General features: G+C 69.6%; 55 protein-coding genes (2 of these 55 cut by a window edge). 19 read left to right on the plus strand and 36 right to left on the minus strand.

The genetic code is table 11. The features are described from left to right. The 3 genes in view from J2853_RS20215 to J2853_RS20225 are tightly spaced (each overlapping or abutting the next) and all read right to left on the minus strand, a layout consistent with a single transcriptional unit that may run on beyond the window. Positions 1–689, minus strand: the 5' portion of a protein-coding gene (locus tag J2853_RS20215) for a dipeptidase (protein ID WP_307560183.1). 688 nt of this gene lie to the left of the window's left edge; only the first 689 of its 1,377 coding nucleotides appear in the window; its start codon is at positions 687–689; its stop codon lies off the left edge, out of view. Continuing rightward, positions 676–1,374: an SDR family NAD(P)-dependent oxidoreductase gene (locus tag J2853_RS20220; RefSeq protein WP_307560185.1), complete on the minus strand. Its 699-nt coding sequence runs from the start codon at positions 1,372–1,374 to the stop codon at positions 676–678. Before J2853_RS20220 ends, J2853_RS20215 begins: the two co-directional genes overlap by 14 nt. Further along, positions 1,371–2,084, minus strand: a complete 714-nt coding sequence (locus tag J2853_RS20225; RefSeq protein WP_307560187.1) for a creatininase family protein — start codon at positions 2,082–2,084, stop codon at positions 1,371–1,373. Before J2853_RS20225 ends, J2853_RS20220 begins: the two co-directional genes overlap by 4 nt. Before the next feature lie 300 nt (positions 2,085–2,384). On the opposite strand from J2853_RS20225, the gene J2853_RS20230 reads away from it, so the two are divergent. Beyond that, positions 2,385–2,951 carry an Lrp/AsnC family transcriptional regulator gene (locus J2853_RS20230; protein WP_307560188.1) on the plus strand — a complete coding sequence of 189 codons (567 nt, stop codon included), beginning with the start codon at positions 2,385–2,387 and terminating at the stop codon, positions 2,949–2,951. Between the two features lie 105 nt (positions 2,952–3,056). On the opposite strand, the gene J2853_RS20235 is transcribed toward J2853_RS20230, so the two are convergent. From J2853_RS20235 to J2853_RS20280, 10 genes are all read right to left on the minus strand, one after another. Continuing rightward, on the minus strand, positions 3,057–3,554 hold the full coding sequence (locus tag J2853_RS20235) for a MaoC family dehydratase (RefSeq protein WP_307560190.1): 498 nt from the start codon (positions 3,552–3,554) through the stop codon (positions 3,057–3,059). A gap of 1 nt (position 3,555) precedes the next feature. Continuing rightward, positions 3,556–4,743 carry a CaiB/BaiF CoA transferase family protein gene (locus tag J2853_RS20240; RefSeq protein WP_307560192.1) on the minus strand — a complete coding sequence of 396 codons (1,188 nt, stop codon included), beginning with the start codon at positions 4,741–4,743 and terminating at the stop codon, positions 3,556–3,558. Continuing rightward, the gene (locus J2853_RS20245; protein ID WP_307560194.1) at positions 4,740–5,999 is read right to left on the minus strand and encodes a methylaspartate ammonia-lyase; all 1,260 of its coding nucleotides are present in this window, start codon (positions 5,997–5,999) and stop codon (positions 4,740–4,742) included. The genes J2853_RS20240 and J2853_RS20245 overlap by 4 nt, the downstream gene beginning before the upstream one ends. Beyond that, complete coding sequence (locus J2853_RS20250) at positions 5,996–6,820, minus strand: M55 family metallopeptidase (protein WP_307560196.1); 825 nt, start codon at positions 6,818–6,820, stop codon at positions 5,996–5,998. Before J2853_RS20250 ends, J2853_RS20245 begins: the two co-directional genes overlap by 4 nt. Further along, positions 6,817–7,764: a glycosylasparaginase gene (locus J2853_RS20255; protein WP_307560198.1), complete on the minus strand. Its 948-nt coding sequence runs from the start codon at positions 7,762–7,764 to the stop codon at positions 6,817–6,819. The genes J2853_RS20250 and J2853_RS20255 overlap by 4 nt, the downstream gene beginning before the upstream one ends. Beyond that, the gene (locus J2853_RS20260; RefSeq protein WP_307560200.1) at positions 7,761–8,813 is read right to left on the minus strand and encodes an ATP-binding cassette domain-containing protein; all 1,053 of its coding nucleotides are present in this window, start codon (positions 8,811–8,813) and stop codon (positions 7,761–7,763) included. Before J2853_RS20260 ends, J2853_RS20255 begins: the two co-directional genes overlap by 4 nt. Next, positions 8,813–9,844 carry an ABC transporter ATP-binding protein gene (locus J2853_RS20265; protein ID WP_307560202.1) on the minus strand — a complete coding sequence of 344 codons (1,032 nt, stop codon included), beginning with the start codon at positions 9,842–9,844 and terminating at the stop codon, positions 8,813–8,815. The genes J2853_RS20260 and J2853_RS20265 overlap by 1 nt, the downstream gene beginning before the upstream one ends. Next, the gene (locus tag J2853_RS20270) at positions 9,841–10,620 is read right to left on the minus strand and encodes an ABC transporter permease (protein WP_307560204.1); all 780 of its coding nucleotides are present in this window, start codon (positions 10,618–10,620) and stop codon (positions 9,841–9,843) included. The genes J2853_RS20265 and J2853_RS20270 overlap by 4 nt, the downstream gene beginning before the upstream one ends. An 83-nt stretch (positions 10,621–10,703) precedes the next feature. Further along, positions 10,704–11,645: an ABC transporter permease gene (locus J2853_RS20275; RefSeq protein ID WP_307560205.1), complete on the minus strand. Its 942-nt coding sequence runs from the start codon at positions 11,643–11,645 to the stop codon at positions 10,704–10,706. 40 nt (positions 11,646–11,685) lie between these two features. Then, positions 11,686–13,323 carry an ABC transporter substrate-binding protein gene (locus tag J2853_RS20280; protein ID WP_307560207.1) on the minus strand — a complete coding sequence of 546 codons (1,638 nt, stop codon included), beginning with the start codon at positions 13,321–13,323 and terminating at the stop codon, positions 11,686–11,688. A 265-nt stretch (positions 13,324–13,588) separates the two neighbouring features. Between J2853_RS20280 and J2853_RS20285 the strand changes: the two genes are divergently transcribed. The 4 genes from J2853_RS20285 (at position 13,589) to J2853_RS20300 (ending at position 18,925) form a co-directional block, all read left to right on the plus strand. Next, on the plus strand, positions 13,589–15,733 hold the full coding sequence (locus tag J2853_RS20285; RefSeq protein ID WP_307560209.1) for an amidase family protein: 2,145 nt from the start codon (positions 13,589–13,591) through the stop codon (positions 15,731–15,733). A gap of 67 nt (positions 15,734–15,800) precedes the next feature. Continuing rightward, complete coding sequence (locus J2853_RS20290; protein WP_307560210.1) at positions 15,801–16,844, plus strand: zinc-binding dehydrogenase; 1,044 nt, start codon at positions 15,801–15,803, stop codon at positions 16,842–16,844. Between the two features lie 47 nt (positions 16,845–16,891). After that, positions 16,892–17,740, plus strand: coding sequence for an HpcH/HpaI aldolase/citrate lyase family protein (locus J2853_RS20295; RefSeq protein WP_307560212.1), 849 nt, complete (start codon positions 16,892–16,894; stop codon positions 17,738–17,740). Positions 17,741–17,758: 18 nt separating this feature from the next. After that, positions 17,759–18,925, plus strand: a complete 1,167-nt coding sequence (locus J2853_RS20300) for a CaiB/BaiF CoA transferase family protein (RefSeq protein ID WP_307560213.1) — start codon at positions 17,759–17,761, stop codon at positions 18,923–18,925. 90 nt (positions 18,926–19,015) lie between these two features. Here the strand turns inward: J2853_RS20300 and J2853_RS20305 are convergent, their stop codons facing one another. Further along, the gene (locus tag J2853_RS20305; RefSeq protein ID WP_307560214.1) at positions 19,016–19,417 is read right to left on the minus strand and encodes a winged helix-turn-helix transcriptional regulator; all 402 of its coding nucleotides are present in this window, start codon (positions 19,415–19,417) and stop codon (positions 19,016–19,018) included. Between the two features lie 115 nt (positions 19,418–19,532). Here J2853_RS20305 and J2853_RS20310 point away from each other — a divergent pair, with 115 nt between their 5' ends. Beyond that, positions 19,533–20,174, plus strand: a complete 642-nt coding sequence (locus J2853_RS20310) for an NADPH-dependent F420 reductase (protein WP_307560216.1) — start codon at positions 19,533–19,535, stop codon at positions 20,172–20,174. 167 nt (positions 20,175–20,341) lie between these two features. On the opposite strand, the gene J2853_RS20315 is transcribed toward J2853_RS20310, so the two are convergent. The 4 genes from J2853_RS20315 to J2853_RS20330 all read right to left on the minus strand — a co-directional run bounded on the left by J2853_RS20315 (position 20,342) and on the right by J2853_RS20330 (position 24,609). Next, positions 20,342–21,091, minus strand: a complete 750-nt coding sequence (locus J2853_RS20315) for a lysophospholipid acyltransferase family protein (RefSeq protein ID WP_307560218.1) — start codon at positions 21,089–21,091, stop codon at positions 20,342–20,344. Positions 21,092–21,143: 52 nt separating this feature from the next. Further along, the gene (locus J2853_RS20320; RefSeq protein WP_307560220.1) at positions 21,144–22,916 is read right to left on the minus strand and encodes a thiamine pyrophosphate-binding protein; all 1,773 of its coding nucleotides are present in this window, start codon (positions 22,914–22,916) and stop codon (positions 21,144–21,146) included. Next, positions 22,913–23,665: a cyclase family protein gene (locus J2853_RS20325; RefSeq protein WP_307560222.1), complete on the minus strand. Its 753-nt coding sequence runs from the start codon at positions 23,663–23,665 to the stop codon at positions 22,913–22,915. The genes J2853_RS20320 and J2853_RS20325 overlap by 4 nt, the downstream gene beginning before the upstream one ends. 191 nt (positions 23,666–23,856) lie before the next feature. Next, on the minus strand, positions 23,857–24,609 hold the full coding sequence (locus J2853_RS20330) for a sulfite exporter TauE/SafE family protein (protein WP_307560224.1): 753 nt from the start codon (positions 24,607–24,609) through the stop codon (positions 23,857–23,859). Between the two features lie 374 nt (positions 24,610–24,983). Here J2853_RS20330 and dhaK point away from each other — a divergent pair, with 374 nt between their 5' ends. Genes dhaK through J2853_RS20345 form a run of 3 tightly spaced genes read left to right on the plus strand, consistent with a single transcriptional unit; the run spans position 24,984 to position 26,990 of the window. Continuing rightward, the gene (gene dhaK / locus J2853_RS20335) at positions 24,984–25,982 is read left to right on the plus strand and encodes a dihydroxyacetone kinase subunit DhaK (RefSeq protein ID WP_307560226.1); all 999 of its coding nucleotides are present in this window, start codon (positions 24,984–24,986) and stop codon (positions 25,980–25,982) included. Further along, on the plus strand, positions 25,979–26,605 hold the full coding sequence (dhaL, locus tag J2853_RS20340; protein WP_307560228.1) for a dihydroxyacetone kinase subunit DhaL: 627 nt from the start codon (positions 25,979–25,981) through the stop codon (positions 26,603–26,605). The genes dhaK and dhaL overlap by 4 nt, the downstream gene beginning before the upstream one ends. Positions 26,606–26,618: 13 nt before the next feature. Continuing rightward, on the plus strand, positions 26,619–26,990 hold the full coding sequence (locus J2853_RS20345) for a PTS-dependent dihydroxyacetone kinase phosphotransferase subunit DhaM (protein ID WP_307560229.1): 372 nt from the start codon (positions 26,619–26,621) through the stop codon (positions 26,988–26,990). 50 nt (positions 26,991–27,040) lie between these two features. On the opposite strand, the gene J2853_RS20350 is transcribed toward J2853_RS20345, so the two are convergent. Continuing rightward, positions 27,041–27,886 (minus strand): NAD-dependent epimerase/dehydratase family protein, encoded by an 846-nt coding sequence (locus J2853_RS20350; protein ID WP_307560231.1) that lies wholly within the window; start codon positions 27,884–27,886, stop codon positions 27,041–27,043. A 118-nt stretch (positions 27,887–28,004) separates the two neighbouring features. Here J2853_RS20350 and J2853_RS20355 point away from each other — a divergent pair, with 118 nt between their 5' ends. Then, entirely contained in the window at positions 28,005–28,442 is a 438-nt protein-coding gene (locus tag J2853_RS20355) for a MarR family winged helix-turn-helix transcriptional regulator (protein ID WP_307560233.1), read from the plus strand. 220 nt (positions 28,443–28,662) lie between these two features. Here the strand turns inward: J2853_RS20355 and J2853_RS20360 are convergent, their stop codons facing one another. Next, positions 28,663–30,984, minus strand: a complete 2,322-nt coding sequence (locus J2853_RS20360) for an ATP-binding protein (protein WP_307560235.1) — start codon at positions 30,982–30,984, stop codon at positions 28,663–28,665. A gap of 130 nt (positions 30,985–31,114) precedes the next feature. After that, the gene (locus J2853_RS20365; RefSeq protein WP_307560237.1) at positions 31,115–31,369 is read right to left on the minus strand and encodes a Smr/MutS family protein; all 255 of its coding nucleotides are present in this window, start codon (positions 31,367–31,369) and stop codon (positions 31,115–31,117) included. Positions 31,370–31,954: 585 nt separating this feature from the next. On the opposite strand from J2853_RS20365, the gene J2853_RS20370 reads away from it, so the two are divergent. After that, the gene (locus tag J2853_RS20370) at positions 31,955–35,266 is read left to right on the plus strand and encodes a S8 family serine peptidase (RefSeq protein ID WP_307560239.1); all 3,312 of its coding nucleotides are present in this window, start codon (positions 31,955–31,957) and stop codon (positions 35,264–35,266) included. A gap of 295 nt (positions 35,267–35,561) precedes the next feature. Here J2853_RS20370 and J2853_RS20375 read toward each other — a convergent pair whose 3' ends face one another. Both J2853_RS20375 and J2853_RS20380 read right to left on the minus strand, forming a co-directional pair. Then, positions 35,562–35,990 carry a CBS domain-containing protein gene (locus J2853_RS20375; protein ID WP_307560241.1) on the minus strand — a complete coding sequence of 143 codons (429 nt, stop codon included), beginning with the start codon at positions 35,988–35,990 and terminating at the stop codon, positions 35,562–35,564. A gap of 94 nt (positions 35,991–36,084) precedes the next feature. Further along, positions 36,085–37,284, minus strand: coding sequence for a PucR family transcriptional regulator (locus J2853_RS20380; RefSeq protein WP_307560243.1), 1,200 nt, complete (start codon positions 37,282–37,284; stop codon positions 36,085–36,087). A gap of 183 nt (positions 37,285–37,467) precedes the next feature. Here J2853_RS20380 and J2853_RS20385 point away from each other — a divergent pair, with 183 nt between their 5' ends. The 6 genes from J2853_RS20385 (at position 37,468) to J2853_RS20410 (ending at position 43,973) form a co-directional block, all read left to right on the plus strand. Then, positions 37,468–38,313: an ABC transporter ATP-binding protein gene (locus J2853_RS20385; protein ID WP_307560245.1), complete on the plus strand. Its 846-nt coding sequence runs from the start codon at positions 37,468–37,470 to the stop codon at positions 38,311–38,313. Positions 38,314–38,363: 50 nt separating this feature from the next. After that, on the plus strand, positions 38,364–39,170 hold the full coding sequence (locus J2853_RS20390; RefSeq protein ID WP_307568743.1) for an ABC transporter ATP-binding protein: 807 nt from the start codon (positions 38,364–38,366) through the stop codon (positions 39,168–39,170). Next, complete coding sequence (locus J2853_RS20395; protein WP_307560247.1) at positions 39,167–40,057, plus strand: branched-chain amino acid ABC transporter permease; 891 nt, start codon at positions 39,167–39,169, stop codon at positions 40,055–40,057. The genes J2853_RS20390 and J2853_RS20395 overlap by 4 nt, the downstream gene beginning before the upstream one ends. Continuing rightward, a complete protein-coding gene (locus J2853_RS20400) occupies positions 40,050–41,168 on the plus strand; it encodes a branched-chain amino acid ABC transporter permease (protein ID WP_307560249.1) in 1,119 nt (372 codons plus the stop codon). The genes J2853_RS20395 and J2853_RS20400 overlap by 8 nt, the downstream gene beginning before the upstream one ends. Positions 41,169–41,170: 2 nt before the next feature. Next, positions 41,171–42,445, plus strand: coding sequence for an ABC transporter substrate-binding protein (locus J2853_RS20405; RefSeq protein WP_307560251.1), 1,275 nt, complete (start codon positions 41,171–41,173; stop codon positions 42,443–42,445). 109 nt (positions 42,446–42,554) lie between these two features. Next, positions 42,555–43,973, plus strand: a complete 1,419-nt coding sequence (locus J2853_RS20410) for an aminopeptidase P family protein (protein WP_307560253.1) — start codon at positions 42,555–42,557, stop codon at positions 43,971–43,973. A 163-nt stretch (positions 43,974–44,136) separates the two neighbouring features. Here J2853_RS20410 and J2853_RS20415 read toward each other — a convergent pair whose 3' ends face one another. After that, positions 44,137–45,120, minus strand: coding sequence for a cation diffusion facilitator family transporter (locus J2853_RS20415; RefSeq protein ID WP_307560254.1), 984 nt, complete (start codon positions 45,118–45,120; stop codon positions 44,137–44,139). Positions 45,121–45,381: 261 nt separating this feature from the next. Between J2853_RS20415 and J2853_RS20420 the strand changes: the two genes are divergently transcribed. Both J2853_RS20420 and J2853_RS20425 read left to right on the plus strand, forming a co-directional pair. Further along, positions 45,382–45,846: a MarR family winged helix-turn-helix transcriptional regulator gene (locus J2853_RS20420; protein ID WP_307560256.1), complete on the plus strand. Its 465-nt coding sequence runs from the start codon at positions 45,382–45,384 to the stop codon at positions 45,844–45,846. Positions 45,847–46,605: 759 nt separating this feature from the next. Next, complete coding sequence (locus J2853_RS20425) at positions 46,606–46,896, plus strand: hypothetical protein (protein WP_307560258.1); 291 nt, start codon at positions 46,606–46,608, stop codon at positions 46,894–46,896. A 114-nt stretch (positions 46,897–47,010) separates the two neighbouring features. Here the strand turns inward: J2853_RS20425 and J2853_RS20430 are convergent, their stop codons facing one another. From J2853_RS20430 to J2853_RS20485, 12 genes are all read right to left on the minus strand, one after another. Continuing rightward, positions 47,011–47,199: a hypothetical protein gene (locus J2853_RS20430; protein WP_307560260.1), complete on the minus strand. Its 189-nt coding sequence runs from the start codon at positions 47,197–47,199 to the stop codon at positions 47,011–47,013. A 36-nt stretch (positions 47,200–47,235) separates the two neighbouring features. Next, complete coding sequence (locus tag J2853_RS20435) at positions 47,236–47,571, minus strand: ArsR/SmtB family transcription factor (RefSeq protein ID WP_307560262.1); 336 nt, start codon at positions 47,569–47,571, stop codon at positions 47,236–47,238. A 2-nt stretch (positions 47,572–47,573) separates the two neighbouring features. Beyond that, positions 47,574–47,768, minus strand: a complete 195-nt coding sequence (locus J2853_RS20440; RefSeq protein WP_307560264.1) for a hypothetical protein — start codon at positions 47,766–47,768, stop codon at positions 47,574–47,576. Positions 47,769–48,002: 234 nt separating this feature from the next. Further along, positions 48,003–48,338, minus strand: coding sequence for a hypothetical protein (locus tag J2853_RS48160; protein WP_442480516.1), 336 nt, complete (start codon positions 48,336–48,338; stop codon positions 48,003–48,005). A 234-nt stretch (positions 48,339–48,572) separates the two neighbouring features. Next, positions 48,573–50,012, minus strand: a complete 1,440-nt coding sequence (der, locus tag J2853_RS20450; protein ID WP_307560266.1) for a ribosome biogenesis GTPase Der — start codon at positions 50,010–50,012, stop codon at positions 48,573–48,575. Next, positions 50,009–50,644: a (d)CMP kinase gene (gene cmk / locus J2853_RS20455; protein WP_370879533.1), complete on the minus strand. Its 636-nt coding sequence runs from the start codon at positions 50,642–50,644 to the stop codon at positions 50,009–50,011. The genes der and cmk overlap by 4 nt, the downstream gene beginning before the upstream one ends. Positions 50,645–50,865: 221 nt before the next feature. Further along, positions 50,866–51,984 (minus strand): prephenate dehydrogenase, encoded by a 1,119-nt coding sequence (locus J2853_RS20460; RefSeq protein WP_307560269.1) that lies wholly within the window; start codon positions 51,982–51,984, stop codon positions 50,866–50,868. Between the two features lie 16 nt (positions 51,985–52,000). Continuing rightward, complete coding sequence (gene aroH / locus J2853_RS20465; RefSeq protein ID WP_307560272.1) at positions 52,001–52,360, minus strand: chorismate mutase; 360 nt, start codon at positions 52,358–52,360, stop codon at positions 52,001–52,003. A gap of 78 nt (positions 52,361–52,438) precedes the next feature. Then, positions 52,439–54,460: a pseudouridine synthase gene (locus J2853_RS20470; protein WP_307560274.1), complete on the minus strand. Its 2,022-nt coding sequence runs from the start codon at positions 54,458–54,460 to the stop codon at positions 52,439–52,441. After that, on the minus strand, positions 54,460–55,017 hold the full coding sequence (gene scpB / locus J2853_RS20475; RefSeq protein WP_307560275.1) for an SMC-Scp complex subunit ScpB: 558 nt from the start codon (positions 55,015–55,017) through the stop codon (positions 54,460–54,462). The genes J2853_RS20470 and scpB overlap by 1 nt, the downstream gene beginning before the upstream one ends. Next, positions 55,010–55,834 carry a segregation and condensation protein A gene (locus J2853_RS20480; protein WP_307560277.1) on the minus strand — a complete coding sequence of 275 codons (825 nt, stop codon included), beginning with the start codon at positions 55,832–55,834 and terminating at the stop codon, positions 55,010–55,012. The genes scpB and J2853_RS20480 overlap by 8 nt, the downstream gene beginning before the upstream one ends. A gap of 36 nt (positions 55,835–55,870) precedes the next feature. Further along, positions 55,871–56,707, minus strand: partial view of a ParA family protein gene (locus J2853_RS20485; protein ID WP_089206256.1) — the 3' portion only. It continues 105 nt past the right edge of the window; the window shows 837 of its 942 coding nt (coding positions 106–942); its start codon lies beyond the right edge, outside the window; the stop codon is at positions 55,871–55,873.

Raw genomic sequence — 56,707 nt, forward strand, 5'->3', positions numbered from 1 at the left:
GCCGTGTGCAGTCCGGCCAGGATCTCGCTCAGGGCGTGCACGGGGTTGGCCACCGTACCGCCGAACCGTCCGGAGTGCAGGTCCGCGTCCGCCCCGGTGACCTCGATGTCCAGCGTCACCAGGCCCTTGGAGGCGATCGACAGCGACGGCTCGCTCGGGCGCCACATGGCTCCGTCGGCGGAGATCACCAGGTCGGCCGCGAGTTCGTCCGCGTGCTCACGCACGTAGGCCGGGAGGTGGGGGCTGCCGATCTCCTCCTCGCCCTCCAGGAGGAACTTGATGTTCAGCGGCAGCGCGCCCTCCTGCTCGATGAACGCCTGCGCCACCTTGAGCACGATGAAGACCGGGCCCTTGTCGTCGGTGACCCCGCGCCCACGGATCACGTCGCCGTCGACGACGAGCTCGAAGGGCGGCGTGTTCCACTCGGCGAGGTCCCCCGTCGGCTGCACGTCGTAGTGGCCGTAGACGAGGATCGTGGGAGCGCCGGGCGCCCCGAGCCACTCGCCCCGTACCAGCGGGTGACCCTCCGTCGCGACGACGCGGGCGTCGGCGAAGGACAGCTGGGCCGCGAGCCATTCGGCGGCGGTCCGCATGGTTTCCTCGGTCGCGTCCCGGCTCACGCTGGGCACCGCGACGTACCCGGCGAGCTCTTCGAGGTATTCGGCGTCGGTCGCATTAAAAGAGAGCATGTCCGCCATCAATCGAGAGAGTCTGACCGGTGATCCAGGATGAGGCCTCGGAGACGAAGAACCGGACACCGTGGGCGATGTCCTCGGCCGCGCCGAGCCGGCGTACCGCGATGCCTTCGACGAGCTCGGCCTGGCCCTGCTCGCCGTAGCTCTCCCACTGCTTGATGGTCGAGGGGTTGGACAGCACGAACCCCGGCGCGATGCAGTTGACCGTGACACCGAACCGGCCCAGCTCGTGAGCCATCTGGCGGGTGAAGCCGATCTGCCCGGCCTTCGAGCTGGCGTAGGCCTGGATGCCGGTGAGGCTGACGCTGCGGCCCGCGCCGGACGAGATGTTGACGATGCGGCCCGAGCCTCGCCGCTTCATGCCCGGCACCGCCGCCCTGGTGCACAGGAAGGTGCTGGTCAGGTTGGCCGCGACCACGGCGGCCCAGCCCTCGTCGGTGATCTCCTCGATCGGGTGGTGCACCTGACCGACGACGCCGCCCGCGTTGTTGACCAGGATGTCGATGTCACCGATCTCGGCGAAGAAGGCGTTGACCGCGGACGAGTCGGTCACGTCCACGGTGTCCTTGTCGATGCCGTGCACCCGGATCCCGTCCGCCTCGAGTGCGGCCGCGATGGCCGACCCGATCCCGTGTGCCGTGCCGGTGACCACGGCGGTCCTGCCGTTACCTGTTGTCACTGGTCGAGCCATCCCTTCTCGAGCAGCTCGCGGACCTCGGCCACGCCGGCGTCCCAGACGATCTGCATGTCTTCATCACTGCGTTGGTAAGCCCCGCCCAGACTCCCGTCGGGAGAGAGCTCCTTCATCTCCCGCGCGGTCACGTCGTTCGCCATCGACCGTGGGATGACCGGCGCGCTGCCATCGGGGATCTCGACTCCGGCGACCCTGGTCCAGGCGAAGTTCTCCAGCCAGGAGCCGTGAAACTGGTCGTCGTCGAAGCGGGAGGCGGCCTCCGCCGTCTTCGGCGCGTTGTACCAGCTGTGGAACAGGACCTGCACCCGGTGCTCCCGCGGCCGGCAGACCCATTCGCGGATGAGGCCGGCGATGGGTGAGTTCCCCCCGTGGCCGTTGACCACCGCGATGCGCCGGAAGCCCTGGGAGGCCAGGCCGTCCAGCAGGTCGCGCATCACCTCGATGTAGGTGCTGATCCGCAGGCTCATGCTGCCCGGGTACTCGGTGAAGTACGGCGCCATGCCGAACGGCAGGACCGGCAGGACCGGCACGCCGAGTGGCTCCGCCGCCTCCACCGACACCCGCTCGGCCAGTAACGCGTCCGTTCCCAGCGAGAGGTACGCGTGCTGCTCCGTCGAGCCGATCGGAAGCACGATGCGATCGTCGCGTTGGAGATAGTCGGCGATCTGCATCCAGTTGCTGTCGAAGACCCGCACCGGTCCTCACGCTCCGTTCTGATGATTCATGCGCCGTCCGCGTCGGCGGCACGCGAAGTGAAATCCAACTCGACCCACGGAATGGTCATCCGTAAGGAGATCAGAGCCAATACTATCCATTCGACCGCTAAATGCCAGTCCGTACCTCTTCGTTGCATTTGATCACTCGATCGTCGCCGCGCGAACGGTTCTCTCCACGGCATCCGGCGCCGGAGCGTGTTCGCACTGTGGCGTTCCCCATACCGGGGACTTCGGGCCGAAGTGCGCTTTTGGCGCATCCGGCCCGGTAGCCTTCCCACCATGCCCCCACGCCGCCGCCCCGCCTCACCCAACACCTCGACCGCTCCGCTGCGAGATCTGGCCATGCCCGCGCAGTCGCCGCCGGTCCCGCTCGACGACGTGGACAGGCAGATACTCGTGTTGCTCAGCAAGGACTCCCGGCGCTCCCAGCGGGCGCTGGCCCGTGAGCTGGGGATGTCCGCTCCCGCGGTCGGGGAGCGCATCGCACGCCTGGAGCGCCTCGGTGTGATCCGTGGGTACGGCGTCCACCTGGACTGGGTCGCGGCGGGTTTCCCCATGACGGTGTATCTGACGATCACAGCCGTTCAGGGCTACCAGCAGAGGGACCTCGTCGAGAAGCTCGCCCTCATTCCCGAGCTGGAGGGGCTCGACATCGTCACCGGCGCGATCGACCTGCTCGCCCGGCTCCGGGTCCGTGATCACTTGCATCTGCGGCAGCTGCTCATGGAGCGCGTCTGGCAGATCGAGGGCGTGCAACGTACCGAGACGTCGCTGAGCCTGGTGGAGGTCGGGCCGAAGAACCTGGTGGCCGAGCTGCTGTCGGACCCCTCCGGCGACCCGGCCTGAGAGGCGGGCCGCCTCGACCCAGACCGGGAGCCGGGCCGCCTCGACCCAGACCGAGAGGCGGGCCGCACCGGCGGCCCGCCCTGAGATGTCCGGACCGGCCGGCGGTCACCCGCCGGTCATCGGTCCCTGCACGGGCCCGAAGCCTCGCCGGTAGACCATCACCGTCCGGCTGAAGGTGATGACGACCGTCCCGTCCTGATTGGTGCCCGTGGTCCGCACGGTGACGATTCCGACCTCCGGCCGGGAACGCGACTCCCGGAGCGCGAGCACCTCCGACGACGAGTAGACCGTGTCGCCCTCGAACAGGGGATTCGGCAGCCGCACCTCGTCCCAGCCCAGGTTCGCCATCACGTTGTAGGAGACGTCGTTGACCGACTGCCCGGTCACGAGCGCGATCGTGAAGGCGGAGTTGACGAGCGGCCGCCCGAACCCGGTCTGCGCCGCGTAGTGCGCGTCGAAGTGGACCCGGGCGGTGTTCTGCGTGAGCAGGGTGAACCAGATGTTGTCCGTCTGCGTGACCGTGCGCCCGAGCCCGTGCCGGTACACGTCACCGACCTCGAAGTCCTCGAAGTAACGGCCCTGCCATCCCTCGCGTACGGTCATGTCAGTCCTCCCCCTCGCGCAGTCGCCTGATGCGCTCCGCGTCGTAACCGAGCACCTCGGTGAGGACGTAGTCGGCGTCCTCGTCGCGCCGGGGACCGCGTCTGTACCGGCGCTCGTCCGAACCCACCCTCAGCGGGCTCGCCACCTGCCGCACGGTTCCGAAATAGGGGTGTTCGGTCTCGACGACCATGCCCCGGGCGATCGTGTGTGGATCCCGCAGGGCCTGCGCCACCGTGTTCACGGGCCCGCACGGCACCCCGGCCGCCCGGAGAAGGCCCAGCCAGTGCTCGCTCGTGCCGGAGGCGAACACCGCCTCCAGCTCGGCCAGCAGGGTCGCGGCGTTCTCCCTGCGGGCGGCGAAGTCACGGTATCGGGGGTCGTCCGGCCACTCCGGATGCCCGAGCGTCTCGGCGAGCCGCCGGAAGAACTTCTCCTTCGGGCAGGCCACCACCAGCCAGCCGTCCCCCGTGGGGAAGGCCTGGAAGGGAACGAGCGACGGGTGAGCCGAGTGGCGGGTCCGCTTGGGCTCGAAGTCGCCGTTGAGCTGCCAGGCGGCCGGATAGGTCAGCATCGAGATCGCCGTGTCGAACAGGCTGATGTCGCAGTCGGCGCCGACCCCGTCGCGCCGCGCGGCGTGCAGTGCGGCCAGGATCGACGCCGCCGCCACCAGCCCGCCCGAATAGTCCACCAGCGAGAGGCCGGATTTGGTGGGCGGTCCCCCGGGCTCGCCGGTGATGTCCATCCAGCCGGCCATGCCCTGCAGCACGTAGTCGTACCCGGGCTCCGCGCTGCGCGGCCCCGTCATCCCGAAGCCGCTGAGCGAGCTGCACACGATCGCGGGATTGAGGTGTTTGAGGTCGTCGTAGCGGATCCTCAGCTTGGCCGGGACGTCCCCCCTCAGGTTCGAGTGCACCACGTCGCTGACCCTCACCAGGTCCTCGAACACGGCACGGCCCTGGGGCGTGGAGATGTCGAGGCCGAGACTTCGCTTGTTGCGGTTGAACGTCTCGAAGAACAGGCTGTCCTCGCCGTGCTGTTCGGGAACCACGTACCGCCCGACGTCCCCGCCGGTCGAGGGATCCTCGATCTTGATGACCTCGGCGCCGAGGTCCGCCAGGTGCACGCTGCCGAACGGCCCGGCGCCGTACTGCTCGATCGCGATGATCCGGACATCCGACAACGGCGTCACGGCAGCACCGTCTCCCCGGGACGGCGTGCCGCCGCGATCGCCGCCACCCGTGCCATCTCGTTCCCCACGATCATCAGTCCTTCGTCGACTCCCATGCCGGGCTTGGCGAGCACCTGCCCGGCCGCGCACGCCATGGCCACATTGGCGCTGACCTGCGCCGAACGGTCCGTCTCGTTACATGTTCCCCCGCAGTACGCGACGAGACCCCGATCGCGGACCAGCAGCAGCGCCTCAATGACGTTGTTGACCCCACCGAGGTCCGGCGTCTTGACGTGGATCACGTCGGCGGCGCCCCGGTCGACGAACATCTTGATGTCCTCAAGGGTGTTGCACCACTCGTCGACGGCGATCTTCACCTGCGAGCCCGTCCGCCGGAGGGCGGCCCGGAGCCGCACGTAGGTCTCGATCTGGGCCTCCCGGCCCCCGGCGTCGATCGGATGCTCGACGACCAGCTCGTACGGGCCGGCGACCTCTCCGAGACGGGCGAGGTAACCGGCGACCGCGTCGACGTCACCGCCGAAGACCAGCCCCACGGTGCCGTAGGTGTCGAAATGCAGCCTGGGGACGTACGCGCTGTCGGGGCGCAACCGGCCGATCCTGTCCACCAGCCACCGCAGATAGTCCTCGAGAAGCTCTCCCCGGTCTCCCAGCTTGGCCTCGTTGTTGAACAGGCCGTGCGGCAGCACGTCCACCTGTTTGAGGATCATCTTCTCCGCGTTGCCGTACCGGTCGTCGCCGGTCTGCGCGAACATCGGCACCGGCTTGAGGTCCGCGCCGGTCGAGTACTCGTCCCGTACGACCTCGGCCATCGTGAGCCGCCGGCTCTGCGCGACCGCGTCGAGCACCGCCTGGGTCACGCCGTACCGGATGGCCGTGTGCAGCGGGCCGGAGGCGCCGTGGCAGGCATCCACCCGCCCGGCCAGCTCGCGGAACGAGCCGAGCTCGGCGCCGACCAGCAACGGCCTCAGGTGTTCCTCGACGTCCCGGCGGGCCGCCTCCGCGCTGAAGAGCGGGTCGCGACCGCCGGCGCCGCTGTACTGCACGGCGGCGCAGTCACCGTGGGCGACCGAGCCGTCTTCGAGCAGCAGCAGCACCGACAGCGCCTCGCCGGCCTGCCGGATCGCGGAGAAGCCCGGCGTGATCGGGATGCCCGAGTAGGCGAAGCCGTCGTGTTCGGCACCGGCCCTGATGGCCGCCTGGTCGTCGGCGAAGAATCCGGTGCGGACCGGCTGGGTGAGGACTTCGACGATTCTCATTCGACGAGGCCCCTGCACAGCAGGACGACGGTGATGAACGTCTGATAGACCCGCAGCGGATCGTCGCCGGTGATGCTCGCCGAGAGGTCACCGGTCCGCTCGACCCCGGCGATCCTGCACGCCAGCTCGCAGTAGTCGCTGCTGCGGAAGGAGATGCCCAGGGTGACGGGGAGGCCGATGGCCGTCTGCCTCGCGGTGGGGAGATCCTCGATGGCGGACCGGGCCTGCTCACGGATCAGGTCCCTGGCCTCCGCCGGGTGCAGCGATTCCGCGGAGAACCGGGAGATCGACCTCTTCACGACCGCGGCCTTGATCCCCGGGCAGAACCGCTCGGTCTCCTCGGCGGTCGTCGCGTCGCCGGTGACCAGCACGATCGGCACCTGGTAGGCGGCCGACACCAGGGAGTTGATGCCGGCCTCGCCCGCGACGACGCCGTTGACGGTGACCTCGGCGAACGCGAGCGGGAAGTAGGTGTGCGACAGAACCGAGCCCTTGCTGCCCATCGAGCCGTGATAGGACACCAGGAAGATCGCGTCGAAGCTCGCGTCGAGCCCCTGCATCATGTACATCGGCTTGTACCGGCCGGACAGATAACCGGCCCGCCCGGCGAGCGCGTCCGGTTTCAGGTTGGCCATCTTCGAATGCGAGTCGTTGACCAGGAACTCGGTGGCGCCGGCCTGCATCGCGCCTTCGATGGCGGCGTTGATCTCACCGGTCAGCAGCTCGGTGTAGTACGGGTACTGTGCCCCTCCGGCGACGCACTGGTCCCAGTCGACGACGCCGGCGGTGCCCTCCATGTCGGAGGAGATGTAGATCTTCACAGCATGCTCCTCGGGTGGAACTCGGGCTCGGTGGAGGACTCGGTCATCACCACGTAGACGGAACCGGTCTGGCCCGCCGCCGCGCCGTGCCGCCCGTCCGGGGTGAGGGCCAGGCAGCGCAGTTCGGCGCGGTATTCGTCCGGCAGGGTCGCCGCGTCGGCCAGCATCGCCAGGCACGCCTCCGAGGGATCGAGCCCGCGAGCCAGGTCGGCGACGATGCCGCGGGCTCCGAGGGCGCGCATGCTCAGCTCCCCGCGGCCGGTGCAGGCCGCTCCGCCGTACCGCACGTCGGCGTAGTTTCCGGCGCCGGGGAGGGCCGAGTCTCCCACTCTTCCCGGATATTTCCATGGATAGCCGCTGGTGGACACGCCCACGACCAGTTCACCCGAGGAGTCCAGCGCCAGGATGTTGATGGTCCCCCACGGTCCGTCATGCGGCGCGAGGCGGTTGACCAGGTCCAGCGCGGTCTTCCTGTACAGCTCGTCGCCGGCCTGGGCCGCGGTTCGCTCACCCTCGACGGACTCGTCCGACGGTTGCAGAGCCGCCAGGAAGAGCTTCCTGGACTCCTCCGTCAGCAGTTCCGCCCGTTCGAACCCGTTCTCCTCGGCGAACAGCTCGGCGCCCGGGCCGACGAGCAGGCTGTGCTGCGGCAGCCGCTCCAGCACGGCCCGTGCGATCGAGATGGGATTGGGAAACCCCTTCACCGCTCCCACCGCGCCGAAGGCCCTGCTCGAACCGATCATCAGTGACGCGTCGAGTTCCACCACGCCCTGCGCGTTCGGCAGTCCGCCGGTCCCGACGTAGTGGTCGTCCAGGTTGTCCTCGCATCGTCGCAAACCGGCCTCGACGGCGTCCAGGGCGGAACCCCCGCGGGCGAGGATCTCCATCGCCGCTGGAAGACCCGCCTCGCTCCGCTCGCTGCCGATGACGATGGCGCCGCTCACGCGACCACTCCTTTGCGTCCGGCCACGTGGACACACGCGGCCGACCGGCCGCTGTCACGTGGGTCGATTATCAGGGACGGCTCGACGGCGCACGCGGCGACGACGGCCGGACAACGGTCGGCGTAGCGGCACGGACTGGTTCCGCCGCGTGCCGCCGACTCGGCGATCTCCGCCAGTACCGGGTTCTCGCCGGCCTTCTCGGCGCCGCTCTCGGCGGCGGCCGCCGCCACGTCCGTCACGGCGTCGCCCGCTCCGGCGAGCCTCGGGACCGAGCCGATGAGCAGCTTGGTGTACGGATGGACGGGGTCGTCGAAAAGGGTCTCGGTCTCACCGGTCTCGACGATGCGGCCCCGGTACATCACCGCGGTCCGGTCGCTGATCTGCCGTACGACCGCCATGTTGTGCGAGACGAAGATGACCGACAGGTGGAGCGTCTCCTGGAGATCGGTGAGCAGGTTGATGATGTTGGCCTGCACCGAGACGTCGAGGGCCGACACCGGTTCGTCGGCGATCAGCACCGTCGGCTCCAGCGCCAGCGCGCGGGCGATGCCCACCCGCTGCCGCTGCCCGCCGGAGAACTGCCGCGGCCGCTGCTTCAGGGCCCGCTCGGGCAGGCCGACCAGGTGCATCAGCTCCCGGTTGCGCTCGTCCACCTTGTTCCGCGGGACCAGTTTGTGGAACTTGAGCAACTCCGACAGCGTCTGCTCGACGGTCATCCGGGGGTTGAGCGAGCTGAACGGATCCTGGAACACCATCTGTATGGCGAGCCGCTGGGCCCGGGTCCGCTTCGCCTGCACGAGTTCGCCGTCGTAGCGGATCGTGCCGGCGGTGGGACTGTACAGACCGACGAGAGAGCGGGCCAGAGTGGACTTGCCACAGCCTGACTCGCCGACCAGCCCGAGCGTCTCCCCCTTGTGCAGAACGAGGTCCACACCGTCGACGGCGCGGTTCACCACCGGCTTCTTGCCGAAGAGCCGGTCGGTGACCGATACGGGAGGGGTGAAGTGCCTGGCCAGGCCTTCGACTGAGAGGATCTCGTTTCCCGCCATCACTGCTGCCCCACCGTTTCCTCCGAGACCATCTCGGTCCAGCGCTCCGCGGTGTCGACACGCAGGCACGCGCTCTTGCGGATCACCGTGCCGGACGCCGATCCGACGGGTACCAGCGCCGGTTCCTCCCGGCGGCAGCGCTCTTCCACGAACGGGCACCGGGCGGCGAAGGAACATCCGACGAGGGCGTCGGTGAGGTCGGGCGGCTGCCCGTGGATGGTCAGCAACCGGGCGACCCGGCGGTCCGGATCGGGCACCGAGCGCAGCAACGAGAACGTGTACGGGTGCTTGGGCTCGGCGATCAGGTCGAGCAGGGTGCCCGACTCCACGACCTTGCCCGCGTACATGACATAGAGCCGCGAACAGGTCTGGCTGACCACGGCGAGATCATGACTTACCAGCAGAAGCCCGACGTTTTCCTCTTGTTTGAGCCGGCGCAGCACCCCGAGGACCTGAGCCTGGATCGTCACGTCGAGCGCGGTGGTCGGCTCGTCGGCGAGGATCAGCCGCGGCTTGGTGGACAGCGCGATCGCGATGCAGATCCGCTGGCGCATCCCGCCGGACAGCTCGTGGGGATAGAGCTGGTAACGGCGCTCGGGGTCGGGGATTCCGACCTCCGCCATGAGGTCGATCGCGACGGCCTTCGCCTCGCTGCGCGACTTGCCCAGCTTGCGCAGGGGCGCCTCGGCGATCTGGTCGCCGACGCGCATGACCGGGTTCAGCGCGGTCAGGGCGTCCTGGAAGACCATGCTCATGGTCTCGGTCAGCCGGGTGTGCAGCTGCTTGGCCGGCAACCCGGTGACGTCCTCGCCGTCGATGAGCACGCTTCCGGAGACGATCCTGGCCGGACGCGGCAGCAGTCCGAGCAGCGCGCGCAGCGTCAGGCTCTTGCCCGAGCCCGATTCACCGACCAGTCCGACCGACTCCGCGACGCCGACCGAGAGCGACACCCCGCGGACCGCGTGCAACCGCCCATGCGGCATCGGGATGTCCACGTGCAGGTCGCGGACCTCTAGCAATGGCGCCGTCATTTGTTCGCCTTCTCCACGATGCCGTCCGCGATCAGCGCCAGTGCCAGGCCGGTGATAACGACCGCCAAGCCGGGAATCGTAGACATGTACCACTTATCCAAGATGAACTGCTGACCTTCCTGGATCATCGTTCCCCAGTCGGGCGTGGGTGGCGGTACACCGAGGCCGAGGAAACCTAGGGTCACGATCGCCAGCAGGGTCAGCACGATGTCGCTCATCGAGAAGACGAACGCCTGCAGGACGACGTTGGGCAGCAGGTGCCGCAGCAGGATCCGCCACGTCGGCAGGCCGCTGGCCCTGGCCGCCATCGCGTACTCCTGCTCTTTGGCGAGCAGCACCTGGCCGCGCACGATGCGGCAGTACGCCACCCAGCCGACAAGCGTGATCGCCGTGTAGATGCTCGTCGTCCCGGGGCCCATCGCGAACACCAGCGCGATCACCAGCACCAGGAAGGGGAAAGCGATCACCATGTCGACGACGCGGCTGATGACGGCGTCGACCCAGCCGCCGAACCATCCCGCGATCAGGCCGAGCAGGCTGCCGATCACGAACGGTGAGATGACCGCCAGCACGCCGACCTTGAGGTCGACGCGCGCGCCGTAGAGCAGCCTGGAGAACACGTCGCGCCCGAACGCGTCGGTGCCGAGGATGTGATCTTTCGCACCGGGCGGGAGGAACGCGTCCGTGAGGTTCTGCTGGATCGGGTCGTAGCTCGTCAGCAGAGGCGCGCAGACCGCGCACAGCACGATGAGGGCGAACAGCACCAGGCCCGCCACCAGGGGAACGTTCCATCGCCCGCGCTTGCGCCGGGGCGTACCGGTGACCGCCGGCAGAGCGGGACCGACACTCGTCGCCGCGCTCATGTGAGCTTGACCCGGGGGTCGAGAGCGGCGTGCGTCACGTCGGTCAAAAGGTTCACGACCACAACCATGATCGCGAAAGTAAGCGTGATTCCCTGCACGGTGGGGAAATCCCTTCCGAGAATGGAATTGATCATCTGCTGTCCGATACCGGGCAGCGAGAAGACGCGTTCGACCACGAGCGTCGATCCGGTGAGATAGGCGATGTTCACGCCGAGCACCGTGACCGACGAGACCGCGGCGTTGCGCAGGGCGTGACCGAGCACCACGCGCACGGTGCTGATCCCCTTGGCACGCGCCGTCACGATGTAGTCGCTGCTCAACACGTCGATCATGCTGGCCCGCAGGCTGCGGATCAGGATCGGCGAGAGGGTCAGGGCGATCGTGATACCCGGCAGCACGATCCCGCGCAGGTGGTCGACGATGCTGACGCCGTATCCGGCGACCGGGAGCCAGCCCAGTTTCAGCCCGAAGACCAGGATCAGCATGATGCCGAGCCAGAACGCCGGCAGCCCCAGGCCCACGACCGGCACCGCACGGATGATGTTGTCGATGATCCCGTTGCGCCGCGCCGCGGCCAGGACGGCCAGCGGCACGGCGATCAGGAGCGTGAAGAAGGTGCCCGCCACCAGCAGCCAGATCGTCACCGGCAGGCTGACCTTGATCAGATCCACGGTCGAGCTGTTGTAGACGTAGGAGTAACCGAGGTTGCCCTGGAACAGGTGCCCGAGAAACGTCAGGTACTGCTTCCACACCGGCTCGGTGAGCCCCAGCTGGCTGCGCAGTTCGGCGATCGAGGCCGGGGTGGCGTGCGACCCGAGCAACGTGGCCGCCGGATCCCCTGGTATCAGGCGGATGAGGAAGAACACGATGAACGAGATCCCCAGGAGCACGGGGATCAGGGACACCAGCCGTTTGAGAATGTAGACCAGATACTTCATCGACTCTGCCGCTTCGTGTGTTCGGTCGCCGTTCTCCGGATCAGAGCGAGACGTCTTCCATGTGGTACGAGCCCGTGGGCAGGACCTTGAAGCCCTTCACGTCGCTGGTGGTCGCGTACGGGAACGGCGTGTAGAACAGGAACGACATGAACGCGGACTCGGCGGCCTTCGTCTGGAGCTCGCTGTACAGCGCCTGGCGCTTGGTCTTGTCGAACTCCTTCTGCGCCTTGTGCACCAGTTCGATGATCTCCTTGTCGTCGAAACCGGTGTTGAAGGAGTGCCCGCCCGTCGTCGGGTCGAGCGCGTACTGCACCAGCTCGTCGGGGTCGGCGAGGTCCATCGTCCAGTACGAGTGCGCGATCTCGTACTGGAGCTTGCCCGTCATGTCGTGCTGCGCGCTCGGGTCCACGTTCTGGATGTTCATGGTGATGCCGAGCTCTTTCAGGGACGCCTGGACGATCTGCGCGATCGACGCGTCCACCGCGTCACCGGACATGGCCAGCCAGGTGGTGGTGAAGCCCTGCGGCACGCTCGACTGGGCCAGCTCCTCCTTGGCCTTGGCCATGTCGTACTGCAGGCCCGGGGAGTTCTTGTCGTAGTACGGCGTGGACGGCATCATGAACGAGTTCGCCACGGTGCCGTTGCCGAACAGGACGCTCTTGACCAGCGCTTCCCGGTCGATGGCGTAGGAGATGGCGCGGCGCACGTGCACGTCGTCGAACGGCTTCTTGGTGTTGTTCACCATGATGTAGTCCGTCCTGGTGGACGGGAACAGCTCGACCTTCAGGTTGGGCGTGCTCTTGAGCTGGGAGAGGCTGGAGAACGGCGGAGCCTCGTTGATGTGCGCCTGTCCGCCCTGCAGCTGGATCGCGCGGGCGTTGCTGTCCGCGACCACCTTCCAGGTGACCGAGTCCAGGTACGGCTTGCCCGCCTGCCAGTAGGACGGGTTCTTCTTCAGGGTGAGCGAGTTGCCCTTCTGCCAGGTGCCCCACATGAACGGGCCGGTCGCGATCGGGGCGGCGTAGAACTCGTCCTTGCTCTTGCCCGCGTAGTCCTTGGGGATGATGCCGTTGTTCGGGCAGCTCAGGTCGGCCAGCAGCGGCGCCCACGGGTACTTGGTGGTCACCACGACGGTGTAGTCGTCCGGCGTGGTGATCTCCTTGATCGCGGAGTTGATGAACTCCCAGCCGCCCTTGGTCTTGCTCGACTCGTCGATGGAGAACTTCACATCGGCCGAGGTCATCGGCTGGCCGTTGTGGAACTTGACGTCCTTCCTGAGCTTCAGCGTGCAGGAGAGGTTGTCCGGCGACATCTCGTAGCTCTCCGCGAGCCAGGGCTTCACCCCCTGGCCGTCGTCCGTCATGGCCACCAGCGGCTCGTAGATCTGGTTGTAGGTCCAGATCGAGCCGTTGCTGAACACGGTCGTCTTGTCCATGTTCACCGCGTCGTGGTCGCGGACGATGATGAGGTCGCCTCCCTTCTTGGCCGCCCCTCCCGGGGAGGCGGCCTGCGTGGAGGTCGAGTCGGCCCCGCAGGCTGCCAGCAGCGGCGCGGCGGAGAAAGCTCCCACTCCGAGGGCGCTCAGCTGAAGCAGCCGGCGCCTGCTGATCGCGGGGACCCTGAGGCCGTCGGGGATTTGCGAGGCCGGGTTCAACGCGTCATGGCTCTGGTCAGACATGCCTATCCTTTGGGTTTCGCGGTCGTGCTATGTAGGTCAGACGGTTCGGAGAGGCCCGAGGGGATCCGCTCAGAAGCGCGGATCGGTCCGGCTGTGACGCATTCGAGCATCGCTACGTTTCGCAAAGGTTACGTGCAGATAAGCTGTCATACGTAAGGTCGCCGTCCCGAGTTCACCAGCAGATGCAGACTAGAGCATTCAAATCGGTTCAGGTAGTGTCCGACGGCAAAGCTACCCAAGTGCTACCAAACCAGGCGGATCTCCCATGCAATTGACCATCATCGGTGCGGGCGCGATCGGCGGCACGATCGGCGCCCATCTGATCCGCGCCGGCCACGACGTGCTGCTCTGTGACGCCGACCCGGCGCACGTCGAGGCGATCAACCGAGAAGGACTGACCATCGAGGGGCCGGTCGAGAACTTCACCGTGGCCGCGCGGGCGGTCACCCCCGAGAATCTGCCGGACCGCCTGGACCGGGTCGCGATCGCCGTCAAGAGCCACCACACCGCCCAGGCCGCCGAACTCGTCCGTGACCGGCTGGCCCCCGACGGTTACCTGGTCAGCTTCCAGAACGGCCTGACCGCCGACACGCTCTCGGCCGCGGTCGGCACCCACCGGCTCCTCGTGAGCTTCGTGAACTTCGGCGCGGACGTGCTGGCCCCCGGGCGCATCATGCAGGGCAACATCGGCACGTTCCGTGTCGGCGAGGCGACCGGCGGTGAGATCACACCGCGGGTACGCGAACTCGTCGAGGCCCTCCCCTACGCCGTGGCCACCGACAACATCATGGGATTCCTCTGGGGCAAGGAGGCCTACGGCGCGATGCTCTACGCCGGCGCGGTCTCCGACCTGTCGATCGCCGACTCCCTGGAGGCGCCGGAGTGGCGTCCGCTCATGCTCGGCATCGCCAGGGAGGTGCTCGCACAGTCACCGGTGAAGCCGGAGGGATTCGACGGTTTCGAACCCGACGACCTCGAGGGCTCGCTCGCCCGGCTGGTCACCTTCAACCGGAACAGCGCCAAGTCCCACAGCGGCATCTACCGCGACCTGATGGTCCGCAAGCGCAAGACCGAGGTCGACGACCTGCTGAACGATCTCGCGGGCCCGCTGACGACGTACACGGGCGAGATCATCAAGGCGATCGAGCGGGGTGAGCGCACCTGTGAGGTGGCCAACCTGGAACTGCTCGCCGCCTACGAACGATCCGAACGGCTCGGCCGGCCGCTGAACGCCGTGGTCACGCTGTTCCACGCGCCCCTGCGCGCGCCCGGCGGGCCGCTGCACGGCGTGCAGATCGCGGTCAAGGACCTGATCGACATCGCCGGCCACCCGAGCGGCAGCGGCAATCCCCATGCGATGAGCGCCGAACCGGCCACGGCCGACGCCCCGATCATCGCGACGCTGCGCGCCACCGGGGCGGACGTCTTCGCGGCCACGTCGCTGCTCGAGTACGCGGCCGGCGCGACCCACCCGGACGTGCCCGAGGCGATGAACCCCTACAACCCCAAGCGAACCGCCGGCGGGTCCAGCGGCGGCTCGGCCGCCCTGGTCGGCGTCGGCGCCTGCGCGGTCGCCCTCGGCACGGACACCGGCGGCTCGATCCGGATCCCGGCGCACTACTGCGCCACCGTCGGGTTCAAGCCGAGCTACGGCGCGCTGCCCCTGGACGGTGTCCAGGCGCTCTCACCGACGCTTGACCATGTGGGCCTCCTCGCCCGCGACGTCCGGATCACGACCGAGGTCTTCTCGGCCCTGACGGGCACCGCACCGGAGACCGAGAGCCGTACGGCGCTGCGGATCGGCGTCCTCCCCGGTCAGCTCGAACGCGCCGAGGTCGAGCCGGACGTGGCGACCGCGGTGCGCGACGCGATCGGCGCGCTGCGCGACGCCGGCTGTTCGATCGTCGAGGTCGACGGCTCCGCCTTCGACGAGCTGGAGAAGACGTTCTCCGACATCCTGCTGTTCGAGGCCTGGCAGGTCCACGGCGAGCGGGCGACGGCCGATCCCGGCCACTACGGCCCGGAGACCCTGCGACTGGTGCGTTCCGCCGCCGAGGTGAGCGAGGCCGACTACCGCGAGGCCCTTGCCACGCGGGAGCGGCTGCTGCCCGTCGCGGCCGAGGTCTACGCCGGGATCGACGTCCTGCTGACTCCCGCCGCGCCCTTCGTCGCGCCGGTCACCACGCCCCCGGTCGACACTCCGGAGGGCGCCGCGGAGGGACTGTTCACCGGCGTCCTGAACCTCACCGGAGCACCGGCGCTGGTGCTGCCCTGCGGCTGGAGCGCGGACGGCCTTCCGATCGGGCTTCAGCTGTCGTCCCCGCTCGGCACCGACATGGGACTGCTCGCCGCGGCCCGGTACGTGGAGTCGACGCTGGACGTCGAGGCCCGCACCCCCGCCGTGCACTGACCCGCTCCCCGCCTCTCACCCCCCGCCCCACTCCCCCTGAACGATCCGAACGAAGGCGATCTCCTCCATGCGTGCCGCTCTCTACCTGTCTGCCGGGAACGTCGTCGTCGACGACGTGCCCGACGCCTCCCTGTCCCAGCCCACCGACGCCGTGGTGCGGGTTCTCCGTTCCTGCGTCTGCGGTTCGGACCTGTGGTCCTACCGCGGGATCATCAACCGCGTGGAGCGATCCCGGCTGGGCCACGAGTTCATCGGCGTCGTCGAGGAAGTCGGCAGCGAGGTCGGCACCCTCCGTCCCGGCGACCTCGTCGTCGCGCCGTTCATGTGGTCCGACAACACCTGCCCGGCCTGCGTGGACGGGATCCAGAGCTCATGTGACAACGGCGGCACCTTCGGCGCGCCGGGCACCGACGGCGGCCAGGGCGAAGCCGTGCGGGTTCCCCAGGCCGACGGAACCCTCGTGGCCGTACCGGGTGGCGTGAGCGGTGTCGACGAGTCGCTGTACGCCGCGCTCCTGTCCGCCTCCGACGTGATGGCCACCGGGCTGCACGGAGCCGTCCTGGCCGGCGTCACCGAGGGGTCGACGGTGGCCGTCATCGGCGACGGGGCGGTCGGACTGTGCGCGGTGCTGGGGGCGAAGGCCGTCCTCGGCGCCGAGCGGATCATCCTGATGAGCCGGCACGCGGACCGCGCCGCGATCGGCAGGTCCTTCGGCGCGACGGATGTCATCGCCGAGCGAGGCGACGAGGGCATCGCGGCCGTCCGCGAAAGGACCGGCGGCCTGGGCGTACGCCATGTGGTGGAAGCGGTCGGCACTCCGGAGTCCTGGGCGATGGCGGTCGGCATGGCCCGCGAGGGAGGCTCGATCGGCGCGGTCGGCATCCCGCACACAGCGCCGGAGCTGCCGTTGTTCCAGCCGCTCATCCACCACCTGAGCCTGAATCTCGGAATCGCCCCCGCACGCCGTTACCTCCCCGACCTGATCTCGCGGATCATGGCCGGGACGCTCGATCCCGGCTCGGTCTTCGATAGCGTGATCCCGCTCGCCGACGTGGCTCAGGGCTATGCCGCGATGTCGGCCCGGGAGTCGATCAAAGTCATGCTCAATTGAACGAGTAGCCGAGACGCCGGCACGCCGGCCACCTGAAATGAGCAGAGATGTCAACGCCCGCCCACCCGCCCGTGACGGCGGATGTGCCCGGAGCCCGCTCCTGGCTGTTCGTCCCCGGTGACCGCGGCGACCGGTTCGCCAAGGCGGCCGCGAGCGGCGCCGACGTCGTGATCTGCGATCTGGAGGACGCCGTCGCCGCGGACGCCAAGGAGCCGGCCCGCGCCGAGGTCGCGCGCTGGCTCGGCGCGGGCGGTGTCGCGTGCGTGCGGATCAACGCCCGGGGCACGCCGTTCCACGACGCCGACGTCTCCGCGCTGTCCGGGGCGCGGGGCCTGCGCGCCGTCATGCTGCCCAAGGCCGAGGACCCGCGGGCCCTGGGTGAGCTGAGCGACGCCCTGGGCCCGGACACCGTGGTGATCGCGCTGGTCGAGACGGCGCTGGGCCTGCACCGCGCGTATGACCTGGCCTCGGCGCCCGGCGTGGCTCGCCTGGCCTTCGGCTCGATCGACTTCGCCCTCGACCTCGGGGCAGAGGAAACCCCGACCTCGATGCTGTTCGCGCGTTCCTCCCTGGTGGTGGCGTCGCGCGCGGCACGCGTGGCCGCCCCGATCGACGGCGTCACCGTCGTCCTGGACGACCCTTCCGTCGTCGAGGCGGAGGCGGCCACCGCGGCCGGCCTGGGTTTCGGAGGCAAGCTGTGCGTCCACCCGCGCCAGGTGAGCGCCGTCAACACCGCGTTCAGCCCCAGCGAGGAGGACGTTCTCCGCGCCCGGCGGATCCTGGACAGCGTCGCCGACGGCGGCGCGGGACGGCTGGACGGGAAGATGGTCGACCGGCCGGTCGTGGAGCGCGCCCGGCTGGTCCTGCGACGGGCCGGCGTGGAGCCCGCCCCCTGACGACCTGAGGAGGTCCTGATGCTCCCGTTGGAGGGCATCACCGTCATCGCGCTGGAACAGGCCGTGGCGGCCCCGTTCGCCACCCGCCAGCTGGCCGACCTCGGTGCACGCGTGATCAAGATCGAGCGTGCGGGCGGCGGGGACTTCGCCCGTGGCTACGACGAGACGGTCAAGGGCATGTCGAGCTACTTCGTGTGGCTCAACCGGGGCAAGGAGAGCATCACGCTCGACATCAAGGACCCCGAGGACCGCGCGGTCCTCGACGCGATGCTCGCGCGGGCGGACGTGTTCGTGCAGAACCTCGTGCCGGGGGCGGTGCAGCGGCTGGGCCTGGACGAGGAGACCCTGCGCGCCAAGCATCCGAGGCTGATCATCTGCTCGATCTCCGGCTACGGCTCGGAGGGCCCTTACCGCAGCAAGAAAGCCTACGACCTGCTCATCCAGTGTGAGACCGGCGTGCTGTCGGTGACCGGCACGCCCGAGTCACCCGTCAAGGCGGGCATCTCCATCGCGGACATCTCCGCCGGCATGTACGCCTACAGCGGTGTGCTGACCGCGCTGTACGAGCGCGAGCGCACCGGCGCCGGCACCGGCTTCGAGGTGGCGATGCTCGACGCGCTCGGCGAGTGGGCAAGCCAGCCGTACTTCTACGCCGGCTACGGCGGCACGCCTCCGCCCCGCACCGGCGCCCGCCACGCCTCCATCTCCCCCTACGGGCCGTACCAGGCCGGAGACGGAGGCCAGGTGTTCATCGGCGTGCAGAACGAGCGCGAGTGGGCGGCGCTCTGCGCCGACGTCCTGGGCCGGCCGGACCTGGCCCGGGACCCGCGTTTCATCCGCAACTCCAGCCGCGTGGAGAACGACGCCGAGCTGCGGGTGATGCTCCAGGAGGCCCTGTCCGGCCTGACCGCCCAGCAGGTCATCGAGCGCCTCGACGAGGTGGGCATCGCCAACGCCCGCATGCGCACCATGCACGAGTTCGCCGAGCACCCGCAGCTGGAGGCACGCGATCGGTGGCGCGAGGTGGACTCTCCCGTCGGCCCCGTCCGCTCCCTGCTGCCCCCGGTCACCGTGACGGGACGGGAGGCGGCCATGGGCGCGATCCCGGCGGCCGGTCAGCACAGCGACGCCCTCCGCGCCGAGTTCGCCCCCGGGGCGGGCGGCCCGGCGGAGGACCGGACCTGACATCGGGCCCAGGTCGTCGCCCGCCCGCCGCACCGAGCCGATCGCCCTGAGCCGGAGCAGCGGCCGAGCCGGCGCCCGGAAACCGGTTGATCAGCGTTCGCGGGTGTCGTAGGCCTCGTGGGCGGCGTCGACCTCGTCGATGTGCCGCTCGGCCCACTCCGTCACGGCCCGGATGACGGGCAGCAGGCTCCGGCCCAGCGGGGTGAGCTCGTAGTCCACGCGCGCCGGGACGGCCGGGGTCACGGTGCGGGAGACGAGACCGTCGCGTTCGAGGTTGCGCAGGGTCTGAGTGAGCATCTTCTGGCTCGCCCCGGCGATCGTGCGGGCCAGCTCCCCGTAGCGGCACCGGCCCTCGGCCAGCTCCTTGAGGATGAGGCCGACCCACTTGTCGCCGATGCGATCGAGCAGCCGGTTGGTGGGGCAGGCGGCGAAACGGGCCCGGTGCGAGACCCGGACCTCCGCCTGCCGTTGCGCGGCGCTTTGCGTGGTCATGCCATCCCTTAGCGTGCGTTGGCCACTTTGAAGTGCGTACTTCTCGCCAAGGGTAGCGATGGCTACTTTCACACCTGACCGTGCAGTTCTCACCCGATCAGGAAGTGAAGAGATCATGACGACGATCGCCGTCCTCGGCTCCGGGCACGTGGCCCGCGCACTTGTCGGTAAGCTCCGCGACGCGGGGCACGAGGTGGTCGTGGGGTCCCGGGATCCGCACGGCTCCGCGACCGCCGGATGGGCCGCCTCCGGCGTACGCGTCGCCGGTCTGCCGGACGCGGCGGGCTCGGCCGAAGTGATCGTCAACGCCATGCCGGGTTCGGCGTCGGTGCGGACGCTGACCGGCCTTGCGGCACAGCTGTCGGGCAAGGTCCTCCTCGACGTCGCGAACGCCGTCGAGGTCGACCCGGCCGGTTTCGCGGCGGCGCTGCTGTACCCGGGCGGCAGCCTGGCCGAGGAGCTTCAGCGGGCGCTGCCCGGGACGCGCGTGGTGAAGACGCTCAACACCGTGCACGACTCGGTCATGGCCGATCCGGCCCGCCTGTCCGCGCCTCCCGCCGCCTTCGTGTCCGGGAACGACGCCGACGCCAAGAAGACCGTCACCGGTCTGCTCACCGACCTGGGCTGGTCACCGGAGTGGATCATCGATCTCGGGGACGTGGAGACCGCCCGGGTGCCCGAGGCGTTCGCGCTGATGATCCGTCATCTCATCCACGCCCTGGGACCCGTGCCGTTCGCCATGGCCGTCGCACGATAGTCACCTCGACGACGTCCGCCCACGAGGAGCCCCCTGCGCGGTGTGCCGTTCGTCACGGCCATGGCACGACAGCCACCGCCGGCTCCGTGCACGGATCCTCGCCCTGCTCCGGCGTTCGCCGCCGCCCCCGGGTATCCGCTCCGGCGCCCCCGACCCGCGTCCGGTGCTTACGGCTGACGGGCCTCCCTGTCCTTCGCCTCGGTTTCGTCCATCTCGGCGGCCTCCTCCGGCGTGGGGGCGGTGCCGCCGAGGTGGCGGGGCTGCCACCAGGCGCCCGGGGGGATCTCCGGGTAGCTCCGCTGGGCCTGGTCCAGCATCGTGGCCATGCGCTCGCGCAGATCGGCGCTGACGGCGTCGTAGTCGTCGCCGCGCTTGGGATACATGGGCTCGCCGACCTGGATGGTGATCGGCACGTGCCGCTGGAACAGCCTCTTGGGGTGGCCCTTGGTCCACAGCCGCTGGGTGCCCCAGAGGGCCATCGGGATCATCGGCACCTTCGCGCCGACGGCCATCCGGACCGCGCCGTTCTTGATCTCCTTGATCGTGAAGGACCGGCTGATCGTGGCCTCCGCGAACACGCCCACGACCTCGCCGTCCCTGAGCGACTTCAGCGCCGCCCCGAACGCGGCGGCGCCCGCCGCGCGGTCCACCGGAATGTGGTGCATGCCACGCATCAGCGGACCGGAGATCCTGTGGTCGAAGACCTCCTTCTTCGCCATGAAGCGCACCAGGCGCTTGGCCGGCAGCGCGGTCAGGCCGGCGAAGATGAAGTCCAGATAGCTGATGTGGTTGCTGACCAGCACAGCTCCACCGGTTCGCGGGATATGCTCCGCGCCCTCAATACGGATCTTGAGGTCCAGGGCGCGGAACAGGGTCCGCGCGGCCCCGATGACCGGGGGGTACACGATCTCAGCCATGGCTGAACCGTACCCCAGCCGCCCGGCAGGTCATGACCGGTGCCTGCCGGACTCAGTGCCCTCGGAAGGCCTCCTCCAGCCACCACGAGCCGCGCGCGGCGCTGACCTTGGCGTGGACCAGCAACGGCCGGTCCCGGGGCCCCTTCACCCACCCGGCCACCGCCGCCAGATCCGCCCGATCCCGTACGGTCACCGCCTCGCAGCCGAATCCCCTGGCGATGGCGGCGAGGTCGGCGGGCGGGAAGGTGACGGTGTCCAGGCGGTGCCCGTCCGGGCCGAAGTGGTGGACCTCGGCGCCGTAGCCCTCGTCGTCGTAGACCACGATCACCATCGGGAGGCCGAGCCGTACGACCGTCTCCAGTTCGGCGATGCCCATCAGCGCGCCGCCGTCGCCGAGCGCGGCCACCGGAAGCCGGTCCGGCCGGGCCACGGCCGCGCCGATCGCGGTGGCCAGGCCGAGTCCGATCGACTGGAAGCCCTGGGTGAAGCAGAAACCGAACTCGTCGGGGACATCGAGGAACATCGCCGGATATCCCATGAAATTTCCGGAGTCGATGGAGACGACGCGTTCCGCGGGGAGCAGGTCGTCCAGCTCGATCGTCAATGTCCGGGGGTCGATCCGGCCGTCCCCGCCCTCGTCGGCGTAGGGCACGTCCCGCCAGCGGTTCTCCCCGGCGATCCGCCCGGCCAGCGCCTCGGACCGGTATCCGACGCCGCCGGACGCGGCTCGCTCCCGTCCGGCGGCGTCCCGATCGGAGGCGGCCGGCGTGCCGGCGACGCTCCCGCCGGACGGGGCCGGCGTGCCGGCGCCGTACTCGCCCGGTGCGGCCGGGTGGGGGCCTCGCCCGGCCTCGCCGAGCAGGTCCGTGACGGCCCGCGCGGTGAGGGCGACGTCGCCGACCACCCCGAGGTGGACGGGGCGGTGGGCGCCGAGGGCCGCGGGATCCAGGTCGACCTGGACGACCGTGGCGTCCGGGCCGATCAGCGCGCCCTGACGCATGGTCCACATGTTGAGCGCGCAGCCCCAGCCCACGATCACGTCCGCGTCGCGGATGAGTTCGGCGGTGAGGGGCGAGGCGAAGCCTCCGCTCACGTCCAGGCTCCAGGGGTTGCCCCGGAAAAGCCCCTTGGCCACGGCGGAGGTGGCGAGCAGCGCCCCTGCCCGCTCGGCGAGCCTTTCGAGCTCCCGCCGAGCCGTACGGCCTCCTCGCCCCGCCACGAACACCGGCCGCCGCGCCGCCGCGAGGATCTCCGCCAGCCGCCCGGCCGCCTCCGCCTCCGGCTCGCCCCCCGCCTGCAGGGTGGCGCCGGAGTCGGGGAAGGCGGCGTCCGGCGGGTTCTGGACGGTCTGGTCCTGCACCTCCAGCGGAAGGTTGAGCAGAACCGTGCGCCGCTCGTCGCGCGCGAGGCGGAACGCCTCGGCGGTCTCGGCGACGGCGGTCCCGGCGGAGCCGATCCGCATCGGGACGGCGCCGACCGCCGTGGCCAGGGCGGTCTGGTCGACGAAGAAGTTGGACCGTGGCGCGGTCACCTCTCCGGCCAGCACGATGAGCGGCGTGCGGCTCTTGGCCGCCTCCGTGATGCCGGTCATCGCGTTGGTGAGACCCGGTCCCTGATGAACGCTGAGTACCCCGACCTTGCCGCTGAGGCGCGCGTAGGCGTCGGCCATGGTCGCCGCGCCGCCCTCGTGGCGCGCGGCGACGTATCGCACACCATGCTCGATCAGCGCGTTGGTGACGTGGAAGTTGCCGCTGCCCACCACCCCGAAGGCGGTGTCCACGCCGAGGGAGGCGAGGACCCGGCCCACGGCTTCGGCGACGTTCACTTCTCGACCAGTGCCAGCACCCGCACCGGGCTGCCGGAGCCGCCGACGATGGGCAGCGGCGGGGCGACGATCACGGCGCCGGTGACCGGGAGCCGGTCGAGGTTGCGGAGCTGGGTCAGGCCGTACTTCCCGGCGCCGAGCATGAACGAGTGGCAGGGGAAGGGCGGGTCGAAGCTGTGCGCGGCGCCCGCGTCGGTGCCCACGGTCTCCACGCCGAGCCCGGCGATCGAGGTCTCCTCGGCCAGCCACTTGGCGCACTCCGCCGAGATGCCGGGCGTGTGCGGGCCCGTCTCGTTCGCGTTCAGGAAACGCTCCTGGTCGTGGGAGTGGGCGTCCCAGCCGGTGCGGTAGAGCAACCACCCGCCCTCGGGAAGCGGCCCGTTGGCCTGCTCCCACTCCTTGACGTGCTCGATCTCCAGCAGGAAGTCGGGGTCCTTGTCCGCCTGGGCGGAGAAGTCGAGCACCACGGCCGGGGCGATCAGCCGCTCCACCGGCACCTGTGAGATGTCCTCGCCGTCCTTGCCGGTGACCCAGTGGATCGGCGCGTCGAAATGCGTTCCCGAATGTTCGCCGGTCGAGATGTCGTTCCAGTACCAGGCCGGGCCGCGGTCGTCATAGCGGCTGATCTCCTTCAGCGTGAAGGGGACGGTGTTGCCGAACGGCTCGGGCAGCTGCAGGATCGGCGTCTCCGACGTCAGCGGAGCCGTGAGGTCGATCACCTCGATCCCGCCGTTCCGAACGCTTTCCACCAAGCTCCGCAAAACCGACATGACGCCTCCAGTATCAGAAAAGATCTGGCCAGATCCTCCTACACCCTCACGCCTCCCGTCATCCCCATCTCCCCCGGAGAGGGAACGCCTTCTTCGGGGAGCGCCGTCTCGGGAACATCCTCTCAAGGAGAGACCGCCTCACCCGCAGGCGTCCTCACCTGCAGGCGTCCTCACTTGTAGGCGTCGACGCCGAGTGCGATCGCGACGAGCAGGCCGCAGACGGCGGCGACGATCCGGAGGGACTGGCCGGGGAGCCGCCGTGCGATCGCCGGGCCGGACCAGCCTCCCACCAGGAACCCCGCGGCGAGCGGCGCCACCACGGACCAGTCCACCGGCCCGAAGATCGCGAAGCCGATCGCGGCCACGGCGTTGGCCAGCGCGGACACCACGTTCTTGACGGCGTTGACCTTGACCGGCGTCTGGTCCAGCACGGCCGCCAGCACCGCGAACATGAGGATCCCACCGGCCGCTCCGAAGTATCCGATGTAGATCGCGACCGCGAACAGCGCGGCGCGCACCGCCCAGCCGCGCTCCGCCTCGGGACTTCCCGCCAGGGCGACCAGCCTCGGAGGGCGGATCAACATCAGTGAGGCGGCCGCGATCAGCCACGGCGCGATCACCTCGAACGTCTGGGACGGAGTCAGCAGCAGCAGGAGCGCGCCGGTGGCGCCTCCCAGCGCCGTCACCCACCCCAGTCGCAGGACCCGCCTCCCCTGACCCGCGAGTTCCGGCCGCGATCCGGCCGCCGCCCCCAGGCCGGTGAACATCAGCGCGACCGTGTTCGTGACGTTCGCGCTCAGCGGGGACAGGCCGAACGCCAGCAGCGCCGGGTAGGACACCACGGACGCCAGGCTCACCACCGTGCTGACCACGCCCGCCAGCACTCCCACCGCGGCCAGCCCCAGCACTTCAGCGACAGTCACATCGTCAACCCTAATCACAGGAGTACGTCGTTAATCCTGTTGTTCCACCCTCAGCACGTTTGTCCCACTGTGATGAAAAAAGCCACCCCAGTGGGGAAACGACCCGCGGATCAGGAATCTCTCACCCGCCGGAAACGCCTCACGGGCAGGAGCCAAGAGCGATCCCGGCGACCTCGGCGGAACGCACGTCCGGCGGGGCGCCGCATACGAGCCGGCGACCGAGCGCCCGGCGATCCGGCCCCGGCGGAACGGGCCGGCACCCGGTGCCGGAACCCCTCGGAGGAAAGCCCGCGACGGCCCCGGAGAACGAAATGGACGAGGTTTTCCCAGGTGAGCGCTTGCGATCACCGGCGAACGGGAACAGTTTAGAAACTGTGAAAAAGCTCATCAACGACATCGAGTCGGTCGTACCGGACGCGCTGCGCGGTCTCGCCGCCGCGCATCCCGAGCTGCGGGTGGACGAGGAGAGCCGGATCGTTCTCCGCGCCGCGGGGCCGCGTCCCGGCAAGGTCGGCCTGGTGTCCGGCGGGGGCTCCGGGCACGAGCCGCTGCACACCGGCTTCGTCGGGTACGGCATGCTCGACGCGGCCTGCCCCGGAGAGGTCTTCACCTCCCCGGTGCCCCACCAGATGATCGAGGCCACCACGGCGGTGAACGGCGGCGCCGGGGTGCTGCACATCGTGAAGAACTACACGGGCGACGTCCTGAACTTCCAGATGACCGCCGAGCTCTCCGCCGAGGAGAACATCGAGGTGGCGGCCGTACTGGTCGACGACGACGTGGCCGTGCACAACTCCATCCACACCGCGGGCCGCAGAGGCACCGGGGCCACGGTCTTCGTCGAGAAGATCGCCGGAGCCCTGGCCGAGGCCGGCGCTCCGCTGCGGGAGGTCCTGCGCGTCGCGGAGGAGGTCAACGCCCGCAGCCGTTCTTTCGGCATCGGGCTGAGCTCCTGCACCACACCCGCCGTGGGCAAGCCCACCTTCGACCTGGGCGACGCCGAGATCGAGCTGGGCATAGGCATCCACGGCGAGCCCGGCCGGACCCGCGCGGCCATGCGCCCCGCCCGTGACCTGGCCCGGATCGCGATGGACGCCCTCCACGACGACCTGCCGATCTCCGGGGACACCCTGGTCATGGTGAACGGCATGGGCGGCACGCCCCTGATCGAGCTGTACATCGTCTTCGCGGAGGTCGTCGACTACCTGGCCGAGAAGGGCGCGAGAGCGGCCCGGAGCCTCGTCGGCAACTACACCACCAGCCTCGACATGCAGGGCTTCTCGATCACGACCTGCCGACTGGACGATCGGCTCACCCGCCTCTGGGACGCCCCCGTCGAGACCCCCGCCCTGCGCTGGGGTCGTCTGACGTGAACGCCGCCTTCTTCGCCTCCTGGATCGAGGAGATCATCCGGACCGTCCACGTGGAGAGGGACCGGCTGACCCGGCTGGACGCCGCGGTCGGCGACGCCGACCACGGGGCCAACCTCGATCGGGGCTTCGCCGCGGTCGCGCCGGTGCTGGCCGCCAAGCAGCCGGACACCACCGGGGCGCTGCTGAAGCAGGTCGGGGACACTCTGATCCGCAACGTCGGCGGGGCTTCGGGCCCCCTGTACGGCATGGCGTTCCGTGAGATGGGCAAAGTCCTGGGCGACACCCCCGACGTGTCGGTCGCGGAGCTCTGCACCGCCCTGCGGGCCGGGCTGGCCGGGATCCAGAAGCTGGGGGCGGCGGTCGAAGGCGACAAAACCCTGGTGGACGCCCTCATCCCGGCGATCCGGGCTCTGGAGCAGGCCGTACGGGATGGGGTGAAACAGCAGGAGGCGATCGCCGCCGCGGCGGCGGCGGCCCTCGCCGGGGCGGAGGCCACGATCCCGATGCTGGCCCGCAAGGGGCGGGCCAGCTATCTCGGTCCTCGCAGCGTGGGCCACGAGGACCCCGGCGCGGCCTCCACCGCGCTCATCTTCGCCGCTCTGAACACGGTCGCGACACGATGAGCGAACGCCCTCGATGGTAGGCATCGTTCTCATCTCACACAGTGGTCCGCTGGCCGCCGAGGTCGCGGCCCTGGCCGCGCAGATCGGCGGCGAGAACGTCCCGCTGGCGGCGGCCGGAGGCACCGAGGACGGTGGCCTCGGCACCAGCCCCGGCCTGGTGGAGGCGGCGATCGAGGAGGTGGACCGGGGGGACGGGGTGATTCTCATCCCCGACCTGGGGAGCTCGGTGCTGACCGCCCGGCTGTTCGCAGGACCGGACGTGGTGATCGCCGACGTGCCGTTCGTGGAGGGAACCATCGCCGCCGCCGTGTCGGCGGGCTCGGACATGCCGCTGAAGGACGTGCTCGCGGCGGCCGAGGAGGCCAGGACCTTCCGCAAACTCTGACGCCGGTCGCCCGTACGTCCTCCGGAGACGTGAACGGCGGGCCGGCGCCCTCAGAGGGCCCCGGCGTCCTTGGCGGCGTGGACGGTGGGATGGATCGGCCGGAATCCGAGCTCACGCCGGATCTTGGAGGTGTCGGCGATGCCCTCCCAGGGGTCGTCGAGGGTCCGGTCCGCCGCCTCCCCGGCGACCGGCTCGCCGTTGAGGTTCAGCAGCTCCAGCGCGGTGACGGGTGCGTCGTCGGCGACGTTGAACGCCTCTCCGTCCGCGCCGTCCGCCCGGACGACCCGCAGCAGGGCCTGGGCGACGTCGGCGTGATGCACCAGGTGCAGGCGCTTGTGCGACGGCCAGTCGCGTGCCCACAGGAGCGATTCGGCGAGGTGCGGATCGCCGTCGCCGTAGACGAAGGCCAGACGGGCGACGCGCAGGGGCAACCCCTCGTCCCGATGGAGTCGCAGGAGGGCTTTCTCCGCGCCCGCCTTACTCGTGGGGTAGGCCCGCCCCGGCGGAACGAGCTCATCCGCCTCAAGCGCCGGGCGGCCCCGTCCGGAGCCGTAGGCGAGGGTGGTGCTCGCGTAGACGAACCGGGTGACGCCGGATCGAAGCGCGGACACGGCCAACTCGACCGTGGCGGCGTGGTTGACGGCGACCGCCTCCTCGTCGGAGACGCCGCGGAAGGCCGCGCCGAGATGAACGACGACCTCGGCGCCCTTGAGGACGTCGTCGAGGGCGTCGGTGTCACGCAGGTCGCCGACGACGACCTCGGCGCCGAGAGCGCCCAGGAAAGCGGCCCGGACCGGGTCGCGGACGAGCACCCGGACGGGCTCCCCCTGCTGGAGCAGGCGAGGGACGAACCGGCTGCCGACTCGACCGGTCGCGCCGGTCACGAGGATGGTCATGGTGAGACTCCCGAAGCTCGATGTGGTGTCGGCTCCGACGCTAACATGTACTTTTATACATCAAACCTTTTGATCTATCCAATATTTCGAGCCGGGTGACGTCCGTACCATGGATCTCATGGAAGAACGCGATCCCGGGCGGGACGACCAGCTCAGGTCCGAGACCTGGAAGGGGCTGTACGAGTTCTTCATGGCCGAGCACGAGCGCCGCGTCGAGGCCCTCACCGAGCTCGGCGTCAGCCCCGGAGACCTCAAGGCCCTCATGCGACTGGTCCCGGATCGCGGCGAACCGATGCGCGCGCTGGCCGGCATGTGGCGCTGCGACGCCTCGACCGTCACCTGGATCGTCGACCGGCTGGAGAAGCAGGGACTGGTCGAGCGTCAGGCCCACCAGACCGACAGGCGCGTCAAGGTCGTGGTTCTGAGCCCTCGCGGCAAACAGCTCCGAACGCGGCTGCTGGACGACTTCTACCAGCCACCCGCCATCCTGTCGGAACTGTCGGGCGCCGATCTGGAGGCGCTCCACCGGCTGTCCACACGGCTGCGCCCGGATTGACCCCGCCCGGCCCCATCGTCGCCCGAGGGCGGGCTTCGTCGCCGGCGTCCGGCGTAGAGCTCCCCTTCCGTCGTACCGCCTTCCCTCGTTCCCCCGCCCGAGGTGGCACCTCCACCGCGTCAGCGGTGGCGTGAACCCGCATGGAAGTCGTGACGACTCAGACCGAACGCACACGGGGCCGCATCTGTCCCGGGCCGGGATCCGGTGCCGTTCGTCGCGCTCAACGTTCAGCCGTCGCGCCGGGTCCGGCTGTCTCCTGGAGTTCCTTGACCACCTCGGCGGCCTGCTCGGAAGCACCGGCTTCCTCGTACAGCCGTGCCGCCTCCGTCAACGCCTGGCGCGCCTCCTCGATCCGGCCCAGGCGCCGCAGCGCGGTGCCCAGGCCGCGATGGGTACGCCCCAGGACCCAGGTAATCGGGTGGGCGCGCAACTCGGGCAGTGCCTGCTGGAAGGCCTCGACCGCCTCCTCCCAGCGTTCGAGCGCGAGGTAAGTGATGCCGACACCGTCCAGGGCGGCCCCGAGACTGAAGCTGACGATGGCCGGAGAGCCGCCGTAGGCGGGGTCACGCAGCGTGGCCACCAGCGCCAGACTGTGCTCCAAGCCCTTCTCTGGCCGGTCCGCCCGACTCAGCGCGCTGATGTAGCCCACCACGGCCTGGGGATAACCTTCCAGGTCCCCGGCTTGGAGAAGGAGATCAGCGGCTCGCCGGGTGTAGTCCAGCTCACGCTCCAGGCTCGCCGGATCGCCCTTGAGTGCCCAGCCGGCATACACCAGTGCCCACCCCTGCTGGCGTACGTCGCCGGCCTCGCGGGCCAGCTCCAGTGCCCGCAACGCGGTCGCCTCGCCCTCCTCGCCACGGCCCTCACACTCAGACAACGCCCAGGACAGGTAGTTGAGATGCACCGCCTCCTGCAGCCGGTCGCCCATGGCCCGTGACGCGCCGGAGGACAGCTCGAACACCTCGGTCCAGTGCCCCCACTGGATCCACTGGTCGGAGAACCAGTGCATGGACTCGGCCACCTCGACCACCGTCGCGTGCTCTCCACGCCGAGCCACCGAGCGCAGCGCCTCCAGCCAGGCCACGCTCTCCGCCCGCAGCCAATCGCTCGCCTCCCGCCGGCTGTCGAGCGTGACCAGGGAACGCCACTCCGGCGGCGGAGCGCCATGGCCCGGCTCGAACCAGCGCCCGGCCACCACCGCCATCTCCAGCAGCCATGCCTCCATCCGCCGGCGCGCCTCCCGCCGCGCCTCGATCGGCTCCTCCTGCTCCAGCTGGGCACGGGCATACAACCGGACCAGGTCGTGGAAGACGTACCGCCCGGCGTACGGCGAGGTCAGCAGGCCCAGCTCGACCAGCTCCTCCAGCGCGTCCTCGGCCTCGAACACATCCACCTGGGCCAAAACGGCGGCCAGCGGCACCCCGACATCCGATGCGACCGCCAGCGCCAGCCGCCGGAAAGCAACCCTCGCCGTCCCCGACACCTGCCGATACGACAACGCGAACGCGGCGGCCACCGCCAAATCCCCGACCGCCAGCGCTTCCAACCGGCGTCCCTCATCCCCCAGCCGCCCCGTCAGCTGGCCCACCGTCCAACCCGGACGGCTCTGCAACCGGTTACCCGCGATGCGCACCGCCAGCGGCAGATTCCCGCACAACCGGGCCAGCTCGGCCACCCCGTCCGGATCGGCCGCGGTCCGCTCCATCCCCACGATCGCCCGCAACAGCCCGGCCGCCTCCACCTCCGACAACTGCTCCAGCGGGACCTGGCGCACCCCGTCCAGCCCGGCCAGCGACCGCCGGCTGGTGACGATGGTCATCCCCCGGCCACCCGCCGGCAGCAACGGCAGCACCTGCGCCTCATCGGCGGCGTTGTCCAGCACGATCAGGCACCGCCGATCACCCAGCAGCGCCCGGTAGAGCTCGGCCCGCTCCTCCGCGTCGTCGGGGATCCGCCGCTCGTCCACGCCCAAGGCCTTCAGCAGCCGCGACAGCACCGCCCCGGAGTTCAGCGGCACCGCGTCCATGCCACGCAGGTCCACATAAAAGCGGCCGTCGGGGAACAGCTCGGCCAGGTGCCGGGCGGCATGCACCGCCAGGGCCGTCTTGCCGATCCCGGCGGTACCGGAGATGGTGACCACCACCGCGGCCTGCCCCGCTTCGGCCCGCCCGGCTTCGGCCTGCCCCGCTTCGGCCCGCCCGGCTTCGGCCTGCCCGGCGAGCTCGCGCAACAGGCCCAGTTCCCCCACCCGGCCGGTGAAGTCACCCGCCCCGCGCGGCAGCTCGCACACACCCGCCACCGGACCGCTCGGACGGGGCCTGCCTACCCGCGCGGCCTGGGCCAGCTCGGCCCGCTGCTCCTCACCGAGCCGCAACGCCTCGGCCAGCGCCTCCACCGTGCGCTGTTGCGGACCGCGGCTGATGCCGCGTTCCATGTTCCCGATGGCCCGCACGCTCACCCCTGAGACGTGCGACAACTCCTCGATCGTCAGCTGCGCCGCCTGCCGCAGGCTCCGCAGAAGCACACCGAACGAGCCGACCATCCGCACTCCCCGAAACCGTGTCCGCTCCGGCCGCCGGGCGGCTCACTCCTCGACCAGACGAGCCATGGGCCCCCGGCGCGCCCAGAACATGATCAAACATGTCGTCTGCGCCGGTCAGCGCGGTGCGACCCTACTTGTGGCGGAAGTAGACGAACAGGCGGCCGTGGTTCTTGGCGTCCTTGTCGATGCGATGGTAGAGAGCCTTGATCTCCTTCTGCTCAAGGAAGCGCAGGACCTTCTTCTTGAGCTGGCCCGAGCCCTTGCCAGGGATGATCTCGACCTCGGTGGCCTTCTTCCTCATGGCCTCGTCGATGATGCCCCGCAGCGCCTTGTCGATCTCCCCGCCTCGGTTGTAGAGGGGGTGCAGATCCAGCTTGAGCTTCAACCAGGCCTCCCGCGTGTCGCTTCAGGCCAGTTTACGCACAGCGGATCGCCACCTCGCCGTGCCGGCCGACGGCTCTTCGCGGCAAGGCCGGCCGGGTGATCCCGCCGGCTTCTCAGAGATCACCCGAGAGCAGGTGCGACGCCGAGCCGGGTCCGCACGTCGCACACCGTCGATCGACATCGGACCGCGCGGGCCCGTTCCGGAGGACTCGTACCACGCTCATTTCTCAGCGATTGTCAACGCCTAAAGGGACAAAAGGGATGGGAATTCCTGCCATCTACCACGACGGCGTCCCGCCGCGAGGCTGGGCAGACTATGTAATTAAATTTGACTAATTCCGCCAATAATTATGGCAATTTCACTGTCTATGCAGATAAATGATCCCTAGTTAGGCTCCCGATCGTGATCGTCCGTCCTTCGGGACTGCCGATCGTGCGTCACCCAACGGGGAGGGTCGAGGCCTTCTCCGTCATGCTCCACCGGGCATGCCCGGCGCCCTCCTCCCTCCCTGCTCCGTGACGTGTTCATGCGTCCTACAGGGAGGTCTCGTTGTCCCCGAAGCCCCACTTATCAAGGATCAGGCGCGTGGCGGTGCTCGCCGTCGGCGTCGGGCTCGTCGCGGCGATGGCGCCGCCGTCGAGTGCGGCCACATCCCCCACCCCCACCCCGCCGGCCAAGTGGACGGCGACCCCGCTGACCGGGGGTGAACTGGTCCAGGGCGCGAAATCGCCGACCGGCAAGCTCGCACAGAGCGACCAAGGGCTGCTGAGGTCGACCTCGGGCGCCACGGTCAACGTGATGGTCAAGCTGGACTACGACTCGTACGCCGCCTATCAAGGGGGACTTGAGGGGCTACCGGCGACAAGTCCGACGAAAACCGGCAAATCTCTTGATATCAAGAGCGGTGACGCCAAGAAATACGAAAAGCACATCGAAGAAGTCGAGAACGGCTTCCTCTCCGAGTTGGCCAAGCGCGTGCCCAACGCCAGAGCGGGACAGAAACTGCGGACCGTCTACGGCGGCATCGCATTGCGGATCCCGGCCAACAAGGCGGCCGAGCTGCTGAAGCTGCCCGGCGTGGCCGCCGTCCAGGAGGACAAGCCCGAGAAGCTTCTGAGCGACTCCAGCCCCGCCTTCATCGGGGCTCCCACGATCTACAACAAGCTGGGCGGCAGTTCCTCCTCCGGCAAGGGCGTCATCGTCGGCGTCCTGGACTCCGGCGCCTGGCCGGAGCACCCCCAGTTCGCCGACCCCGGCACGCTGCCCGCCGTACCCCCCACCAGGGACGGCAGCCCGCGTATCTGCGACTTCGGCGACAACCCGCTGACCCCGGGGGCGGACCCGTTCGCCTGCAACCGCAAGCTGATCGGCGGCGCGGCGTTCCTCGAGACCTACCTGTCGATACCCGAGAACCCGGACGAGGTCTACACCAGCGCCCGTGACTCCAACGGCCACGGCACCCACACCGCGACCACCTCGGCGGGCGGCCCGGTGGCCCACGCCAACCCGCTCGGCATCGACCGCGGCCCGATCCACGGCATCGCCCCGGCGGCGCACGTGTCGGTCTACAAGGTCTGCGGCGCCCTGGGCTGCTATCCCTCCGACACCGCGCAGGCGGTGGGCCAGGCGATCAACGACGGCGTCCGCGTGATCAACTTCTCGATCTCCGGCGGCAGTTCCCCCTACAGCGACCCGGTGGAGCTGGCCTTCCTCGACGCCTACGCGGCGGGCGTGCTCGTCTCCGCCTCGGCGGGCAACTCGGGCCCCGGAGCGGCCACCGCCGACCACCTCAGCCCGTGGGTGACCACGGTGGCGGCGTCCACCCAGAGCAGGACCTTCCAGTCCACCCTCACCCTGGCCGGCGCGGGCGGCGCGAGCACCACGCTGAAGGGCGCCTCCATCACCGCGGGCATCGCCTCGCCGCTGCCGGTGGTCCTGGCCTCGGCCCCGCCCTACTCCAACGCGCTGTGCACGGCGCCCGCTCCCCCGGGGCTGTTCGCCGGGAAGATCGTCGCCTGCGAGCGCGGTCCCGGACGAATCGTGAAGGGCTTCAACGTCCTCCAGGGCGGCGCGGCAGGCATGATCCTTTACAACGCCACGCCGCTCGACGTCATGACCGACAACCACTGGATTCCGACGGTCCACCTCGACAAGCCGCAGACCGACACCCTGCTGGCCTTCCTGTCCGCCAACCCCGGCGCGACCGGCAAGCTCACCCAGGGCACCAAGGCCACCTGGCAGGGTGACGTGATCACCACGTTCTCCTCCCGCGGGCCCGGCGGCGACTTCCTCAAGCCGGACGTCACCGCACCCGGCCTGCACATCGTAGCGGGGCAGACCCCGACGCTGGAGAATACGGCGGGTGGCCCGCAGGGCAACCTGTACCAGGTCATCGCGGGCACCTCGATGTCGGCTCCGCACGTCGCGGGCGCCGCGGCCCTGGTGTTCGCGCTGCACCCGAACTGGACGCCCGGCCAGGTGAAGTCCGCGCTGGAGACGACGGCCAAGACCTCGGTCACCAAGCAGGACCGCGTCACCCCCGCCGACCCGTTCGACTTCGGCGGCGGTCGCATCGACCTGACCAAGGCCGGCGACCCGGGCCTGACCCTGAACGAGACGGCGGAGAACTTCGCCGCCTCGGCCACCGACGCGCTCAACCGCATCGACCTCAACCTGCCGTCGGTGAACGCCCCGACCATGCCGGGTCTCATCACCGCCAAGCGGACGTTCACCAACGTCACCGACAAGACGCTCACCTTCACCGCCACCGGAACGACCGTCAAGGGCGCGAACATCACGGTGCTGCCGCCGCTGTTCAGCGTCAAGCCGGGCAAGACCGCCAAGGTCAGCGTGGTGATCACCGCACCGGACCTGCCGGACGGGCAGTACTTCGGCCAGGTGAACCTCAAGCAGATCGGTGGCACGCGCAACCTGCACCTGCCGGTCGCGTTCTTCCGCAAGGAAGGCGCCGTCCCGATCGAGCAGACCTGTGTGCCGGCCACCATCCCGCAGAACACCGGCGAGTCCACCTGCACGGTCAGCGTGCAGAACGACAACCTTGAGGCCGCCGAGGTGACGGCGCTCAGCACGCTGGACGGCAAGCTGCGGCTGAACAGCGTGACCGGTGCCACCAAGATCGGCTCACAGATAGCGACGGTGAAGACCACCCTCGCGGCCAAGCAGCCGGACAGGCCGGGCATCGCCCCGGGCACCGGACCCGCTCCCTACCTGCCGCTCGACGCCTTCGGCATCACACCGATCGCGATGGGTGACGAGAACGCGATCAACTTCACCGTCCCGCCGTTCCAGTACGCGGGGAAGACCTACACCCGGCTCGGCATCGTCTCCAACGGGTACTCGATCCCGGGAGGCAGCGCGGGCTCGACCGACATCGACTTCATACCGCAGACCCTGCCGAACCCCGCGACCCCGAACAACGTGCTCGCACCCTACTGGACCGACCTGGACGGCACCGGCGCGCCGGGCATCCTCGTCGGGACGCTGACCGACGGCCTGAACGACTGGCTCGTCGTCGAATGGCGGCTCAACCTCTTCGGCACCACCGACACCAAGGTGTTCCAGCAGTGGATCGGGCTGAACGGGACAGAGGACATCACCTACATCTATGACTCGGGCAACCTGCCCGGCGAACCGCCGGCGGCCTACGGCCTGACCGTGGGCGCCGAGAACGACGAGGGTACGGCCGGCGGCCAGATCACCGGTCCGCCGACCGAGGACCTGCGTGTGACCAGCGCGCCCGGAGCTCCCGGCGGCACCCTGACCTACACGATGAAGGTCAAGGGAGTCAGCAAGGGGGTCGGGTCGGTGACGACGGGCACGTCGACGCCGCAGGTGAAGGGCCTCACCATCGAGGTCGACAAGATAACCGTGCAGTAGGAACCAGAAAAAGGACGGGTGGGCCCGGCGCCTCGGCGCCGGGCCCACCCGGGCGTTACGAGGGCCTCACGGAGAGCTGCGCGGACTCACGAAGCCACGGAAAGGACCATGAACCCGGCGGAAGCCGACGAAATCTCAGCGACGGTGTCTCGGGAAGATCCGCGCGGCTCACGAACACGCGGGGCCCGCGAACACGCGGGGCCCGCGAACGTGCGGGTCCGCGAACGTGCGGGGCCTGCGAACGTGCGGGGCCTGCGAAGAACCCACGGAATCCCAGCGGGATCCCAGCGGGATCTCAGCGGTGGAGGTAGTCCACCAGGTGCGCCTTCTCGGTCTCCAGCACCTCGATGGCGTTCTTGACCACGTCGCCGATGCTCACGATCCCGGCCAGTCGCCCGTCTGCCACGACCGGCACGTGCCGGATGCGGTGCGTGGTCATGAGCTGCCGCAGGTCGTCCACGTTGACGTCGGGAGAGGAGGTGCGGACCTCGGTCGTCATGATGGACGACACCGGGGACCCCAGCACGTCCGAGCCCCGGTCGTTCAGCCGTCGCACCACGTCCCGCTCGGAGACGATACCCACGATCGACACGCCGTCCTCGGACACCACCACGGCACCGATGTTGTTCGTGGCCAGGACGGCCAGGAGTTCGGCCACCGTCGCGTCGGGGCTGACGGTTGCCACGTATGTGCCCTTGCCTTGCAGAATCGTACCGATCAGCATCGACATCACCTCGGTTCAGCCTGGCTCAGGTATCCCTAACCACTGCCCCATCGAGCCTCCACCTAAGCGCCGAAGGCGACAAAGCATGTGATGTTCAGATTACGGGGAGCAATCGCACGGCGTCGAGGGCGAGAGTGAGCTCCACGATGTCCAGGGGTCGCGCCAGGGATCGCCCGGTGAGTTGCTCGATGCGGCGGATGCGGTTGAAGACCGTGTTGCGGTGGCAGTACAGCTGCCCGGCGGCGCGCATCGCGGAACCCTCGCAGCGCAGCCACGCCTCCAGGGTGCCGAGCAGAACCTCCCGGTCGGCCTGGTCGAGGGCGAGGATGGGCCGGAGCACAGCGCCGCTGAGATGACCCGCGAGCTCGGGCTGGCTCACCACCAGCGCCGCGGGCAGCCGGTCCTCCAGCCTGGCGATCTCCGGGCCCTCCCCCGCACAGGTCCGCAGCGCGAGCTCGGCGAGCCGTCGGGCGCGGCCCAGCTCGGCCAGCCCCTCGACCACCGGGCTGATCCCCGCGCACCCGGTGATGTGCGGGCGTAGCTCACAGGTCAGATCCTCCATCTCCGCCTCGTGCAGCAGGACGACCGACACCTCGTAGTCGGAACGCATCCGCCACAGCAGCCGCATCGCGCCCAGGCCGGTCGGGCGGACGGCGTCCTCCCTGTGATCCTGACGGCCGGGAAGCCGGGTGACGACGACCGCGTACCGGCCGAGTTCGGGCAGGTCCAGCGCGGCGGCGGCGCTGCGGACCAGGGCGGCGTCGGCGCGGTCCTCAAGCAGTGCGTCGAGCAGGGCCTGGACCCGCTCGGCTGTGCGGCCGAACATCTCGGCCTCCCGTCTGCGGTAGGCCTCGGCGGCGGCGATCGCCTGCCGGTCGGTGGCGTGCCACACGTTGGTGGCACTGCGGATCAGGACCGCCAGGTTCTCCGGCTCCTCCTCGGTGACCACCTCGATCAGGCCGTCCCACATCACCTGCGCGGAGAGCCGGTAGCTGCGCAGCAGCGAGTCCATGGGAAGGCCCTGCTCCGCCCTGCGCCGGGCGGTCATCTCCGCCTGGGGCAGGTCCCGCCGCTCCGGCCGGGGCAGCAGGATGGCGCCGATGCCGTCCCGCATGGCCTCGTAGACGCTCTGCCAGTGATCGTCGGTGGGCACCATCCGCCGGTACGCCTCGTCGGTGTCGCGGATCTTGGCGACGAGTTCGTCGGTGAGCCGAGGGAGCCTCTGCAACAGCCGGCCGGCGGCCAGCCGCATGATCCTTCGCACTTCGTCATCCGCGACGACCCGAGTCCCCATCTGGTGATCGTGACAGCATTACATCTACCGAACAAGATTCTGTTCTGTTTCGTGACCCGGCGCTGTGCGCACGCACAACCGGCACCCGTCCGGCGTGGGCACCGGCCCCGACTTCACCCGGCCCCCTGGACGCCGGTGAGCCACCTCGGTTGGGTGCGTTCATCGGTTGTACAGGAGGCACACATGGACGTCCACGACCCTCGCCCGCCCGAAGACTCCGGGCTGGTCGTCAGGGATCTGGCGGTGAACTACGGTCCGGTCCTTGCCCTGCGAGGGGTCTCGCTGAACGTTCCGCGCGGCTCGATCGTCACGGTGCTCGGCGGCAACGGCGCGGGGAAGTCGACCCTGCTGCGCGCCGTGTCGGGCACCCTGCGGTTCCAGCGGGGCGGGATAACGGCGGGCGAGATCAGCTTTGACCGGGTGAGGCTGTCCGGCGCGGCCGCCTCGGCCGTCGTCGCGGGGGGCGTCGTCCAGGTGCCCGAGGGGCGCCGGGTCTTCGCGCGGATGACCGTCGAGGAGAATCTGCGGGCCGGCGCGCTCGGAGCACGTGACCGCCGGTCCGCGGCCGAGGCCAGACAGGACGTGCTCACGCTCTTTCCCGTGCTCGCCGAGCGCGCCGGACAGCGCGCGGGACTGCTGTCGGGAGGCGAGCAGCAGATGCTCGCCATCGGACGCGCGCTGATGGCCCGGCCGAGGATGCTCCTGCTGGACGAGCCCACCCTCGGCCTCGCGCCGATGATGGCGGCCCGGATCGCCGACACCGTCCGCGAGATCAACGCCCGGGGGACGACCGTGCTCCTGGTGGAGCAGAACGCCGCCATGGCCCTGTCTCTCGCCTCCTACGCGTACGTGCTGGAGGTCGGCGAGGTGGTGCTGTCGGGCCCGGCCGCCGAGCTCGCCGAGAGCGACGAGGTGCGCCGGCGCTACCTGGGGATCGAGGCCCGGAGCGAGGACGACCGCGACGACCGCGACGCCCCCCTGGCCGCCGCGTCCGCCGGGCGCCCGGTCCTGACGAGGTGGTCGGCGTGACCGGTCCTGACGAGGTGGCCGGCGTGACCGGCACATACCAACCAGCCGGTATGGATGCCTCGGCCTCCGGCGTTCCCCGGCTCGACGTACGCGACGTCACCGTACGTTTCGCGGGACTCACCGCGCTCGACGCGATCGGCTTCACCGTCGAACCCGGCAGCGTCCACGCGATCATCGGCCCCAACGGGGCGGGCAAGTCGACCTGCTTCAACGTGCTGTCGGGCGTCTATCGCGCCACCGCGGGCAGCGTGCGGTTCGGTGACGCGGAACTGACCTCCCTGCTCCCGCACCGCATCGCCGCCCTGGGTGTGGCGCGCACCTTCCAGAACATCGCCCTGTCGCCTCGCATGTCGGTGCGGGAGAACCTGATGCTCGGCCGCCATCGGCTGACCCGCGCCGGCTTCGTCTCGGCCGGGCTGCGGTTGCCGTCCGCCCGGCGCGAGGCGGCCAGGCACGGCGAGCGGGTGATCGAGATCGCCGCCTTCGTGGGGCTCACCGAACGGCTCGCGACACCCGTCGGGCTCCTGCCGTACGGCGTGCAGAAGCGGGTCGAGCTGGCCCGGGCCCTGTGCATGGAACCCCGGCTGCTGCTGCTCGACGAACCGGTGGCCGGCATGAGCGGCGGAGAGCGCCGCGAGATGGCCGAGCTGATCGTCGCCGTCCGGGAGAGCCTCGGCATCTCGATCCTGCTGGTCGAGCACGACATGGGGATGGTCATGCGGCTCGCCGACGCCGTGACGGTCCTGGACTTCGGCAGGCGCATCGCGGACGGGCCTCCCCTGGAGGTCCAGAGCGATCCCGAGGTCATCCGCGCCTACCTGGGCGCGGCGAGCGAGAAGGAGGAGACCGCTTCGTGATCACTTTTCTCGAACTCCTGGCGAACGGGATCTCCGTGGGAGCGGTGTACGCGCTGATCGCCCTGGGGTTCGTCATCATCTTCAAGGCGACCGAGGTGCTCAACTTCGCCCATGCCTCGTTGCTCCTGGTCGGCGGCTTCATCGTCGCCAAACTGCACGCCTCGGTCGGCTTCTGGGCCGCCCTGCTGATCGGCATCGCCGGGGCGGCCGTCCTGGCCGCACTGATCGAGTTCCTGGTCATCCGCCGGGCGAACGTCTCCTCCCACAGCGTCCTGGCGATCGCGACGATCGGCATCGACATCGTGCTGACGACCGAGCTCACCCGGCAGATCGGCGCCGACGTCCTCGCCCTCGGCGATCCCTGGCGCGATCAGGTGCTGCATCTGGGGGCCGTCAGCATCGCCCAGACCCGCGTCGCCGCGCTGGTCGTCGCCGCCGTCCTGATCACCGCGTTCCTGCTCGCGTTCAAATACACCAACTGGGGCATCGCCATGCGTGCCACCGCCGAGGACTCCGAGACCGCCGCCCTGATGGGCGTGCGGCGCGGGCGGGTGTCGATGGGGGCGTGGGCGATCGCCGGCGCCCTCGCCGCCGTCGCCGCCCTCTTCCTGTGCGTGTTCCCCACCCCGGGGCTGGACCGCAGCACGACGTTCGCCGCGATGAAGGCGTTCCCCGCCGCGATCCTCGGCGGCCTGGACTCCACCACGGGCGCGCTGGTCGGCGGGCTCATCATCGGGGTCACCGAGGCCCTGATGAGCGGCTACCAGAACGAGATGGCCTTCCTCGGCCGGGGCATCGGCGACGTCGCGCCGTTCCTCGTGATGATCGTGGTCCTGCTCATCCGCCCCGCGGGGCTGTTCGGGACAAGGGAGCTGGCCCGTGTCTAGGAAGACCCTCGCCGTCTCGGCCGTCCTGCTCGTGGCGGCGGTCATCGCGCCGTTCTACCTGGAGGGCTTCTGGCTGCAGGCCGGGCTCTTCGCGATGTCGGCCGCCATCGGCGCGATCGGCATCAACCTGCTGACCGGCGCCACGGGCCAGCTGTCCATGGGCCACGCGTTCTTCCTGGCGATCGGCGCCTACGCGTACGTCTACTTCGCCTCGGAACCCGGCCAGGGCGGCGGGCACGCCCTCGGCGGGCTGGGCCTGCCCACCCCCGTCGCGGCGGTGCTCGCGGTGGTCATCGCGGGCATCGCGGGCGGCGTGTTCAGCCCGATCGCCGGCCGGCTGAAGGGGGCCTACCTCGGCATCGCCACACTCGCCCTGGTCTTTCTCGGCCAGCACCTGTTGTTCAACGCCGAACCCGTGACGGGCGGTTTCAACGGCCGGGCGGTGCCGCCCATGGAACTGTTCGGATTCGTCTTCGCCGACTCCCCCGCCCTCGTGATCGCCCAGGTGCCCTTCGGGGCGCTGGAGCGGCTCTGGTTCCTCGGCCTGGCCGTCGTGGTCTGCGCCGGGCTGTTCGCCCGCGGGGTGCTCAGGGGCCGCCCGGGACGGGCCATGAACACCATCCGCGACCACGAGATCGCGGCCGGGGTGATGGGCGTGCCCGTGGCCCGCTACCGCGCCGGCGTGTTCGTGCTGTCGTCGATGTACGGCGGGCTGGCGGGCGTCCTGATCGCCCTGGTCTTCCAGCGGACCGTTCCGGAGTACTTCGGCCTCCTGCTCTCCCTCGACTACCTCGCCATGATCATTATCGGCGGACTGGGGTCGGTCGCGGGCGCGGTGATCGGCGCGGTCTTCATCTCGATGCTGCCCCAGGTGCTCACCCGCTACAGCGACGCCCTGCCGCTGGTGGCCGAGCCCGGCTCCGGCGGGGTCTCCCCCGCCGAGGCCGCCCGGCTCCTGTACGGCGCCGCCGTCGTCGTCATCGTCCTCTTCCTGCCCGGCGGGCTGTTCGGCCTCGCCGGCCGCCTCCGGCTGCCCCTGGGCCGCCGAGCCGCTCCCGTCCCCGCAACAAAGAACCCCTCTCTCACCCCGTCCCCCGACACAAGGAACTGATCATGGGAATTCCCAGAAGCCCCGCCCGAAGGATCGCTGTATTAGCCCTCCTGGCCCTGGCCGTCGCCTCGTGCGCCAGCGAGAAGGCCACCGGGGGCGCTCCCGCCGCGTCCGCCGTGGGCAGCGACGGGGTGAAGACCGGGCCCGGTGTCACCGCCGACACGATCACACTCGGTCTGATGACCGACCTCACCGGCCCCTACGCCTCGTTCGGCAAGAGCCTGACCCAGGCCCAGCAGCTCTACTTCGAGCAGATCAACACGGCCGGAGGCGTGTGCGGCCGCCGGCTTGAGACCATCGTGCGCGACCACGGCTACGACGCGCAGAAGGCGGTCGCGGCCTACACCGAGATCGGCCCCAAGTCGGTGGCACTCGCCCACATCGTGGGCTCACCCATGGTCAACGCGATCAAGCAGCGCATCGAGGCCGACCGGATGCTCACCATCCCGATGGCCTGGGCGACCGGGCTGCTCGGCAGCGAGCCCATCCAGGTCACCGGGACCACCTACGACATCGACATGATCAACGGGGTGGACTTCCTGGTCAAGGAGAAGGGCGTCAAGTCCGGCGACAAGATCGGTCACCTGTACTTCGAAGGGGACTACGGCGAGAGCGCGCTGAACGGTTCCAAGTACGCCGCGGAGAAGCTCGGCCTGACGGTCGTCGAGCAGAAGATCAAGGCGACCGACCAGGACATGAGCGCCCAGGTCGCCGCCTTCAAGGCCGAGGACGTCAAGGCCATCCTGGTCTCGGTCGGCCCCAAGCAGACCGCCTCGCTCGTCGGCGTCTCGCTGGCCAAGGGGATGGACGTGCCGTTCGTCGGCAGCAACTCGGCCTACTCCCCGCAGCTGCTGCCCACCCCCGCGGGACCGGCGCTGCTGAAGGACTTCTACTACATAACGGGCGGCGCCCCGATCAGCTCGGACCGGCCCGCCATGAAGAAGCTGGCCGCCGACTACGCGGCGAAGTACCCGGGCGTGGAGATCGACAGCGGCGTCTCGGCGGGCTACGCCGCCGCGGGCATCGTCGTCGACGCGCTCAAGAAGGCCTGCGAGAGCAAGGACCTGTCCCGGGCCGGCGTGGTCGCCGCGCACCGCAGCCAGTCCGCCTGGGGCGAGGCGTTCGGCACGACCATGGACTTCACCACGTTCGACAAGCCCGCGTCCCTGCTGTCCTATGTCGCCAAGCCGGACAAGGACGCCCTGGGCGGCTCGGTGATCTTCAAGGAGGCCGCCGTGTCCGACCTGGCCAAGGAGTACCAGGTCCCGGTGGGCTGATCGTGGATTCGGGTACGGCTCGCGCCCCGGCCTCCTGGAGGAGAGGTGCGAGCCGTACCGCCCGGGGATAGCGTGTGAAATACCACAGCCCTTCGCTCCCGGGAACACGATGACCCAGAAGCTCAACACCGGCAGCCACGACCTGCCGGTCTCCGACGCCCTCGCCACGTTCATGACAACGGGCTGGGCCGACACCCACCGCGACGACCTGGCCTCGCTGCCGCAGGCCGCCTACACCGCCAAACGACGCGCCGCGCTCGCCGCCCGTTTCCCCGGTGAGCGGCTGATCATCCCGTCCGGCACGCTCAGGACCCGCAGCAACGACAGCGACCACCGGTTCCGGGCGCACAGCGCGTTCGTCTATCTCACCGGGGACCAGGAGCCCGACGACGTCCTGGTCATCGAACCGGACGGCTCGGCCGTCCTGTTCGTGCGGCCCCGCTCGCCGCGGTCCGCGCCCGGGACGGCCGGGCAGGAGTTCTACCGGGACCGCCGCTACGGCGAGTTCTGGGTGGGCCGCCGCCCCGATCTGGCCGAGGCCGAGGCGCTCTACCTGATTGAGTGCGCGGCCTCGGACAGGCTGGACGACGCGCTCGCCGGACCCGCGCGCGTGCTGCGCGGGGTGGACACCTCGGTGGACGGCCGGATCGCGCCGCACGACGGCGACGGCGAGCTGGAGTCCTTCCTCTCCGAGATGCGGCTGATCAAGGACGCGTGGGAGATCGCCGACCTCCAGTTCTCGGTGGACGCGACCACGTGGGGGTTCGAGGACGTCGTACGGGCGCTGCCCGCCGCCCTGGCCCACCGCCGCGGTGAGCGCTACCTGGAGGGGATCTTCAACCTCCGCTCCCGCCTGGAGGGCAACTCGGTCGGCTACGACAGCATCGTGGCCTCCGGCGCCAACGCGTGCGTGCTGCACTGGATCCGCAACGACAGCGGGTTGAACGAGAACGATCTGCTGCTGCTCGACGCGGGTGTGGAGACGGACAACCTCTACACCGCCGACATCACCAGGACCCTGCCGCTCTCCGGGCGTTTCAGCCCGATCCAGCGCCAGGTCTACGAGCTGGTCTACGAGGCCCAGAGCGCGGCGATCGCCGGCCTGCGGCCGGGCGCGAGATTCCGCGACTTCCACCAGACGGCCATGCGGGTCATCGCCGAGGGCCTGCACGACTGGGGCGTGCTGAAGATCAGCGCGGATGAGGCGATGGAGCCGGAGAGCGGCCTGTACCGCCGCTACACCGTGTGCAGCAGCGGCCACATGCTCGGCCTGGACGTGCACGACTGCGCCAAGGCCCGCTCGGAGGTCTACCTGGACGGCGTGCTGGAAGAAGGACAGGTGCTCACCGTCGAACCCGGCCTCTACCTCCAGCCGGACGACCTCACGCTCCCGCCGGAGCTGCGCGGCATCGGTGTGCGCATCGAGGACGACCTCGTCATCACCGCCGACGGCGCCCGTCTGATGTCGGCCGGGCTGCCCCGCCACCCCGACGAGATCGAAGAGTGGATGGGCACGCTTCTCTCCTGACCTCCCCGGTCCTTCCTCTCCCACGACGTCGCCGGACGGTCTCGTCGATTCCGTGTGTCCCGCGCCCGCCGGGCGCGGGACACACGGAATCAAGAGGATCTGATGCGCATCGGCCGGCGGAGTCCTCCCGGCGCGAAACGGTGGAGGTGCGAGGCCGTCCGGTTCAGCCGTCGCGGGCCGACTCGTCGCGGGCCGGCCGTCCGGCGCGGGAGGGCCTGCCGGGCGTCGGGTCCAGGAAGACCTGGGAGATCGAGGGGAAGCGCTCGACGAGCCTGCGTTCCACCCGGTCGGCGGCCAACTCCAGGTTCGCCCCGGTGGCGTCGTCCGCGAAGTCGATGTGGGCGGCGACCATCACCTCGTCCGGGCCCAGCATCATGGTCAGCAGTTCCACCACGTTCTCGATCTCGGGCAGGGCGAGCATCTCGGCCCTGATCTCGTCCTCCATCCTCGCGGGCGCGGCCTGGCCGATCAGCAGGGAGGCGTTGACCCAGATGAGATGGAGCGCGACCAGGAGCAACAGCAGTCCGATCAGCATCGAGGCGACGCCGTCCCAGAGGTTCGAGCCGGTCAGCTGGTAGGCCATCAGGCCGCCCGCGGCGATCAGCAGGCCGGCCAGGGCGGCCGCGTCCTCGTAGAGCACGGCCTTCAGCGCGGTGTCGGAGGTCTTGGCGACGTAGCGCCGCGGGCTCACGTCCAGCCGCCGGGCCTCTCCGCGCACCTGTGACAGCGCCCTGAGGAACGAGATTCCCTCGATCACGAACGAGATCGCCAGGACCGCGTAGGAGATCGTCAGATCGGCGAGCTCCTCACCGTGGATGATCTCCTGTACGCCATGGGTGATCGAGAATCCGGCGCCGCCGATGAGGGTGGCGAAGGCGGCCATCAACGCCCAGAAGAACCCGGCCTTGCCGTGCCCGAACGGATGCCGGACGTCGGCGGACTTGCCGCCCCTGCGCACCGCGACGAACAGCAGGACCTCGGTGACGGTGTCCGCGGCCGAGTGCATGGCCTCGGACAACATCGCCGACGAGCCGCTGAGGAGGCCGGCGATCAGTTTGGCCACCCCGATCGCCAGGTTGGCCAGACCTGCCACGATCACCGTGACAAGGCTCTCCGATTCGGGCTTTTCCATCACCTTCTCCGACATACGATCACCGTACGTGCGTCCGGCGTATGGCCCGTCACCACCCATGAGACCGACGGTGCCCGGCTCGGCAAGGCCGAAACAGCAGACCGGGTGAGAACTTCCGGCTCGGCCGCCCCATCCACCTCACCCGTTATGAGGCCGCCCCCGGACTCTGAGGTAGGTTCTGATCTATGACCCTGGAGCAGACCTCATCCGGCGAGCGGAGCGGCCGGCCGAGGGACGAGGCCATCCGCGCGACGAACGAGGAATGGTGAACGACCGGTGAACGACGAGGAGTCCCGCTGGCTCTCCCCGATCGAGCAGCGAGTGTGGCGCACCCATCTGGCCGCGCACAAGCTCCTCGATCATCGCCTCGATCGCGAGCTGCAGCCCTTCGGGCTCTCCGTGAACGACTACGAGATCCTGGTGAACCTGTCGGAGACCCCCGGCCACCGCATACGCATGAGCGATCTGGCGGATGCCACGATCCAGTCCCGCAGTCGCCTGTCCCACCAGATCTCACGGATGGAGGCCGCCGGGCTGGTCGCCAGGGAGACCTGCGAGGACGACCGGCGCGGCACGTTCGCGGTCCTCACCGAGCACGGCTGGGCCACCATCCAGAAGGTCGCGCCGCACCATGTGGCCAGCGTCCGGCAGCATTTCATCGACCTGCTCACCGACGATCAGCTCCACGAGCTGGAAACGGCCTACACGCCCGTGGTGAACCACCTCAAAAGCCTTCGCTGACGCGAAACCGATATCGAGCGCTCCCCCGGAGCAGACCGGACGGCCACCACGATCCGGCCGGGCCCGTTCCCCGGATCCTCGTCGCCGCGCTCCCCGGGTCTCCGCGTACGGCGCTCCACGCCTCCATCGGTCTACAGCCGGGCCCGCGTCGACATGATCGGCGAGCCCCGGGCCGCGCGGGTCTCAGGCTCCGCCCCCGCGAAGGGGCACCGGGGGCGGCGTGAACCTCGCCGGAATCGCTCCGGAATCTCGGCCGCGACGGCCTTCGCCACCAGCATCGCAGCGAATGGACCGGCGAGTAAAACACCGGTAAGAACTAAGGCTTGACAATATTAACGAATATCGTCAAATCTCCTGAAGTGCGAACGATGGCCGACGGGCCCGTAGCAGCGCGAATCACCGAGCGCTTCGGCATCTCACCATCTGTGATCACAGCCGCGCCACGCTCCGGCGCTCGACCTCCCGTCCTTGAACAGGACATTTCACGCCACAGGCCGACCCACGTCATCCGGCGACCTCCGGTTATCCTCCCGTTTGGCTGTTTGATACCTTATTGGTTGCTAACTTTAACAAGTGAGAAGATCGGTAAGCGAGCATGCGGGAACGGCCATCAGTTGCGCTACGGCCGCCGTGCCGGAGCTTCGAAGATTCTTCCCCTGGCGAGTCCTCTGCTGAGGAGATGACCGCGTGACCTTCCGATGGCACCACGAGGTACGGTCCGACGTTGAAATCCTGCGATTTTCCGGACATGTCGGCCTAATGGCCACAGATCTGGTCGCCACCACGGTCGGCCTGGCTCCACCGCAGGGCAACCGTCCGCTCGTCCTCGACCTCACCGACATGGAGGGCTGGGGCGCGGACGGACGAGCCGCCCTGGTCGACGCCGTCCGCTCACTGGCCGTTCATCGCCGCGTCGCGGTGTGCCGGCCTCGCGACCAGCTGACCTTCCGGGCCATCCGCCACGGCGATCCGTCCGCCCTGATGTACCCGGACCTTCCCGCGGCGCTGGCGACCCTCCACTCGTCGGCAGACCTCGAATCGGGTGCTTGACCACGACGACGCGGGCAGGGCCCTCGGCCCGTCACGGTGATCCGGCCCGGCCGGATCACCGCACCGGCGGAAATCGCGATCGGCTCCACTCCGCCGAGGACCGCGCCCGAGGCTTCAGCGAGAGTCCAACGCCATGAGGACGGTCAGGCCGACGACATGGATCAGCACAACGAGCACAACGAGGAAGATGAACACGAACTTCGCCGGTCCGTGCTCGAAGGTGCTGCCCTCTTTCAGCGCGGGCCTCTGCGCCTGCCGGTCGGCGATCCGCTCTTCCAGGGTCTTTCGCTTCTCACGAGCCATGACGGTCCCAGGGTCGAAGTGAGTGATCGGCCTTGTTCACCCGCGAGCCTCCGCGCGCAGTTCGGCGAGCAGTTCGCCCTGATCGGCCAGCAACTCGGTCAGGATGCGTCGTGCCGCGAACATCAGATCGGCCACATCCGCGGTGGACAAGGCGTACACGACAGTGGCACCCTCTCGTGTGGCGGTCACTATCCCGGCGCGCCGCAGCACCGCCAGTTGCTGAGACAGGCTGGAGGCCTCGATATCGATCGCGCTCAGAAGGTCCCGGACCGGCAGGGGACCGTCCTGGAGCAGCTCCAGCACCTGGATGCGGGCCGGATGACCAAGGGTGCGAAAGAACTCCGCCTTGGCCTGGTACAGCGGCACCGGCATGATCACCCCACCTCACCGGCAGGCGTGTCGGCCGCGTACCGCACGTCGACGCCATGCCGATCGGCGAGGCGCAGCAGGTTCTCCAACCGTCCGGACAGGACCTCCACCGCGCGGGTGCCGAACGCCTCGCGCAGGAGTCCCAGTTCGGCGTCGACGTCGTCGACGCGTGCGCGGAGCTCCGCCGCAAACTCGCTCATGCCTCGCTCTTCCCCGCGCATCAGATCACCTGGCGGCGTCCGATCGGTGAACGCCGCTAACCATGATGTGGCAAATTGCATAATTCTTCAAATCATAATGACGTTGGGTATGATGGCGAAGGCCGTTTTCCACAACGCTCGCGGGCAGCTCAGACCCGGTCAACGACGGGTTGGCTGCGAAGCCGGGCGTGTGGCAGGGTGCGGCTGCTGACAGGTTAGGACTGATCTACAGTGTCAGCCTGGACCAGGCGGCAGCTCGGACAGTGATACGGACAGCGACGAGAGGTCGAGCACGACCTGCATGAGGGAGTACAGCCAATGGGGCGGGGTCGATCGAAGGCGAAGCAGACAAAGGTCGCGCGTGAGCTGAAGTACAGCAGCCACGGTATCGATCTTGAGCGGTTGCGTAAGGAGCTCGGCGGTGACAATCCCCCGCTGGACAGCAAGGTCGAAGACCCTGCCTCCGGGCGGGTCGATGAAAGATAACCCGTACAACCCGTAAGGGAAGGCCGCGGCGGCGTCGTACGACACACCGTCATCCGCCGGTGGTCGAGTTTCGCTGATCTTCACCTGCTTTCACGGTCATCGCATGTGCCACCGCGAAAAGCCTGGAGAGATCTTCCACGCACCAGGTCAGGCCCGGACGGCTCGTCTGCCCACGCGTGCGTTCCGATCCACCTGAACGGCGGGTCGATCTCGCACGTATCCAGGTGGCGGTCGACGAGAGTGATCCGGCGACACCGCGGGCTCAGGACCTGAAACGACGAACGGCCCGGCGCGCGCCGGGCCGTTCGTCATGAACCGCTACTTTTTCTTCTTCTGTCCCGAGCCCTGGCGCTGACGCTTCTCACGGATCTTCATCGTGACCTCGATGGGAGAGCCGGCGAAGCCGAACTCCTCGCGGATCCTGCGCTCGATGAAGCGGCGATACGTCTCCTCAAGGAATCCCGAGGTGAACAGCACGAACTTGGGCGGCTCCGTCGACGCCTGGGTGGCGAAGAGGATCTTGGGCTGCTTGCCGCCGCGGACCGGGGGCGGGGTGGCCGCGACCAGGTCGGTCAGGAAGGCGTTGAGGCGGGCCGTGGGAACCCGGCTGGACCAGGACTTCAGAGCGGTCTCAAGCGCCGGGACGAGCCTGTCGACGTGCCAGCCGGTCTTGGCGGAGATGTTGGCCCGCAGCGCCCACGGAACGCGGACGAGCTGACGGTCGATCTCCTTTTCCAGGTAGTAGCGGCGGTCCGCGTCGAGGAGATCCCACTTGTTGAACGCCACGACCATGCAACGGCCGGACTCGATCACCAGCGAGATGATCCGCAGGTCCTGCTCCGTCAGCACCTCGCTGGCGTCGATCAGCACGACCGCGATCTCCGAGCGCTCCAGAGCCGCCCGGGTGCGCACGCTCGCGTAGAAGTCGGCGCCCTGCAGCTCGCGGTCACGCCGCCGGATACCCGCCGTGTCCACGAAGCGCCAGGGCTTGCCACCGAGCTCGATCAGCTCGTCGACCGGGTCGCGGGTGGTGCCCGCCATCGGGTCGACGAGCACGCGCTCCTGGCCCGCGAGCTTGTTCAGCAGCGAGGACTTGCCCACGTTGGGCTTGCCGACCAGGGCGACCCTGCGCGGGCCGCGCTCGGCGCCGAAACGCTGCTTCGGCGTCTCCGGCAGCTTGTCCAGGATCACGTCCAGAAGATCACCGCTGGAGCGTCCGTGCAGCGCCGAGACCGGCTGCGGCTCGCCCAGGCCGAGGGACCAGAGGCCGGTGGCCTCCAGCTCCATCTGCTGGTTGTCGACCTTGTTGGCGGCGAGGATGACCGGCTTGCCCGAACCGCGCAGCACATGGCCGACGATCTCGTCGGCGTCGGTCACGCCCACGATGGCGTCGGTCACGAACAGGATCACGTCGGCCAGCTCGGCCGCGATCTGCGCCTGTTCGGCGATCTTCAGCGCCATACCGGTGGCGTCGGGGTCCCAGCCGCCGGTGTCGACCACCGTGAAGCGGCGCCCACGCCAGGTGGCGTCGTAGGTGACCCGGTCGCGGGTCACGCCCGGAACGTCTTCCACGACCGCCTCGCGGCGGCCGATGATCCGGTTGACCAGTGTGGACTTGCCCACGTTGGGGCGGCCCACCACGGCCACCACCGGCTGCGGATCGTTGTCGTACTCCGCTTCCTCAGAGCTTTCGTCGGTACCCAGATCGGCGAGCTCAGCGTCGATCCAGCCGTTGTCGTCGTCAATTTCCCCGGTCACGCTTTTTCCTTAATCACACGTAGCACCGCCGCGATGACCTCTTCGAGGTTCAGCGCGGTGGTGTCCAGTTCGACGGCGTCGGCCGCCATCGCAAGCGGGTCGATCTTCCGCGTCGAGTCCAGGGTGTCGCGCCGGGCCATGGCGGCCTTCTGCGCGTCCACCGTGGTGCCGACCAGCTCCGCCGTACGGCGAAGTGCCCTGGCCTCCGCGCTCGCGGTCAGGTAGATCTTGACCGGCGCGTCGGGCGCCACCACCGTGCCGATGTCACGGCCCTCGACGACGATGCCGCCCAGGCCGATGATCTCACGCTGCTCGGCCACCAGACGGCGCCGTACCTCGGGCACGGCGCTGACCGCCGAGACGGCGGCGGTGACCTCGGAGGTGCGGATGGGACCCGCGGCGTCGGCTCCGTCCACCGCCACAGCGGGGGCGTCGGGATCGGTGCCCATCGTCAGGACCGGGTCGAGGGCCCTGGCGGCGATCGCCGCGGGATCGGTGAGGTCGACGCCCCGTTCGAGCATCCACCAGGTGACCGCCCTGTACATCGCCCCGGTGTCGAGATAGCGCAGACCCAGCGCCCTCGCGACCCCGCGTGACGCACTCGACTTGCCCGATCCCGAAGGACCGTCCATGGCGACGACCAGTCCGGTCACGACGCCTCTCCCTTACAGCCCGCTTCAGTTGTCCGTACGAGGCTACCGGGATCGGGGGAGGAACCACGCATCAAGCGATCAGGATCACCCGATACGACGCCGGACCGGCCGGTTTCCGGCATACGCCCGATCATGCTCGGGAGGCCGGACCGGCCGGGACGCGCGAAAGGGACGCGACGGCGGGGGCGTGAAAAGGGGCGTCAGGGCAGGTGCCAGCCGCGCGAGCGCAGTGCCTCGGACAGCACGACCACCGCCTCGGGCTGCACGTAGAGGTCGGCGGCGCCCAGCGGCAGCCCCGGGGCGTGCTCCAGCCGGACGTCCTCGATGTTGACCCCCACCTCCTCGGCCGCCTGGAACAGGCGCGCCAGCTCGCCGGGGCGGTCGCCGATGATGACCTGAACGGTCGCGTAGGTGCGCGCGGGACCGCCGTGCTTGCCGGGAATCCTGCTCGTGCCCGCGACACCCCGGTGGAGCAGCGCGGTGACCCCGTCCATGACCCCGTCCATGGCGGCGGGACCGGCGGACTCCCGGAGCGAGGCCGCCACGGCGGCCAGGTCGGCGGCCACCGCCTCCAGCACCTCGGCCACCGGCAGCGCGTTGCCCGACAGGATCCCGGTCCACAGGCCCGGGTCGCTCGCCGCGATGCGCGTCACGTCGCGGACTCCCTGCCCGGCCAGGCCGAGCGCGGTGGCCGGCGCCTCGGCGAGCCGGGCGGCCACCGCGGAGGCGGTCACGTGCGGGGCGTGCGAGACGAGCGCGACGGCCCTGTCGTGCTCCGCGGCGCCGACCCTGACCGCCTCGCCGCCGCAGAGCTTGATGAGCCCGTACAGGGCCTCCACGGCGTCGGGTGAGGTCTCCTCCGCCGGGCACAGGGCCCACGGACGCCCGAGGAACAGGTCCGCGCGGGCGGCCGCGGGCCCCGAACGCTCCCGGCCCGCGAGGGGGTGCCCGGCCGCGTAGGTGCTCAGGTCGCAGCCGAGGCTCGCGGCCTGCTGGAGCGGGAGCACCTTGACGCTGGCCACATCGGTGTAGAAGCGGGCCGCCCCGGCCCGCTGGAGCTCGGCGAGCCGGGCGGCGACCCCCTGCGGCGGGACCGCGATGACCGCGAGGTCGACGGTCAGCCCGTCGACCCACTCGGTGCCCGCGCCCAGCTCCCGCGCCAGCCGTACGGCTCCCGCGTCGCGGTCGGCGAGGTAGACGGTGACATCCTGCTCGCGGAGGGCCAGGGCGATCGAGGTGCCGATCAGGCCCGTACCGACGACGAGGACACTCTCGAGGCCGCTCACTCGTGCTCCTTGGAGGTGGAAACGCAGCGACATGCCGGGCTCACCGGGATCACTGAGCGATGTCAACGCGCAGGGCCACCGCGCCGCGCAGGTAGACGTGCTGGATCTCGTGCCGCGGCCTGTCGACGTCCACGTGGGCCATCAGCCGTACGACATGGGGCAGCGCGCCCGGGACGTCGATCTCGGACGCGCAGATCAGCGGAACGTCGTGGAAGCCGAGCTTGCGGGCGGCGAGGGCCGGGAACTCGGCGGTCAGGTCCGGCGTGGCCGTGAAGATCACACTGATCACGTCGTCGGTGGTGAGGTTGTTGCGCCCCATCACCTCGGTCACCAGTTCGGTGACTCCGGCCAGGATCGCGTTACGGTCGTTGCCCTCGACCTGGATCGCACCGCGGATCGCCCTCACCATCGCCGTTCCTCCATATCACTCACGCCGGGCCGTCCGACGGACGGCCCGGCGTGTTCCGAACATGTGTATTACGGAAGGTTACAGGCCGACGGCGGCATAGAGCTCGCCGACCTCCTTGAGGGTCAGCGCGCGGAGTGTGCCGGGCTTGAGGCGACCGAGCTTGACCGGGCCGAACTCGATGCGGGCCAGGTCGATGACCGGGTGCCCGACCTCCTCCAGCATGCGGCGCACGATGTGCTTGCGCCCCTCGTGCAGGACGATCTCCACCAGGGCCTGCTGCCCGTGCTCCTGGACCAGGGCGAAGGAGTCGGCCTTGGCGATGCCGTCCTCCAGCTCGACGCCCTGCTTCAGGCGGCGGGCCAGATCGCGCTCGATCCGGCCGGGCACCTTCGCCCAGTACTTCTTCTGCACGCCGTAGCTCGGGTGGGTGAGCCGGTTGGCCAGCTCGCCGTCGTTGGTGAGCAGGATGAGACCCTCGGTCTCGGTGTCCAGGCGGCCCACGTGGAAGAGCCGCTCGGTGCGGTCGGCCACGAAGTCCGCCAGCGAGGGGCGGCCGTCGGGGTCGGACATGGTGCTGACGACGCCGATCGGCTTGTTGATGGCGAGGTAGACCAGGTCGGGCATGGTCGGCAGGCGCTTGCCGTCCACGTGGATGACCTGCCTGGCCGGGTCGACCCGGGCGCCGAAGCGGCGGACCACCTGGCCGTCGACCGTCACCCTGCCGTCACCGATCATGTCCTCGCAGGCCCGGCGGCTGGCCACGCCCGCCTGGGCGAGGACCTTCTGCAGCCGGACGCCGTCCGGGACCTCGGTGGTGTCGCGCTCGTCGGTGTAGTCGCGGTCGTAGAAATCGTCGTCCCGCTTGGGCTGACGGGCGGTCTTGAACCGGTCGTTCTCGATCGTGCCCGGCCTGAGCGGAGCCTTCGCGACGGGACCGCGGTTGGCGGGGGTACGGCGCTCGCCGAACCCTCCGGCCCGGTTGCCGCCGATCGTCTGGACCCCGTCCCTGCTCCCGGTCTTGCCGAAGCGGCCACGGGAACCTCCGGCCGGCGCGCCGGTGCGGCCGCGATCGGAGCCGGTCCGTCCCCGCGAGCCGTCCCGGTCCGCGCGGAAGCCACCGCGGTCGTCCTGACGCGGGCCGTCGGAACGGAACCCGCCCTGCGAACCACCGCGGGATCCGCCTGCCGGACCACCGCGGTCGTCACGGCGCGGAGCGTCGGAACGGTACCCGCCCTGCGACCCGCCGCGGTCGTCCCGGCGCGGGGCATCGGAACGGAACCCGCCACGGTCATCCCGGCGCGGGGCGTCCGAACGGAAACCCTCACGGTCGTCCCGGCGCGGGCCGTCGGAGCGGTAACCGCCCTGCGAACCACCCGAAGACCTGCCGAAGGAGCTACGCGAACCATCGCGGTCCGCACGGAACCCACCACCGCGGTCATCACGACGCGGGCCGTCCGAGCGGAACCCGCCCTGCGAACCACCGGACTGCGACCCGCCACGGGACCCGCCGGACTGGGAACCACCACGGAAGCCACCGGACGAGGAACCGCCCCTGGAGGAACCGCCCCGGAATCCACCGGACTGCGAGCCCCCACGCGATCCGCCGAACGAGGACCCGCCGCGGTCGTCGCGGCGCGGGCCGTCGGAGCGGTACCCGCCCTGCGACCCGCCGCGGTCGTCCCGGCGCGGGGCATCGGAACGGAACCCGCCACGGTCATCCCGGCGCGGGGCGTCCGAACGGAAACCCTCACGGTCGTCCCGGCGCGGGCCGTCGGAGCGGTAACCGCCCTGCGAACCACCCGAAGACCTGCCGAAGGAGCTACGCGAACCATCGCGGTCCGCACGGAACCCACCACCGCGGTCATCACGACGCGGGCCGTCCGAGCGGAACCCGCCCTGCGAACCACCGGACTGCGACCCGCCACGGGACCCGCCGGACTGGGAACCACCACGGAAGCCACCGGACGAGGAACCGCCCCTGGAGGAACCGCCCCGGAATCCACCGGACTGCGAGCCCCCACGGGAACTGCCACCGCGCGGGGCTCCGCCACGGCCTTGACCGCGTCCATCACCGGACGGGGTACTGCGCCTGTTGTTCACTACTTCTGCTCCTCTAGGGATTCCATGTCGTCGGGCAGGAACGGTGCCAGCTGGGGAAGCTCATCGAGATCCCGCAGGCCCATCCGCTCGAGAAAATACGAACTTGTCCGGTAGAGCACGGCTTGGCTCTCCGGTTCGGTGCCGGCCTCTTCGACCAGCCCCCTGGTCATCAGCGTGCGCATGACACCGTCGCTGTTGACACCTCGGATGGCCGCCACCCGAGCCCGGCTGACCGGTTGCCGGTAGGCGACCACGGCCAGGGTCTCCAGGGCGGCCTGGGTGAGCCGCGTCTGCTGGCCGTCGCGGACGAACCGCTCTACGAGCGTCGCATACTCGGCTCGCGTGTAGAACCGCCAGCCGCCCGCGACCTCTCTGAGATCAAAACCTCGGCCGGACGCGGTGTATTCCGCCGAAAGCTCACGAAGCGCCGTGCTGATCTCCTGGGTGGGCCGTTCCAGCACCTGGGCGAGGGTCACCTCGGCGACCGGTTCGTCGACCACCAGCAGGATGGCCTCCAACCCGGCGCGCAGGTCCGGCTCGGGTGCCGTGTCAGTCATCAGCGGGTTCTCTCTTCATGCTCTCGTCGTAGTCGTCGGCCACGGCGACGTCCCCGTCGTCGCTGCCGGTCCAGGTCACGTGCAGTTCCCCGAGAGGCTCCACCTGCTCGAAGGAGACGGCCGCTTCCCGGTAGAGCTCAAGGACGGCCAGGAAACGCGCGACGACCTCGAAAGTGCCGGTGCAGTCGGAGGTGAGGGCCCGGAAGGTCGCCCTGCGCACCCGTCGCAGTCGCTCGACCAGGATAACCGCCTGATCGCGGACATTGGCGAGTGGTTGGTAGATGTGGGCCACCGAAACCGACGGCGGGGTCCTGGGGGCGAAGGCCCGCCGGGCGATCTCGGCGAGACGGTCGGGGCCGATGCCCAGGATCAGCTCGGGCAGGAGGTTGGCGAACTGGGCCTCCATCGGCACGGTCCTGGGGAAGCGCAGGGCCTCGTCGGCCAGCCGGCCGGAGAAGACCTTCACGACCTCCTTGTAGGCCCGGTACTGCAGGAGTCGGGCGAACAGCAGGTCGCGGGCCTCCAGCAGGGCGAGGTCCTCCTCGTCGTCGACCTCGCCCGACGGCAGCAGCCTGGCCGCCTTGAGATCGAGCAGGGTCGCCGCGACGAGCAGGAAGTGACTCGTCTGGTCCAGGTCCCACTCCGGGCCCCTGGCCCGGATGTAGGCGATGAACTCGTCGGTCACCTGGCTGAGCGAGACCTCGGTGATGTCCAGCTTGTGCTTGGAGATCAGACCGAGCAGGAGGTCGAAAGGCCCCTCGAAGACCTCCAGATGCACCCTGAAGGTGTCACTGTCGGTCTGCGGCTGCTCGGTCATCCCTCCATTGTCCCGCAGACGGGACCACAATCACCGCTACAGCGCGTCCCATCTGGCGAGAACCTCGCGAGCGAGCTCTCGATAGGCGCTGGCGCCGAGGGAGGAGGAGTCGAAGCTGGTGATGGGTTCACCGGCCACGGTGGCGTCGGGGAAGCGAACCGTCCGGTTGATCACCGTGTGGTAGACCTTCTCGTCGAACGCCTCGACCACCCGGGCCAGCACCTCGCGGCCGTGCAGGGTACGCGCGTCGTACATGGTGGCGAGCAGGCCCTCGATCACCAGCTCGTCGTTGATGCGCTCCTGGACCTTGATGATCGTGTCCATGAGCAGCGCGACTCCGCGCAGCGCGAAGAACTCGCACTCCAGCGGCACCATCACGCCGTGCGCGCAGGCCAGCGCGTTGATCGTGAGCAGGCCGAGGGACGGCTGGCAGTCGATCAGGCACACGTCGTACTCGGGCAGGAGGGGCTTGATCACCCGGCCGAGCACCTGCTCGCGGGCCACCTCCGTGACGAGCTGGACCTCCGCGGCCGACAGGTCGATGTTGCTGGGCAGCAGGTCCATCCGCTCGACGCCGGTCTCCAGCAGCACGTCCCTGGCGGTGATCTGGCGCTCCATGAGGAGGTTGTAGACCGTCAGGTCGAGCTGGAGCGGGTTGATCCCGAGACCCACGGAGAGCGCGCCCTGCGGATCGAAGTCGACCAGCAGCACCCTCAGCCCCGCCTCGGCCAGCGCCGCGCCCAGGTTGATGGTGGTGGTCGTCTTGCCGACGCCACCCTTCTGGTTGACCATCGCGACGACCCGGGCCGGCCCGTGCACCGTACGAGGGGGTGGGTCGGGGAACACCGGGCGAGGACGCCCTGTCGGGCCGAG

This window comes from Streptosporangium lutulentum, assembly GCF_030811455.1.
Taxonomy (GTDB): Bacteria; Actinomycetota; Actinomycetes; order Streptosporangiales; family Streptosporangiaceae; genus Streptosporangium; species Streptosporangium lutulentum.

Excerpts from the sequence above, each read along its gene's own strand:
- J2853_RS20410 (WP_307560253.1), top strand. The coding sequence starts at position 42,555 with ATGACCCAGAAGCTCAACACCGGCAGCCACGACCTGCCGGTCTCCGAC.
- J2853_RS20355 (WP_307560233.1), top strand. The coding sequence starts at position 28,005 with ATGGAAGAACGCGATCCCGGGCGGGACGACCAGCTCAGGTCCGAGACC.
- J2853_RS20290 (WP_307560210.1), top strand. The coding sequence starts at position 15,801 with ATGCGTGCCGCTCTCTACCTGTCTGCCGGGAACGTCGTCGTCGACGAC.
- J2853_RS20230 (WP_307560188.1), top strand. The coding sequence starts at position 2,385 with ATGCCCCCACGCCGCCGCCCCGCCTCACCCAACACCTCGACCGCTCCG.
- J2853_RS20480 (WP_307560277.1), bottom strand. The coding sequence starts at position 55,834 with ATGACCGAGCAGCCGCAGACCGACAGTGACACCTTCAGGGTGCATCTG.
- J2853_RS20310 (WP_307560216.1), top strand. The coding sequence starts at position 19,533 with ATGACGACGATCGCCGTCCTCGGCTCCGGGCACGTGGCCCGCGCACTT.
- J2853_RS20375 (WP_307560241.1), bottom strand. The coding sequence starts at position 35,990 with ATGCTGATCGGTACGATTCTGCAAGGCAAGGGCACATACGTGGCAACC.
- J2853_RS20295 (WP_307560212.1), top strand. The coding sequence starts at position 16,892 with ATGTCAACGCCCGCCCACCCGCCCGTGACGGCGGATGTGCCCGGAGCC.
- J2853_RS20235 (WP_307560190.1), bottom strand. The coding sequence starts at position 3,554 with ATGACCGTACGCGAGGGATGGCAGGGCCGTTACTTCGAGGACTTCGAG.
- J2853_RS20425 (WP_307560258.1), top strand. The coding sequence starts at position 46,606 with ATGGCCACAGATCTGGTCGCCACCACGGTCGGCCTGGCTCCACCGCAG.
- J2853_RS20350 (WP_307560231.1), bottom strand. The coding sequence starts at position 27,886 with ATGACCATCCTCGTGACCGGCGCGACCGGTCGAGTCGGCAGCCGGTTC.
- J2853_RS20440 (WP_307560264.1), bottom strand. The coding sequence starts at position 47,768 with ATGAGCGAGTTTGCGGCGGAGCTCCGCGCACGCGTCGACGACGTCGAC.
- J2853_RS20390 (WP_307568743.1), top strand. The coding sequence starts at position 38,364 with ATGGATGCCTCGGCCTCCGGCGTTCCCCGGCTCGACGTACGCGACGTC.
- J2853_RS20405 (WP_307560251.1), top strand. The coding sequence starts at position 41,171 with ATGGGAATTCCCAGAAGCCCCGCCCGAAGGATCGCTGTATTAGCCCTC.
- J2853_RS20385 (WP_307560245.1), top strand. The coding sequence starts at position 37,468 with ATGGACGTCCACGACCCTCGCCCGCCCGAAGACTCCGGGCTGGTCGTC.
- cmk (WP_370879533.1), bottom strand. The coding sequence starts at position 50,644 with ATGGACGGTCCTTCGGGATCGGGCAAGTCGAGTGCGTCACGCGGGGTC.
- J2853_RS20245 (WP_307560194.1), bottom strand. The coding sequence starts at position 5,999 with ATGAGAATCGTCGAAGTCCTCACCCAGCCGGTCCGCACCGGATTCTTC.
- J2853_RS20300 (WP_307560213.1), top strand. The coding sequence starts at position 17,759 with ATGCTCCCGTTGGAGGGCATCACCGTCATCGCGCTGGAACAGGCCGTG.
- J2853_RS20435 (WP_307560262.1), bottom strand. The coding sequence starts at position 47,571 with ATGCCGGTGCCGCTGTACCAGGCCAAGGCGGAGTTCTTTCGCACCCTT.
- J2853_RS20275 (WP_307560205.1), bottom strand. The coding sequence starts at position 11,645 with ATGAAGTATCTGGTCTACATTCTCAAACGGCTGGTGTCCCTGATCCCC.
- J2853_RS20260 (WP_307560200.1), bottom strand. The coding sequence starts at position 8,813 with ATGGCGGGAAACGAGATCCTCTCAGTCGAAGGCCTGGCCAGGCACTTC.
- J2853_RS20380 (WP_307560243.1), bottom strand. The coding sequence starts at position 37,284 with ATGGGGACTCGGGTCGTCGCGGATGACGAAGTGCGAAGGATCATGCGG.
- aroH (WP_307560272.1), bottom strand. The coding sequence starts at position 52,360 with ATGGTGAGGGCGATCCGCGGTGCGATCCAGGTCGAGGGCAACGACCGT.
- J2853_RS20345 (WP_307560229.1), top strand. The coding sequence starts at position 26,619 with ATGGTAGGCATCGTTCTCATCTCACACAGTGGTCCGCTGGCCGCCGAG.
- J2853_RS20360 (WP_307560235.1), bottom strand. The coding sequence starts at position 30,984 with ATGGTCGGCTCGTTCGGTGTGCTTCTGCGGAGCCTGCGGCAGGCGGCG.
- J2853_RS20285 (WP_307560209.1), top strand. The coding sequence starts at position 13,589 with ATGCAATTGACCATCATCGGTGCGGGCGCGATCGGCGGCACGATCGGC.
- J2853_RS20305 (WP_307560214.1), bottom strand. The coding sequence starts at position 19,417 with ATGACCACGCAAAGCGCCGCGCAACGGCAGGCGGAGGTCCGGGTCTCG.
- J2853_RS20315 (WP_307560218.1), bottom strand. The coding sequence starts at position 21,091 with ATGGCTGAGATCGTGTACCCCCCGGTCATCGGGGCCGCGCGGACCCTG.
- J2853_RS20415 (WP_307560254.1), bottom strand. The coding sequence starts at position 45,120 with ATGTCGGAGAAGGTGATGGAAAAGCCCGAATCGGAGAGCCTTGTCACG.
- J2853_RS20265 (WP_307560202.1), bottom strand. The coding sequence starts at position 9,844 with ATGACGGCGCCATTGCTAGAGGTCCGCGACCTGCACGTGGACATCCCG.
- scpB (WP_307560275.1), bottom strand. The coding sequence starts at position 55,017 with ATGACTGACACGGCACCCGAGCCGGACCTGCGCGCCGGGTTGGAGGCC.
- J2853_RS20460 (WP_307560269.1), bottom strand. The coding sequence starts at position 51,984 with ATGTCGCTGCGTTTCCACCTCCAAGGAGCACGAGTGAGCGGCCTCGAG.
- J2853_RS20280 (WP_307560207.1), bottom strand. The coding sequence starts at position 13,323 with ATGTCTGACCAGAGCCATGACGCGTTGAACCCGGCCTCGCAAATCCCC.
- J2853_RS20430 (WP_307560260.1), bottom strand. The coding sequence starts at position 47,199 with ATGGCTCGTGAGAAGCGAAAGACCCTGGAAGAGCGGATCGCCGACCGG.